Source organism: Winogradskyella pacifica, from assembly GCF_003386275.1.
In the GTDB taxonomy this organism is placed as follows: Bacteria; Bacteroidota; Bacteroidia; order Flavobacteriales; family Flavobacteriaceae; genus Winogradskyella; species Winogradskyella pacifica.
Map to the genome: position 1 here is coordinate 922,742 of NZ_QREI01000001.1, position 56,036 is coordinate 978,777.

Annotated in this window: 47 protein-coding genes and 1 CRISPR repeat array (1 of these 48 cut by a window edge); of the genes, 16 read left to right on the forward strand and 31 right to left on the reverse strand. The window is 33.1% G+C overall.

The features are described from left to right. The 15 genes from DFQ09_RS03990 to pdxA all read right to left on the reverse strand — a co-directional run. Positions 1-1,173, reverse strand: the 5' portion of a protein-coding gene (locus DFQ09_RS03990) for a beta-ketoacyl-[acyl-carrier-protein] synthase family protein (protein ID WP_115808347.1). The gene continues 102 nt to the left of window position 1, outside the view; only the first 1,173 of its 1,275 coding nucleotides appear in the window; it begins with the start codon at positions 1,171-1,173; its stop codon lies off the left edge, out of view. 81 nt (positions 1,174-1,254) lie between these two features. After that, positions 1,255-1,692: a 3-hydroxyacyl-ACP dehydratase FabZ family protein gene (locus DFQ09_RS03995; protein WP_115808348.1), complete on the reverse strand. Its 438-nt coding sequence runs from the start codon at positions 1,690-1,692 to the stop codon at positions 1,255-1,257. A 4-nt stretch (positions 1,693-1,696) separates the two neighbouring features. Continuing rightward, positions 1,697-2,749 (reverse strand): type III polyketide synthase, encoded by a 1,053-nt coding sequence (locus DFQ09_RS04000; protein WP_115808349.1) that lies wholly within the window; start codon positions 2,747-2,749, stop codon positions 1,697-1,699. 119 nt (positions 2,750-2,868) lie between these two features. Beyond that, positions 2,869-3,579 carry a methyltransferase domain-containing protein gene (locus DFQ09_RS04005; protein ID WP_115808350.1) on the reverse strand — a complete coding sequence of 237 codons (711 nt, stop codon included), beginning with the start codon at positions 3,577-3,579 and terminating at the stop codon, positions 2,869-2,871. Further along, on the reverse strand, positions 3,576-4,709 hold the full coding sequence (locus DFQ09_RS04010) for an NAD(P)/FAD-dependent oxidoreductase (protein ID WP_115808351.1): 1,134 nt from the start codon (positions 4,707-4,709) through the stop codon (positions 3,576-3,578). Before DFQ09_RS04010 ends, DFQ09_RS04005 begins: the two co-directional genes overlap by 4 nt. 95 nt (positions 4,710-4,804) lie before the next feature. After that, positions 4,805-5,254, reverse strand: coding sequence for a GreA/GreB family elongation factor (locus tag DFQ09_RS04015; protein WP_115808352.1), 450 nt, complete (start codon positions 5,252-5,254; stop codon positions 4,805-4,807). A 2-nt stretch (positions 5,255-5,256) separates the two neighbouring features. Continuing rightward, positions 5,257-5,934 (reverse strand): monofunctional biosynthetic peptidoglycan transglycosylase, encoded by a 678-nt coding sequence (gene mtgA, locus DFQ09_RS04020; protein WP_115808353.1) that lies wholly within the window; start codon positions 5,932-5,934, stop codon positions 5,257-5,259. 3 nt (positions 5,935-5,937) lie between these two features. After that, positions 5,938-7,053 (reverse strand): NAD(P)/FAD-dependent oxidoreductase, encoded by a 1,116-nt coding sequence (locus DFQ09_RS04025; protein WP_115808354.1) that lies wholly within the window; start codon positions 7,051-7,053, stop codon positions 5,938-5,940. 52 nt (positions 7,054-7,105) lie between these two features. Next, positions 7,106-9,805: a reprolysin-like metallopeptidase gene (locus DFQ09_RS04030; protein ID WP_115808355.1), complete on the reverse strand. Its 2,700-nt coding sequence runs from the start codon at positions 9,803-9,805 to the stop codon at positions 7,106-7,108. A 131-nt stretch (positions 9,806-9,936) separates the two neighbouring features. Next, positions 9,937-11,289, reverse strand: coding sequence for an acetyl-CoA carboxylase biotin carboxylase subunit (gene accC, locus DFQ09_RS04035; RefSeq protein WP_115808356.1), 1,353 nt, complete (start codon positions 11,287-11,289; stop codon positions 9,937-9,939). A gap of 76 nt (positions 11,290-11,365) precedes the next feature. Continuing rightward, positions 11,366-11,836 (reverse strand): acetyl-CoA carboxylase biotin carboxyl carrier protein, encoded by a 471-nt coding sequence (gene accB, locus DFQ09_RS04040; RefSeq protein ID WP_115808357.1) that lies wholly within the window; start codon positions 11,834-11,836, stop codon positions 11,366-11,368. Positions 11,837-11,868: 32 nt separating this feature from the next. Further along, the gene (locus DFQ09_RS04045) at positions 11,869-12,864 is read right to left on the reverse strand and encodes a beta-ketoacyl-ACP synthase III (RefSeq protein ID WP_115808358.1); all 996 of its coding nucleotides are present in this window, start codon (positions 12,862-12,864) and stop codon (positions 11,869-11,871) included. Between the two features lie 178 nt (positions 12,865-13,042). Next, the gene (rpmF, locus tag DFQ09_RS04050) at positions 13,043-13,246 is read right to left on the reverse strand and encodes a 50S ribosomal protein L32 (protein ID WP_020897471.1); all 204 of its coding nucleotides are present in this window, start codon (positions 13,244-13,246) and stop codon (positions 13,043-13,045) included. An 8-nt stretch (positions 13,247-13,254) separates the two neighbouring features. Beyond that, a complete protein-coding gene (locus DFQ09_RS04055) occupies positions 13,255-13,794 on the reverse strand; it encodes a YceD family protein (RefSeq protein ID WP_115808359.1) in 540 nt (179 codons plus the stop codon). A gap of 79 nt (positions 13,795-13,873) precedes the next feature. Next, positions 13,874-14,914, reverse strand: coding sequence for a 4-hydroxythreonine-4-phosphate dehydrogenase PdxA (pdxA, locus tag DFQ09_RS04060; RefSeq protein WP_115808360.1), 1,041 nt, complete (start codon positions 14,912-14,914; stop codon positions 13,874-13,876). A 51-nt stretch (positions 14,915-14,965) separates the two neighbouring features. Here pdxA and DFQ09_RS04065 point away from each other — a divergent pair, with 51 nt between their 5' ends. Further along, entirely contained in the window at positions 14,966-15,556 is a 591-nt protein-coding gene (locus tag DFQ09_RS04065; protein WP_115808361.1) for a riboflavin synthase, read from the forward strand. Here DFQ09_RS04065 and DFQ09_RS04070 read toward each other — a convergent pair. The 4 genes from DFQ09_RS04070 to DFQ09_RS04085 form a co-directional block, all read right to left on the reverse strand. Continuing rightward, on the reverse strand, positions 15,553-15,747 hold the full coding sequence (locus DFQ09_RS04070; RefSeq protein WP_115808362.1) for a PID-CTERM protein-sorting domain-containing protein: 195 nt from the start codon (positions 15,745-15,747) through the stop codon (positions 15,553-15,555). The genes DFQ09_RS04065 and DFQ09_RS04070 overlap by 4 nt on opposite strands. 245 nt (positions 15,748-15,992) lie before the next feature. Then, a complete protein-coding gene (locus tag DFQ09_RS04075; protein WP_115808363.1) occupies positions 15,993-18,491 on the reverse strand; it encodes a TonB-dependent receptor in 2,499 nt (832 codons plus the stop codon). Next, on the reverse strand, positions 18,478-19,383 hold the full coding sequence (locus tag DFQ09_RS04080; RefSeq protein ID WP_115808364.1) for a FecR family protein: 906 nt from the start codon (positions 19,381-19,383) through the stop codon (positions 18,478-18,480). Before DFQ09_RS04080 ends, DFQ09_RS04075 begins: the two co-directional genes overlap by 14 nt. A gap of 55 nt (positions 19,384-19,438) precedes the next feature. Beyond that, on the reverse strand, positions 19,439-19,957 hold the full coding sequence (locus DFQ09_RS04085) for an RNA polymerase sigma factor (RefSeq protein ID WP_115808365.1): 519 nt from the start codon (positions 19,955-19,957) through the stop codon (positions 19,439-19,441). A gap of 391 nt (positions 19,958-20,348) precedes the next feature. Between DFQ09_RS04085 and DFQ09_RS04090 the strand changes: the two genes are divergently transcribed. Both DFQ09_RS04090 and DFQ09_RS04095 read left to right on the forward strand, forming a co-directional pair. Then, positions 20,349-21,431 carry a hypothetical protein gene (locus DFQ09_RS04090; RefSeq protein ID WP_115808419.1) on the forward strand — a complete coding sequence of 361 codons (1,083 nt, stop codon included), beginning with the start codon at positions 20,349-20,351 and terminating at the stop codon, positions 21,429-21,431. 35 nt (positions 21,432-21,466) lie between these two features. Then, a complete protein-coding gene (locus tag DFQ09_RS04095; protein ID WP_115808366.1) occupies positions 21,467-21,943 on the forward strand; it encodes a hypothetical protein in 477 nt (158 codons plus the stop codon). Positions 21,944-22,066: 123 nt separating this feature from the next. On the opposite strand, the gene DFQ09_RS04100 is transcribed toward DFQ09_RS04095, so the two are convergent. The 4 genes from DFQ09_RS04100 to DFQ09_RS04115 form a co-directional block, all read right to left on the reverse strand. Continuing rightward, positions 22,067-22,924 carry an EcsC family protein gene (locus tag DFQ09_RS04100; RefSeq protein ID WP_115808367.1) on the reverse strand — a complete coding sequence of 286 codons (858 nt, stop codon included), beginning with the start codon at positions 22,922-22,924 and terminating at the stop codon, positions 22,067-22,069. A gap of 224 nt (positions 22,925-23,148) precedes the next feature. Next, entirely contained in the window at positions 23,149-24,519 is a 1,371-nt protein-coding gene (locus DFQ09_RS04105; protein ID WP_115808368.1) for a spondin domain-containing protein, read from the reverse strand. Between the two features lie 98 nt (positions 24,520-24,617). Then, positions 24,618-26,096 (reverse strand): HAMP domain-containing sensor histidine kinase, encoded by a 1,479-nt coding sequence (locus tag DFQ09_RS04110; RefSeq protein ID WP_115808369.1) that lies wholly within the window; start codon positions 26,094-26,096, stop codon positions 24,618-24,620. A gap of 6 nt (positions 26,097-26,102) precedes the next feature. After that, the gene (locus tag DFQ09_RS04115) at positions 26,103-26,810 is read right to left on the reverse strand and encodes a response regulator transcription factor (RefSeq protein ID WP_115808370.1); all 708 of its coding nucleotides are present in this window, start codon (positions 26,808-26,810) and stop codon (positions 26,103-26,105) included. Between the two features lie 372 nt (positions 26,811-27,182). Between DFQ09_RS04115 and DFQ09_RS04120 the strand changes: the two genes are divergently transcribed. The 12 genes from DFQ09_RS04120 (at position 27,183) to DFQ09_RS04175 (ending at position 40,399) form a co-directional block, all read left to right on the forward strand. Beyond that, entirely contained in the window at positions 27,183-27,950 is a 768-nt protein-coding gene (locus DFQ09_RS04120; RefSeq protein ID WP_115808371.1) for a patatin-like phospholipase family protein, read from the forward strand. A gap of 127 nt (positions 27,951-28,077) precedes the next feature. Beyond that, positions 28,078-28,737, forward strand: coding sequence for a DUF6796 family protein (locus DFQ09_RS04125; protein WP_115808372.1), 660 nt, complete (start codon positions 28,078-28,080; stop codon positions 28,735-28,737). Beyond that, on the forward strand, positions 28,724-30,382 hold the full coding sequence (locus DFQ09_RS04130; RefSeq protein ID WP_245940301.1) for an FG-GAP repeat domain-containing protein: 1,659 nt from the start codon (positions 28,724-28,726) through the stop codon (positions 30,380-30,382). Before DFQ09_RS04125 ends, DFQ09_RS04130 begins: the two co-directional genes overlap by 14 nt. Before the next feature lie 201 nt (positions 30,383-30,583). Then, on the forward strand, positions 30,584-30,964 hold the full coding sequence (locus DFQ09_RS04135; RefSeq protein ID WP_115808373.1) for a hypothetical protein: 381 nt from the start codon (positions 30,584-30,586) through the stop codon (positions 30,962-30,964). After that, positions 30,961-32,571 (forward strand): glutamate synthase-related protein, encoded by a 1,611-nt coding sequence (locus tag DFQ09_RS04140; protein WP_115808374.1) that lies wholly within the window; start codon positions 30,961-30,963, stop codon positions 32,569-32,571. The genes DFQ09_RS04135 and DFQ09_RS04140 overlap by 4 nt, the downstream gene beginning before the upstream one ends. Positions 32,572-32,582: 11 nt before the next feature. After that, positions 32,583-33,332: a hypothetical protein gene (locus tag DFQ09_RS04145; protein ID WP_115808375.1), complete on the forward strand. Its 750-nt coding sequence runs from the start codon at positions 32,583-32,585 to the stop codon at positions 33,330-33,332. A 461-nt stretch (positions 33,333-33,793) separates the two neighbouring features. Beyond that, positions 33,794-34,171 carry a DoxX family protein gene (locus tag DFQ09_RS04150; RefSeq protein ID WP_115808376.1) on the forward strand — a complete coding sequence of 126 codons (378 nt, stop codon included), beginning with the start codon at positions 33,794-33,796 and terminating at the stop codon, positions 34,169-34,171. A gap of 274 nt (positions 34,172-34,445) precedes the next feature. Further along, positions 34,446-35,687, forward strand: coding sequence for a cation:proton antiporter (locus DFQ09_RS04155; RefSeq protein ID WP_115808377.1), 1,242 nt, complete (start codon positions 34,446-34,448; stop codon positions 35,685-35,687). A gap of 158 nt (positions 35,688-35,845) precedes the next feature. Then, positions 35,846-36,232 carry a DoxX family protein gene (locus DFQ09_RS04160; RefSeq protein WP_115808378.1) on the forward strand — a complete coding sequence of 129 codons (387 nt, stop codon included), beginning with the start codon at positions 35,846-35,848 and terminating at the stop codon, positions 36,230-36,232. Between the two features lie 9 nt (positions 36,233-36,241). Beyond that, a complete protein-coding gene (locus DFQ09_RS04165; RefSeq protein WP_115808379.1) occupies positions 36,242-37,987 on the forward strand; it encodes a thiamine pyrophosphate-dependent enzyme in 1,746 nt (581 codons plus the stop codon). A 282-nt stretch (positions 37,988-38,269) separates the two neighbouring features. Next, entirely contained in the window at positions 38,270-38,896 is a 627-nt protein-coding gene (locus tag DFQ09_RS04170; RefSeq protein WP_115808380.1) for a Pycsar system effector family protein, read from the forward strand. A gap of 294 nt (positions 38,897-39,190) precedes the next feature. Continuing rightward, on the forward strand, positions 39,191-40,399 hold the full coding sequence (locus DFQ09_RS04175) for a site-specific integrase (RefSeq protein ID WP_115808381.1): 1,209 nt from the start codon (positions 39,191-39,193) through the stop codon (positions 40,397-40,399). 27 nt (positions 40,400-40,426) lie between these two features. On the opposite strand, the gene DFQ09_RS04180 is transcribed toward DFQ09_RS04175, so the two are convergent. From DFQ09_RS04180 to DFQ09_RS04215, 8 genes are all read right to left on the reverse strand, one after another. Then, positions 40,427-41,323, reverse strand: a complete 897-nt coding sequence (locus tag DFQ09_RS04180) for a nucleotidyl transferase AbiEii/AbiGii toxin family protein (protein WP_115808421.1) — start codon at positions 41,321-41,323, stop codon at positions 40,427-40,429. Then, positions 41,316-42,083 carry a type IV toxin-antitoxin system AbiEi family antitoxin gene (locus tag DFQ09_RS04185; protein ID WP_115808382.1) on the reverse strand — a complete coding sequence of 256 codons (768 nt, stop codon included), beginning with the start codon at positions 42,081-42,083 and terminating at the stop codon, positions 41,316-41,318. Before DFQ09_RS04185 ends, DFQ09_RS04180 begins: the two co-directional genes overlap by 8 nt. A gap of 355 nt (positions 42,084-42,438) precedes the next feature. Next, positions 42,439-47,791: direct repeats of the CRISPR family, unit length 46 nt; unit sequence GTTGTGAATTGCTTTCAGATTACTATTTTAGTATAGCATTTACAGG. Positions 47,792-47,899: 108 nt separating this feature from the next. Continuing rightward, a complete protein-coding gene (gene cas2, locus DFQ09_RS04190) occupies positions 47,900-48,247 on the reverse strand; it encodes a CRISPR-associated endonuclease Cas2 (RefSeq protein WP_115808383.1) in 348 nt (115 codons plus the stop codon). Positions 48,248-48,333: 86 nt separating this feature from the next. Beyond that, entirely contained in the window at positions 48,334-49,233 is a 900-nt protein-coding gene (gene cas1, locus DFQ09_RS04195) for a type II CRISPR-associated endonuclease Cas1 (protein ID WP_115808384.1), read from the reverse strand. A gap of 3 nt (positions 49,234-49,236) precedes the next feature. After that, a complete protein-coding gene (gene cas9 / locus DFQ09_RS04200) occupies positions 49,237-53,655 on the reverse strand; it encodes a type II CRISPR RNA-guided endonuclease Cas9 (protein ID WP_115808385.1) in 4,419 nt (1,472 codons plus the stop codon). Positions 53,656-54,317: 662 nt separating this feature from the next. Then, positions 54,318-54,587 (reverse strand): hypothetical protein, encoded by a 270-nt coding sequence (locus DFQ09_RS04205; protein ID WP_115808386.1) that lies wholly within the window; start codon positions 54,585-54,587, stop codon positions 54,318-54,320. 12 nt (positions 54,588-54,599) lie between these two features. Then, positions 54,600-54,776: a Fic/DOC family N-terminal domain-containing protein gene (locus tag DFQ09_RS19060; RefSeq protein ID WP_245940302.1), complete on the reverse strand. Its 177-nt coding sequence runs from the start codon at positions 54,774-54,776 to the stop codon at positions 54,600-54,602. Positions 54,777-55,110: 334 nt separating this feature from the next. Next, positions 55,111-55,332 (reverse strand): helix-turn-helix domain-containing protein, encoded by a 222-nt coding sequence (locus tag DFQ09_RS04215; RefSeq protein ID WP_115808387.1) that lies wholly within the window; start codon positions 55,330-55,332, stop codon positions 55,111-55,113. A 154-nt stretch (positions 55,333-55,486) separates the two neighbouring features. On the opposite strand from DFQ09_RS04215, the gene DFQ09_RS04220 reads away from it, so the two are divergent. Continuing rightward, a partial coding sequence (locus tag DFQ09_RS04220) for a HEPN domain-containing protein (RefSeq protein ID WP_147298319.1) occupies positions 55,487-56,036 on the forward strand: 550 nt, incomplete at its 3' end.

Genomic DNA, 56,036 nt, shown 5'->3' on the forward strand with positions numbered 1-56,036 from the left:
AATTTTATTTGAATCAACAAGCGCTTCTATTTCAGGATGTAAATCTTCGCAATTAATATTTGGTGCTACAAACTGATTCTTCAGCTGTATAATACTTGCAACACATTCAATAGAGCCTGAAGCTGCTAAACAATGCCCAATCATAGATTTTGTAGAGTTTATATATGGAAAATCACTTCCCTTTCTATCCAAAGCTTTAGACCAGTTTTCAATTTCTAAACTGTCTTTTGAGGTCGCTGTTAAATGTCCATTAATCACTTCAATATCATTTGAGGTAATTCCCGAATTTTCAATTGCTTTTCTTATGCAACGTTGTACAGCTTCGGCGTTTGGTGCTGTTAGCGTACCACCTTGTCGTTGACCACCAGAATTTACTTCACCTCCCAAAACCTCAGCATAAATTTTAGCACCACGTTCTAAAGCACTTTCTAATGATTCTAAAAGCACGGCTCCCGCACCACTTCCTGGTACAAATCCACTTGCTGTGGCGCTCATTGGTCTCGATCCTTCTTCTGGGCTTTCATTGTGTTTATAAGTCATTACACGCATAGCATCAAAGCCTCCCCAAATATAAGGACCATGATCACTACAGCTACCAACTAACATACGTTTGGTTTTTCCATTTTGAATACGTTCATAACCCATTAATAGCGCTTCGGTTCCTGTAGTGCAGGCTGAAGAATTTGTGGTTACTTGATTTCCTAAACCCAACATACCACTCAAATACGCACTTACACCACTTGCCATGGTTTGCAAAACTACCGTACTTCCTAAACGCCTTACATTACCATCGTCAACACCATAAATTGCCTCTCTAAATTTTTCAACTCCTGAGGTTGCTGCTCCAAAAATTAAACCTGTATCATAATCTAATTGGCTTTCAGAATCCATATCAAAACCGGCATCTTTCCAGGCATCAATACCTGCTATGCATCCGTATAAAATCCCTGAACTATTAAATCCTCTTAATTGTAAATCTGTAAAATATTGTGATTTTTTTTCGTCCGAAATTTGAGGAACACCACCAATCTGACATGAAAATTTAAAATCTTTTAAGTTATCATGACATGTGATTCCGGACGTACCTTCTTTTAAAGCTTTTGTAAAATCGGGAACTCCAACTCCATTGGGTGCTACAATTCCTAATCCTGTTATGACTACTCTATTTTTCATCTTGTTTTAACCTTTCTAAAAGGGAAAAATTTATAATTCTGAAACCTATCTGATTTTTGAAAGCTGATAGGTCTGAATAAATTAAACTTTAATCATTCCTGATATCATTCCTCTACAAACCAATTCTTCCTTTTCATTTAGCATCTTCACTTTACATTTCAACTTATTAAAACGAAAGACTTCTTTTTCTGAAATTACAGTTACTTTTTCATTAGGCAAAACAGGCAAATAAAAATCCATTTGATGTGATGTTAAAGCTATTTTTGGCTGACTTGAAACATTTAATTCGTCGTTCAATAAATAAATACCTAAACATACCAAACCAATTTGCGCCATACATTCTGTAAGAATCACTCCTGGTGTTATGGGGTGATCTTTAAAATGACCTTGGTAAAAACTTTCATCGTCTTTAAATGTGTAATGACCTGTTATTCCATTTTCTGAAATAGCATCAATACCATCAACAAATAAGAATGGTTTTTGGTAAGGTAGCCAATTAATGATGTCTTGCTTTATCATACCATTACCACTCTAACAAAATACGTTGTGCGGAAAAACCTGGCCCAAAACTTAGCATAATTCCCTTGTCACCTTTTGGTAAATTCCGATCCATAAAACGTTCTAAAACATAGAGGACAGTTGCGCTACTCATATTTCCGTACAATCGTAATACTTCTTTGGTGTCATCTATGTTTTTCCCTAAGTCGCCAAACAAATCCTCAACCGTTTGCACTATTTTTTTTCCTCCTGGATGAAATATCAAATGATCAATATCTTCAATAGTTAAATTATTTCGTTCTAAAAACGGGTGTATAATTTTTGGAAAATGATCTGCAATGGTTTGTGGTACAGATTGATCTAAAATCATTTGCAAGCCTGTGTTTTTTAATTTAAAACCCATCATGTGGTTGGCGTCATAAAAATGATACATGGCTTCGTCTTTGATTTCTGGTCCTTTTTCATGATCGTAAGATGATAGAATTACACTTGAACAGCCATCTCCAAAAATAGCTGCACTGACTATGTTTACCATAGAAAAATCGTTAAGCTGAAAAGTTGCGGTTGGCGCTTCTACTGCAATAACAACTGCTCTCTTATTTGGATTTGCTTTTAGAAAATTCTTAGCATATATTATTCCTGAAACTCCTGCTGCGCATCCCATTTCTGTCACTGGTAAACGAACAATGTCTTGTTTCATTTTTAAGCTATTTATTAAATAAGCATCCAACGACGGAATCATAATCCCTGTGCAACTTACTGTAATAATATAGTCGATATCAGTAGGTTGTAAATTTGCTTTATCTAAAACTTTCTGTAAACTCGCTTCCGCTAATATTATAGATTCTCTAGTATAAATATCATTTTTTTCCTCAAAAGAGGTGCTTACAAAAACCTCTTCAGGATCCATTATAGAATATCGCTTATCTACAGCTGCATTTTCAAAAATCTTTAAGACTTTTCGTTTAAAACGTTCTTCTTGGCCATCTAACCATAACTCAACAAAGGGTAAAATATCTTTAGTTTCTCTGCTGTATTTTGGTAATTGTTTTGCTACTGCTGTTATTTTTACTGCCATATATTTTCTATTAAAGGCGACTTATATTTACCATTTTTAAAATCCTTACTTTAAGTAATAAAAGTACTTTGTAAGTCTCTTTTAGTTGTTTATATCTTTAAACGAATCTTCATAAACACTCAACTTCGAATAAGCCATTGATAACGAAAAGCCCATTGCCAACGAATCTCTGATTTTAGATGTAATGTATTAGAATATTTTTCCAAATCCTTTCGGCTAAAAGCTCTTAAAATTGAAGTTAATCCGTCTTCAACTATCATATCGTTAGAAATTGTTAATCCTAATAATTGAAATAACCTATAAGCTATTTTACTACGCTGTAAATCGTTGACCACTATTCCTAAGTTAGCATTTTCTGAAAGACGCTTCAATAAACTTAAAATATCCTTATCCTTAAAATGATGCAAAAACAAAGTGGTTAAAGCAATATCAAACTCTAAAACTTCAAATTGATCTGAAAAAACATCAATGCTTTCAAAGCTTAATTCCGGAAAATCAGTTGACAGTTCGTTAGCATAAGCAATAGCATCTGCATTAGCATCTATTCCAATTAATTTAAAATTGTACTGGTGCTTTCTTCCATAGTTTGCTACTAATCTTAAGATATCTCCATGACCACAACCTAAATCTATAATGCTGTAGGTTTTATCTTTAGGTTGATTTTTTAAAAGTTGTGCAATTCCATCTAAGGTTACCCGATTACCACCCAACCATTTGTTAATCTTACCGAGTTTATTCAAAGTATCACGAAGCAATTCTCCCTTAAGAGAAAAATCGTCCATGATTTCGGTTTTGTTACTTCTTAATTTGGTATCTAAAAATAAGCTCATTTCACTTTCATAGATTTACCGTGTGTCATTTTAATAATCATTGGCATTAAAAACGGAAACCATCGCAATATTGTTAACAGCTTTGGTGCTAACCAATCTTGTCTAAACAAATACGCAATGCTATGTCCTGCTTTTAACCTTAGACCAAAAGTTTTCTTCCAACTTTTAGTGTATTGATTTTCTAGTGTTTTGCGCAATTCAATTTTTCCTTGAAGATAATCAATAATCAATTCAGATGCTAATTGCGCACTTCTAATTGCCATTCCCATACCATTTCCGCATAGCGGATGAATCATACCAGCCGTATCACCACACATTATGATATGGTTTTCTACGGGTTGTTTCGTTTCGAAAGAAATTTGACTTATGGTTATTGGCTTTTCAAATTGTGGTATTGTAGTCTTAAAAAGTGTCTTTAATTCGGAATTTTTAAAAAGTACTTCTTCTTGAAATGTTGCAATGTCTTTATACTTTTTGAAAGCTTCAAAATTAGTAATGTAACATAAGTTAATATGATTGTTTTCTACTTTTGAAACACCACAGTAACCACCCTTAAAATTATGCAATGCGACCTTATCCTGAGGAAAATCTCCTGAAACATGAATTTTAACTCCTAAATATGGTGATTTCTTTTTAATGAATTTTCTATTAAACTGAATATCTAAATTTGAGCGTTTGCCATATGCTCCAATAACTATTCTAGCTTGAAAACTTTGATTCGTTTTTGTTTCGATTTGAAAATTGTCTGCTTCAAAATTGACATCGACTACAGAATCTTGAAGTACGGAAATACCGTTTTTAATCGCTAATTGATACAGTTGAAAATCCATCTCGTAACGACTCATACCAAAACCACCAAGCGGTAAATTAGCTACAATCCTTTTATTGTTATGTGTAGTTAATTCGAAATTAGAAATTTGTTTTGCACCGAATTCAAATGGATTAAAACCCAAAAATTCTAAATAAGGCAATACTTCATTAGATACATACTCTCCGCAAACCTTATGTTTTGGATACTCATTTTTCTCAATGAGTAAGACTTCTAATTTAGATTTCGCTAAATGAATTGCACTTGTTAATCCGGCTAATCCACCACCAATAACGATAACATCAAAGTGTTTTTTCTTCATTTAAAGCTTTTAGTAAAACACAAAGTTCTTCGTTCTAATATACATGTTGTTAAGTTACGTTAGAAAAGAAAACAATAAAACGAGTTTAACGTTTACTATTCAATTTTAGTAATTGTAAACACATCGTCTCTAAATTGAACTGTATCACCAACAGCTTTAGAAAGTAGTAATTGTGCTATTGGTGTCGCCACAGAAATAGCATAAATCTTACAATCTTTTATACGGATTTCGCCAGCACTTATGGCAATAAAGTAATTAGATTTTGTTGTTTTAACAATACTACCTAGGGCAACTTTAGTATGCTTTGACTCACTATTTACTTTTTGAAGTATTTGCTTTTGCTTTTCAATTTCAGCTAATTGATGTCCCGCTTTCTCACGTTCTAACTGTAACATCGCTCTGCCTGTTTCATGCTTATCTCCAGCGCTACTTTTGGTTTCTGATTGTAAGGAATTTTGGATGTCTAAAATAGTGTTTTGAACCGTTAATAAACGGTCGTTAACAAACTTTAAACAGGACTTATATAATTCATCTTTTATAGTCATTTTTACTTCTTTAAGTCTAATTTTCCGTAGAACCTCATTTGTTTTACAATCCACTGTTTTCGGTTTTGAATATATACCGAGGCCGGATTTGCCCGATAATTTCTTGGATTAGGTAATACTGAAACGATTGCTGCGGCCTCATAAGCGTCTAAATTTGATGCTGATTTTTTAAACCAATACTTTGATGCTGCTTCAGCACCATAAATACCCGGTCCCATTTCAATACTGTTTAGATATACTTCGAGAATGCGTTCTTTACTCCAGATGGTTTCAATTAAAAACGTAAAATAGGTTTCTAAGCCTTTACGTAACCAGCTGCGATCTGGCCATAAAAAAACATTCTTTGCCGTCTGCTGACTTATAGTACTTCCTCCCTTAATACGTTTTCCTTTTTTGTTGTGTTCATAGGCTTTTTCAATGGCTTCGACATCAAAACCGCTATGGTCTAAAAACTTTTGATCCTCACTACAAATAGCAGCTAACTGTAAGTTTTTAGATATTTTATCTATGGACACCCAATCGTGTTTCCACATTTTAGAGGCTTCTTCACTTTCTGTATATCTAATAACCATCAAAGGTGTTACAGGAACAGGAACGTATTTAAATAGAAACACCAAACCTATAGAAAGCGCAACAAACCATAAAAGGATTTTTATTAAAAACCGAAATAATCTTTTCATAAATTAATCTAATAATTGAGCTAACTGTTTACCCATTGTACTACCGATTGCAATTCCCATTCCACCTAAACGCACTCCGCAATACGTATGGTTTGATAATTGTTTTACGATTGCTTTTTTCTGTTTACCGACTCCCATTATGCCACTCCAACGATGATCAATTTCAAAATTAGTCTGTGGTAAAATAGTGGTTTTTAAAAGTTCTTCAAGTTTATTTTGAATGATTTCTGTTTCACCGAATGTTGTGGTCGCTTCGGTTTTAAAATCTAGATTTCGACCTCCACCCAACAAGATTCTGTTGTCTATATTTCTAAAATAATAATACCCTTCGTCTAAATGGAATGTTCCTCTAATAGGTAAATTCTCAATAGGTTTAGTAATTAAAACTTGTGCTCTTGCTGGCTGAACTTCGGGGATATTGAATTGTTTAGCAAAGCCGTTTGTAGCTATAAAAAGTTTCTGGGTTGAAAGTTCAAATTGATTAGTGTTTAGTTTCACTGAATTTAAATCTTCTGAGAAGGTTTCAACAGTACAATTATTCAATATTTTTATTCCTAAAGATTGCACTTTATACAATAGAGCATTCATCATTTTACCAGTATCAATCTGACCTTCAAATGAATTAAAACAATATTTCGATTTTATGTTTTTAAAGCCGAGATTGTTTTCTTTGAAGGAAAACACTTTGGTATTAAATAGTGGCTGTAAAAATTGATTGATATATTCCTGCCTATCAATGCATGAATTAAATAAAGTGTCATCAGAATCTAAAAACAACTCATAACCTCCGAGGTTTTGATAACCGATAGCTTCATCGCCTAGAGTTTTACGAAGTAATTGCAATCCATCGATTCGTTTTTTAATTAAATCCAATACCTCAATTTCCGAATGGTGATTTAAGTCGTCAATAATTTCACTTAAACTTCCAAAGCATGCGAAACCTGCATTTTTAGTACTCGCTCCTTGTGGAAGCATTCCTTTTTCAAGAATTAAAATCTTAGCATCTGGAAATCGTTGTTTTAGTTGTAAAGCGCAATTAAGGCCTACAATGCCGCTACCAACAATTGTATAATCAATGTTAGTTAGCCAGTTTTTTATTTCCCAATATGATAAATTCATAGCATAAAAAAAGCTCCTGATTTAGGAGCTTTTAAATTAATAAATTATATTCTTAATCTACTATAATTTTCTTAGTCACTTTTTGTGAACCATCTACAATAGTTAATAAGTAAACACCCGATTGTGCATTATTAAGCTGAATTGTTTCTTCAAATCTACCTGTATTTTGAAAGCTTTTCGTATAAATTGATCGGCCTCTAATATCATAAACAGCGACAGAAACGTCTTCTCCAGATTTTGGATTAAACTGAATATTAAATGCACCATTATTTGGATTTGGATAAATACTTAATTGATCTAATTCGTTATCATCAACACTTAGAGACTCTGAACAAAATTCTAATGACCAATTTTGCAATATCCCTGTATCGCCAGAATAGAAATCAGCGATAAGAATTGTCCAATCTCCCTGAGAATCTAAACCTTCAAATATAGATAATGGTTCAACCGGGCTATACGTATTCCCACTGCCTGTAGCGCTACAATCTATTGCAGATGCACCATCTTCAAATTTAATGAGTATATCATCGCTGCTTGAGCAATTTCCTGACCAAATAACGGCCTCCGTAACGCCATCTGGGTGTAATAACTGTACTAATAAATCACCTACAAAAGTATGATCTACATCTATATTTAATTTAAGAGACTCAATAGTAAAATTATCTGGAACGTTAAGCGTACGTTGTAATACAGGACCATTTATAGGCGTAGTTGAACCTGTTCCATCTGCGATACTTACTCCAATATTATCACCACTCGCACTGTAGGTATCACAAGTTATAGCAACTCCAATAGCTATATTTTCGTTATTGACATTAAAGAATATTCCGTTTGCTGCTTCTACCATTATTCTATTGCTAGAAGACGCTACATCTGGTACTGTAATATCATGTGAACCATCATTTGGCACATTTAAAGCTAAAACCGTATCAAAATTCTGACCATCAGTAGCTAATAGAATATTTACATTTGCTTCATTAACACCATTACCTGTAGTCCCCGCAACATTCCAAGTTACCGTTTGAGTTGTGCCTACATCCCAAGTTACCCCATCTACATTTTGAGACGTTACTACAAATGGACCCGCTGCCGTGGTAACTGTTGCTGTCATCTGATCTGAATCTGTTTGTCCACCTCTAGCATCATTATCTCTAACAGTTAACATAAAATTAATATTACGACTAATAGTTACTAATTTTTCCCATGTTGTTGATGTCCCACCATTTACTAAAATGTCTTCTAATCTCGGTACGTATCTGACAGGATTATTAGTACCTTCAAAAGATCTTACTAACGGACCAGTAGTTGTAGTTTCAGTTGGTAATCCAGCAGTCCCTAAATCGTACTGCTCCCATGTATAAGTTAAGGTTTCCATACCATCTACATCATTAGAATTATTTCCATTTAATTTATATGGTGTTCCTTGAGGTATTATATAATTAGCACCTGCGTTTGCAACAGGCTGTGTGTTACCTGTTGGTACTGCATCTACTGGACAAGCACCTGAACTCGTTACATGATTCCATATTGTGTTTATACTGTTTTGATGAAAATAAGCATCGCTACCAATTTGTATATTATCAGAACCACAAATACCTGCATAGGCCATAATAGTTGTTCCACTACCTGGTTCATAAGCTGAAGAAGAAGATCTATTTACACCTGAACAACTACCCACTGTACCATTAAAGGTATGTGGTGCACCAAACTGATGTCCTAGTTCGTGAGCCACATAATCCACATCGTAAGCATCGCCAATTGGTTGTGTAGAGCCAGTAATACCTTTACCTTTTCTACTATTAACACAAGTAGATCCTAAACTTGCTAAGCCTCCTGATGAACTGGTACTAAATGTATGTCCTATATCAAAGTTAGCAGTACCAATTTGGGCGGTAATTTGATTATGACTTTGTTGAATTAACAAGTTCCCATTGTCATTATCAAACGGGTCAGTTGCAGCATCAGTATAAACTAAATTAGCATTATTAGCCACCAAGGTCATTGTAATTGATAATTCTCTTTCGTAAATACCATTTATTCTCGTCATCGTTGTCACTATCGCAGCCATTGCGCCAGCAACCGTTCCACCATGAAAAGCTGCGTACTCTCCTGTACATGCTATAGCTGTACGATAATTTCTCAAAGTACCATCACTAGCATTTTTAGTTATAGGATCATTAAACGTTTTAGCATCTAAATCCAAATCTTCATCTATAACACCACACTGAAATTCAAAATCGCTTTCTGTTAAATCTCGTTTAGAATAAACCGTGTATATATTCCCTACTTTAGAAAATGGATCTATAAACTGAGTCCCATTAGATGTTCCTAAAAACATGGCATGAAGGCCTTTAGACGTAATACTAAACCTAACTATTTCCGTAGGATTATCGATCCCTTGACCAGCATAAGATCTCATATTTGGAAACTGAGCCTGTAGTTTTGGCTCCATAATTGAAGCTTCAAAAACCTTAAATCGACTTAGTTCACCATCTGAATTTGGAAAAGAAATAATCGTATTTCCTGGATTTTCTCTATCACCAATAGTTTGAAGTTTCGTTTTTAATTGTTCAATCTTTAGTTGAAAAAATTTTTCAGATTTAAGATTTATTTTTCTTGAAATCTGTTCGGATTGTTTTGCTTTTTCAGCATTTAGACTCGTCCATAATTTAGAGGAGTTTTGACCTTGAGCAGCCATTGAAAAAAGCACAATAATAATTGTGCTAATTTTTAAAACGTAATTCTTAAGCATAATTTTCTTTTTTTATAGCTTATAAAGTTAAGTTTTTTTTATATTAAAAAACTCGTTACCCTATAAAAACAGGCGCTTCTTACATAGTATATGGTACAAAAAAAACCCAAACTTACATTTGGGTTTTAATTTTAGTCTTCAATTTGTTTTTCTAACTTAAAGTCTTCCATAAACTTAGTGGTATAATTACCAGCTAAATATTCTGGATGATCCATTAGTTGTCTATGAAATGGTATCGTTGTTTTAATACCTTCAATCACAAATTCATCTAATGCACGCTTCATTTTATTTATTGCTTCTTCTCTAGTTTGAGCCGTTGTAATCAACTTAGCAATCATAGAATCATAATTTGGCGGAATGGTGTAGCCAGCATAAACATGTGTATCTAAACGCACTCCATGTCCACCCGGAGCATGCAATGTTGTAATTTTTCCTGGTGAAGGCCTAAAATCATTAAACGGATCTTCAGCATTAATTCTACATTCTATAGAATGTAATTTAGGCGTATAATTTTTTCCAGAAATTGGCACTCCTGCAGCAACTAATATTTGTTCTCTAATTAAATCGAAATCAATAACTTGCTCTGTAATTGGGTGTTCTACTTGGATACGTGTATTCATCTCCATAAAGTAGAAATTACGATGTTTATCTACTAGAAATTCTACAGTACCAGCACCTTCATACTTAATGAATTCAGCAGCTTTAACCGCAGCTTTACCCATTTTAGCTCTCAATTTATCTGTCATAAACGGAGAAGGCACTTCTTCCGTTAATTTTTGATGACGTCTTTGGATAGAACAATCACGTTCTGATAAGTGACAAGCTTTTCCGCGAGAATCACCAACAATTTGTATTTCGATATGGCGAGGCTCTTCTATGAGTTTCTCCATATACATATCATCATTACCAAATGCTGCTTTAGATTCTGAACGCGCAGATTCCCATGCATTTTGAAGATCTTCTGGTTTCCAAACGGCACGCATCCCTTTTCCACCACCACCGGCAGAAGCTTTTAGCATTACAGGATAACCGGTTTCCTTGGCAACTCTTACACAATCTTCAAAGGTTTCAATAATACCTTCACTTCCGGGAACACAAGGTACACCGGCAGCTTTCATGGTTGCTTTAGCATTGGCTTTGTCACCCATTCGGTTAATCATATCTTCAGACGCACCTATGAATTTTATACCATGCTCTTCACATATTTTTGAGAATTTTGCGTTTTCAGACAAAAATCCATAACCAGGATGAATAGCATCTGCATTTGTAATTTCTGCAGCTGCAATGATATTTGATATTTTAAGATAAGACTCACTACTTGGCGCTGGTCCAATACAAACAGCTTCATCTGCAAACTTAACATGAAGACTTTCTGCATCTGCTGTAGAGTATACAGCTACCGTTCGTATGCCCATTTCCTTACAGGTTCTAATAACTCTAAGCGCTATCTCCCCTCTATTGGCTATTAATATTTTTTTAAACATAACTTTTATGTATTTAAAATTTCAAATTCCAAATTCCTATAAATTTAGAAATTATACTTTGGAATTTTAAATCGGGTTATGATGGATCTACCAAGAATAATGGCTGATCGAACTCTACTGGGGACGAATCATCAACAAGTACTTTAACGATTTTACCAGAAATTTCTGATTCTATTTCGTTAAATAATTTCATTGCTTCGATAACACAGAGTACATCTCCTTCTTTAATATCTGTACCAACCTCAACAAAAACGGGTTTGTCTGGAGATGGCTTGCGATAAAATGTACCAATTATTGGAGATTTTATAGTAATGTATTTTGAGTCTTCTGCAGGTGCAGCCGCTTCTTGTACAGGTGAAGCTGCTTGTTGAGCTGGCATCTGTTGTTGCATTACCGGAGCTTGCATTGGCATTTGTTGTACAAATGTTGTCTCGTTTTCTGAACCAGTTCTAATGGTGATTTTAATATCATCCATTTCTAACTTAACCTCACTTGCTCCAGATTTAGCAACAAATTTAATTAAGTTCTGAATTTCTTTTATATCCATAATTTTAGATATTTTGTTAGTTAGTTTTTTAATTAGGAGTTATAAGCCCACTTAAGATAAATTGAGCCCCAAGTAAATCCACCACCAAAGGCAGCAAATATAATTTTATCACCTTTTTTAAGTTGTGATTCGTAGTCGAATAATAATAAAGGTAATGTTGCAGAAGTGGTGTTACCGTACCTCTGAATATTCATCATTACTTTATCACTTTCTAATTCAATTCTATTGGCTGTAGCATCAATAATACGCTTATTAGCCTGGTGTGCTGCCAACCATGAAATATCAGCGTTAGTAAGGTTATTTCTTTTCATAACCTTTTCAGCGACATCTGCCATATTAAAAACAGCATTTTTAAACACTGTTTTCCCATCCTGAAAAATATAATGTTTACCTTCTTTAAAAGTATCTTTATTAATAGGATATGAAGAACCACCGTAAGTTGCTTGTAAAAAGTCTCGACCTTCGCCGTTACTTCTTAATAATTCATCTTGTAAACCTAAACCTTCTTCGTTAGGTTCAAAAAGAACCGCTCCTGCTCCATCACCAAAAATAATGCAGGTTGCTCTGTCTTCGTAATTAATAAATGATGAATTTTTATCCGCTCCTATTAAAAGAACTTTTTTGTAGCGTCCGGCCTCTATATAAGCTGTCGCTGTAGACATGCCGTAAAGAAAGCTAGAACATGCGGCTTCCAAGTCGTACGAAAATGCATTTACAGCTCCAATTTGTGTTGCTGTATATGCAGCTGTTGCAGCCGCTTTCATATCTGGTGTTGCAGTACAAACAATAACTAAATCAATTTCTTTAGGATCTAATCCTTTTTTTTGAATTAAGTCTTCTGCCGCTTTTATGGCCAAAAACGATGTGCCTTTACCTTCTTCTTTAAGAATTCGACGCTCCTTTATGCCTGTTCTTGATGTGATCCACTCATCATTGGTCTCAACCATTGTTTCGAGGATTTTGTTCGTTAAAACATACTCAGGAACATAGCCTCCGACAGCTGTAATTGCTGCTGTGATTTTACTCATTATTAGCTTTTAGATTAATTAAAAGTATGAAAAATCGATAAAAAATGTTACGTTTTATTCAATTTTCCTCGTTTTCTAGCAAATAGTAACGCAAAGTAAGTGGTTTTTGCTCTATTCAAAAAATAATAACAAAAAAAACGCTCACATAGGAGCGTTTTCTTGTATGCATGCATAGTACTTATGCTGCGTTTTCTTCTTCTACAGAGTTGTCAATAAGAACTTGACCTCTGTAATATAGTTTACCATCATGCCAATGAGCTCTGTGGTATAAGTGTGGCTCACCAGTTGTAGGGCAAGTTGCTATTTGAGGTACAGAAGCTTTATAATGTGTTCTTCTTTTATCTCTTCTTGTTTTCGATATTTTACGCTTTGGATGTGCCATTTTAAATGTTATTTATCCGTTAATAGTTTTTTTAAATTATTCCAACGAGGATCAATATCCTCTGATGATTTTACTTTGTGGTCCTCACTTGGACTTAGTTCTTCTAATTTTGAAAGTATATCAGTCTGTAACGAACCGTCTTCAATACCTGGATGAATTCTTTTAATAGGAACTGCTAAAATAATCAGCTCATATATATATTGTGCTATATTAATTTCATATTCCCCATGTTGTACAATTAAGATGTCTTCATTCTCATCATTATACTCGTTACCAAATTTAACGACTAACTTAAAATCGTCGTTAATAGCCTGGTTATAGGGTTCATTTGAAATATCGCAATTAACATTTACTGTGCCTTTAGCCGAAAAATACAACTCTAAAAGTGTTGATTTTTTTTCGAATTCTAGGTCAATTTTAACATCAATTGCATTAAATTCATCATATTCAAAATGCTGAAAGAACGTATTATCAATTTGAAAATCAAAATGATGCATTCCTTCTTTTAATCCAACAAAAGGGATAGTATAAGATTTTAATGCCTTCATTATCACATTCAATTTGAGCGTGCAAATATATAAATTTTTCCTTACTTAAAGCCTAGATATCAACAAATTTTGTTTATAACTATCTAGAAGCCTTTTTTAAAGGGTTTTTACTATAATAATTATAGTCTTCTCTATGTTTAAAAATTTCGATTGCAGTAAAGATTGCTTGTTTCATTGAACTTTCATCTGCTATCCCTTTTCCTGCTATTTCATACGCCGTACCATGGTCTGGAGACGTTCTCACTTTATCTAAACCTGCGGTGTAATTTACACCTTTCCCAAAAGCAATTGTTTTAAAGGGAATTAAACCTTGATCGTGATAAGACGCTATTATGGCATCGAAATTTTTATAGGTGTTAGAACCAAAAAAGCTATCTGCTGAATAGGGTCCGTAAACTAAAGTACCACCAGCTTTAATTTTTTCTAAAGTAGGTTTTAAAATCGTATCATCCTCGTTACCAATTACTCCATTATCACCAGCGTGTGGGTTTATAGCTAAAACAGCAACCTTAGGTTTTCTTACTCCAAAGTCCTGTATTAAAGATTTAGTAACCGTTGCTATTTTTTCTTTAATGAGGTCTACGGTAATCGCATTGCTAGCATCTTTAAGCGGAACATGATCTGTTAAAAGTCCCACTCTCAATTCATCAGAAACCATAAACATTAAACTTTTTCCATTTAAGGCTTTAGCTAAATAATCTGTATGACCAGGAAAGTTAAATTTTTCCGATTGAATATTGTGTTTATTAATTGGTGCGGTTACTAATACATCAATCGTACCTTCTTTTAAAGCATTGGTAGCCGCTTCGAGAGATTTTATAGCGTATTCTCCTATCTTTTTGTCCTCTGTACCAAATTCGATTTTTACAGGTTCGCTCCAAACTTCAACTACATTAACTTTTCCGTGAACCACTTTTTCTGGAGAATCAATACTAAAAAAATTAATTTTACTATTAAAATGGTTCTTAAAGAACTGCATTGTTTTAGCCGAAGCAAAAATCACAGGAGTATTTAATTCTAAAGATCTTGGATCTTCGTAAGCTTTAATGACTATTTCCGCACCAATACCGTTGAGGTCACCAATAGAAATTCCTACAATTATCTTTTCGTCTTTTTTCATTTTTTGTCTTTAACTTTGTAACTGCAAATTTAACTAAATAAAGTACAAATTATGTTTACAGGCATTATAGAAGATCTCGGAACAATTGAAAAACTAAATAGAGATGGTGGAAATCTTCATATTACAGTACATACCGCTATAACAAATGAATTAAAAATAGACCAAAGTGTCGCTCATAATGGTGTCTGTCTCACCGTTGTTGGTATTACAGGAGATACTTATACGGTTACAGCAATCCAAGAAACACTCGATAAAACCAATTTAGGATTACTCAAAGAAAAAGAATGTGTAAATATTGAACGCGCCATGAAACTGGGTGACCGCTTAGATGGCCATATTGTACAGGGGCATGTAGATCAAACAGCAACTTGTATTGAAATAAAAGAAAACGAAGGTAGTTGGGTTTTTACTTTTGAATATGATAAGGATCTTAATAATATTACCATCGAAAAAGGGTCTATTACTGTAAACGGAGTGAGCTTAACGGTTGTAAACTCTCAATTGAATCGTTTTTCTGTAGCTATTATACCTTATACATTTAATCATACCACATTTAAAACATTAAACGTTGGTGATACGATAAATTTAGAGTTTGATGTTATTGGGAAATATGTAAAACGTCTTAATGACCTAAGGCATTAAGCGTTTTTACGAGATAATTTATTAGACTTATAAATACCATAGCTTAACGCAAGTATAAATAGAACTACTATGCCTCCATCAATTGGAAGACCAGGCGGTGGTGGTGGTGCTGGCGGCGGCGGAACAGATCCAGTAGTGCCCTGAGCCATAGAAGCGAACCCTACAAAAAAAACTAAGATTGAAACAAACATATTTTTCTTATGCATTCTGTTAATTGAGGTGTAAAAGTATTAAAAAAAATGAGTTGACAAAATTAAATTCATTAAAAACATCTACAAACGGTAAATTTTATCGACAAAGTGCATAAAATGAGGTTGAAATAGGGAAGTTACCTACATTTTTATTTTTACTTAACGCAAATATAATATTAAAATTACATAACCAACATAGTGTACTCGCTCAAATAACAAAATAAGCGTTTAACTACCAACGCTTTCTAAAAATAAAGACGAAAAACAGCATTCGTAGTAATCCCTAACGAATATCTAGAAAATTTTATTGCATTATTCTCTGCATCAATTCTGTAATAATTATTAATTGGATTTTTAACATCTGAGATATTCCAAGCGGAAACACCAACTTCCGAACGAAACAATTTATTTATCTTAAATTTATAAAGCGCGGAAGCGTCGATTCTTAAATAATCTTGCAATCTTTCGTTATTTGCGCTATCAAAATTGATATCATTGGCTGTAATTTCATTTTCTAATACCGGAATCGATGTTGGCTTCCCTACCCTATAATTTAATCCTGCAGAAATGTTCCACGACTCATTACTATAGGTTGTTCCCAATGTAAAGGCATGTGTAATATCAAAATTACTGGGAAACTCTATTTCTTCAAGCGTTTCAAAGGTATAATCGTTTTTTATATATGAATAACTCAACCACGTATTTAGATTATTGAAATTTTTTCGGACTAAAAACTCAGCTCCTAAAACATCATAGCTTCCTTTTTCTTTTTCAAATTCATACTTGGTGGTAAACCCCTGACTTTGCGTGGTTATGCCATCAACTTTTTTGTAATACGCTTTGGCATCAATTAACCAACCTTTGTTTTTGTAAAGCAATCCTAATGAAGCTTGTTTACTTTTAATTATTGGGATACTATCATTATCTGTAAGTTGCCATCGACGTTTTTCTACTCCTAAAAAATCATTTTGAAAGTTGATAATTTGCGAGGTGTTTTGATGTTTAAACTCACCTAATGCTTCTAATTCAAAATGGCTACCTAAAGCTTTCCTAACACTGAAACGCGGTTCTATAATTACTTCATCAAACTTCTCAATATAATTGACCCTTACTCCTAACTTTACGGTAAGATTTTTAGTTTCATTTTCAAACTGTGTCTGAGCAAAAACCGCTTGTTCTCGTAAAACTTCAGAATCACGTCTTACAAATCTTGGGACATCAATATCATTTAGGTTTGTAATTTCAGATTCAATAAAATTATAGCCCAAATTGAATTGCCATAAGTTTTGAGTATAAAGCCCTTCCAATTTTGCCGAGGTTTCAGACACTATATTTTCTTGTAAGAAACGCTGTTCTGCCATAACGTTAGCGTTTACAGCTTGTAATGTATAATCTGTATTATAAATATTGAGCACAGTACTTAATTTATCATTCCATTGCCGACGATAATTTAAGCCTACCGAAATACTCTTTTGAGAAATACTACTTTCTCGCGTTTCTTCTACTCCATTAAAAAGCGCAGATTCATCAAAGGTTAAATCATTATGAACTAACATGAAATTTAATCGTACAAAATCCTTATCCGATGGTTTATAAAGCCACCTTAAAGACGCATCATAAAAATCGAAGGCTTGATTTGAGTTACTAACATTAGATGTATTTTCTGCTACTTCTGTATTTTGTGTCACACGTTCAAAATACGTTTTGTAGGTTGGTGTTCTTACCAATTCATCAATAGATTTGCGTCCTGCAATTTGAACTGAAGACTTTTCTCCAATTGGTGCATTTAAAAATAAATCGGCATTAAGAAGATTAATTCCAAAAGAGCCTTTAAAATTGGATTCGATTGTTTTACTAGAATGCATATCAATGGTTCCTGAAACACCGTCTGTATACGAAGCATCTGTACCGTTATTAATTACGGTTGCCGTTTGTGTGATCTGCGGATTGAAACTTGAAATAAGTCCGAAAAAATGACTGGATTGATACATTTTTATCCCATCCCAAAGCAATAAATTCTGATCGTGAGACCCTCCTCTTATATTAATATTAGAAACCGTTTCATCTACACTTAGTACACCAGGCAATGCCTGAACGGTATGCAACACATCAGACTCTATAAGTCCTGGCAGCAAGGTAAACTTGCTATAATCAATAGCTATGGTTCCGTCTTGTTGCTTGTCTATACCTTTAACAATATAGCCGTTGAGCACTACAGAACTAAACACTTCAGCTTCTTCAATTAAAGTAATAGCCTCACAACTATTTAATTTAAAAAACTTAGCTTGACGCTTTATGGTTTTAAAACCTATAAATCGGATGGTAAGAAGCGTCTCTAATGATGGTACTTCTATTTCAAAATAGCCATCATCATTAGTTACTGTGTAATTGTGTTTTGTATGAATAGTTGCTCCATAAAGCGGATTTTCTATGTTGTCTCGCAAATAACCACAAATTGTAATGGGCTTGGTGATACTAAAGACCACGTCGCTAATTTTGGTAAAAATAAAATTGGTCTGTTGTTCTAAGGTTTCAATTTTAGTACTAAGACTTAGATCATCATCTAAAGGGATGACATAGACTTCTTTAAGAAGGTCACTTTTATAATTGAAATTAATATTATGAGTTTTAGAGATCTCATTAAGCGCTTGTATGATAGATATTTTTCCATCATTAGCTTGTGCTTTTACTGAAAAGCAAATTAATACACTTATTAAAAAAGTTATATACTTAATCTTTAGCATTGTGTATGACGACCTCTTTATTATTTATAATTTCATAGGTCAAACCAAGAGGCTGTGTAATTGATTTTAAAGCATTATTAAGATTATCGTGCTCAAATGCGCCTGTAAATCTTAACGTATTTGGAGCAATGGAATCCGTAATTGTGATGTTATATTGACTTTCAAGCTCAAAAAGCACTGCTTGTACCGATGCATTTTTAAATACACTCATATTTTTAAGCCAATACGGTTCTGCTGTAGCAATAATAGATTTTTTAGCCGTTCCTGATTTTAAAATAAACTCTGAACCGGCTGGTACTTTTATAACCGCATCGTTATAACTGACTTGCACCAAACCTTCATAACAGGTTACTTTAAAAATACTATCCTTTGTAAATACATTAAACTCGGTTCCTAAAACCGTTACTTTTCCAAAATCAGTATTGACATCGAATTGCTTTCCTTTTTCGACATCAAAAAAGGCTTCTCCTTTTAAATTTAAGGTTCTTTCGTTATCCCAATTTGAAGGACTATATGTAAGCTGAGACAACTCATTAAGTTCTACTCTAGAATTATCAGGAAGTGTAATGGTTTCTTTTTGTGCTAAATCGGTTGCAATTGTATTGGTATTATCTCTATTTAAAAACAAAAATAAGGTTAAACCAATAACAAAAACAGCTGCAAATCGTGATGCTATATTCATCCAATTAATTGACGAAGCCTTTTTATTTTGCAACTGGCTTTCTAAAGCTTCAAACGCAGGCACTTTTGCATTATGATGACCACTAAATCGCTGTGCTTCTTCTGCTATTTCATTATACAGCTTCGCATCATCTAAAGCATTAAAAGCTTCCGCCTCTGCTTCAGATAAGTTGTTGTCCAACCATTTTTTTAGTAAATATTCTTTGTCCATAACTTGATGCTATACTTATAAAACAACTCAACTTTCAATTGTCCCAAAATTATTTTCAATTCAGTTCTTCCAACTGATCTTTCAACTTATTTAAGGCAGCATAAATTCTGTGTTCAGCTACTTTTTTGGTAATATTTAATAACTCCGCAATTTCTTTATGGGTTTTTCCATCGACCTTACTTAAAAGAAAAGCGACACGTTCTTCTTCTTTTAATGTTGACAAAGCTGTTTCGTAACGCTTTAAAAATTCCTTTTTACGTAACATGAATTCTGGCGTCTCATTGGTATAATCCTTAGGCTTTACTTCTTGATGCTTAAAAACAATCTTTTGGTGCTTCACCTCGTTAAGCATCATATTATTTGCAACCGTATATAAATAAGATTTTGCAGCTTCAGGTGCCACTTTAGCACAATTTTCCCATAATTTAATAAAGGCATCTTGCACTTTATCTGATGGGTTTAATAAATCACCATACTTGTAATACAAAATAGTACTCATGCTTTGCGCATACCTTTCGTAGAGTTTAGAAAAGCGTAGTTTATCACAGATATCTTTGTGGAGCGACTTAGACAATTAAAAGTGTTTTTTTGAAATTTGAATTACCAAAAGTATACTTTTTTTTAAAGACCATGCCAAAGATTACGTTACTAAAGCATCAAATTTAAATTCTAAAATTAGATTCGAAATCACCATTAAAAAATTTAATTAAAATAATTTTGGGAGATTATACAATGTGATTGTTTTAAAACTATACGTTCAATTTAAAATGACATAATACATGAATCAACCTATTAAAAGTAAAAGCAACCATTCAGAATTTGAAACGACTCAAATTTCAATTAAATAAAAAAATAATAAATTTCTTGGGACATTTAATTACTGAGTTGTTCTAAGTATAAAGGCAGTAATTAAAGCGCCTTATTAAATGAAAAACTTAACCATGATCATAAAAAACAAATTAATTATGAAAACTATCAAACCTTATCTTTTTGCCTTATTAGGTTTATTCCTAACAATGACATCTTGTAGAACCGAAGATGATATAAGTATTGATCCACCAGCAGAATCTACATTACAAGCTAATTCAGCTTTGGCGAGTCAGATTCAAAGAGTCACTATGAACGACGGCTCAGTAGATAACGTCGTTTATAATGCCAATTGTTTTACCATTCAACTACCAATAACAGCAACCATAAATGGAGTAGAATTAACCATTACCAACATTGATGATTATGATGATCTTGAAGATATTCTTGACGAATTTGATGACGATGACGATAACGTTGTTATCAATTTTCCTATCACCATAATTTTTTCAGATTATTCTGAAATTCAAGTTAACAGTTTAGATCAGCTAGAAGATTATGCTGATGATTGTAATGATGAAAATGAATTTGATGATGACATAGAATGTCTAGATTTTGTATATCCAATTTCAGCTTCCGTTTTTAACACCAATAATGAAGTTATTGCAACACTAACATTTACCAATGATTATGACCTTTATGAATTTATAGATGATATAGACGAAGATGATTTAATTGGTTTTGAATTCCCTATAAGTATCATAATTGCCGATGGCGCCGAAATTGTAATTAACAATTTTAATCAGCTTGATGATGCCATTGATGATTTTGGTGACGATTGCGATGAAGATGATGATTACGATTATGACGATGACGATTGTACGAACTGTACACCAAGCCAATTAGAATCTATTTTAACAGCTTGTTCGGGTTGGTATATAGACGAATTAGAACGTAATGACACTGATTTAGAAGACAACTATACAGGTTACCTATTTAATTTCTCTACAGATAATACCGTTACAGTCACTTGGACTGGCAACACTGCCAATGGAACTTGGACGACAAGTGGAAATGGGAATAACATCACAGTAACCTTTGATATTCCAGGATTTGATGACATCAATAGTACTTGGAATTTACATGAAATCGATAATGACGATGATGACAATGAGGTTGAAGTCAGCTTTGAAATTGGTGATGACGACGAACTAGAATTCAAAAACAACAATTGTAACTAATCCTTAAAATTAATTAATACCTAAAATTAAATATTATGAAATCACATTTTATAAAACCCCTGTTTACATCCAAAATCTTATTAAGCGCTCTACTAGTTTTCAGCTTATTATCTTGTTCTAATGACGATGATGATGACCATAACGACGATTGTAATACTTGTACTACCGAACAATTAGAAACTATTTTAACAGCGTGTTCAGATTGGTATATTGAAGATTTAGAACGAAACAATATCGATTTAGAAAGCAATTATGTAGGTTACTTCTTTAATTTCTCAGCAGACCATACGGTTACCGTGACTTGGGATGAAAATACAGCAAATGGCACTTGGACTGCTAGTGGCTCAGGAAATAACATCAATGTAACCTTTAATATTCCAGATTTTGATGATATCAATGATACTTGGATATTAGATGAACTTGATAATGATGACAATGATAACGATGTGGAAGTCAGTTTTGAAATTGGGACTACTGACGATTTAGAATTCAAAAACAATACCTGTAATTAATCACCTTAATTACAAAGTTCTAATTTAAATTTCCAAACTTAATTGATTAATAGCAGAGCCAACCTTGAAGAAATTCTTGGTTGGTTTTTTTATTGAAGACCTAAGAAAAGTATACAAAAAGCCTTACTTCTCTTTAATACCTGCGTTTATAGCCTCATAGATCGATTTAACCTCAGCCTCTCCATACTTTCGCTCTAAACGTCTTATGGTAAAATGTGCCGTTGCCATATTCTGAAAGTGATCTACAAACACATAATTTAATCCACCACCCCCTATAGCGCCTACAATAGGAACAGCTTGTGCTAAAAATTTCTCACTGATAAGAAGACTTAATCTCGTAGCAATTTTAGATAAAAAACTACCAACAGCATTAGATCCCAAAGCGCTTGCTCCTTTTACCAAACTATCTAAGCTCATTTTTATACCAGCTGCTGACACGTTATTTAATGCTGAATTTAATGCCATACGCGTGGTGTAGTAACTGGCTTCCATACCGTCATCATCTATAGAATCTCCACCAAGCGCAAAAACTTGTAGACATGCCATCTGCCCTTCTAAAGTATAAATATCTTCACCTTCACTACGCGCTATATCCATAATCGTACGCATTAAAAACTTAGTGGTAAGTGTCACTTCTGAAGCAAAAATAGCAGTACCAAAACCTGTAGAAGATCCGAAAAACCCACTTAATGCTCCTGTACCTGTTACAATACTTTTATACGTGTTTTTTGAAGGCTTTTTAAATGTTTTGTTTTTTTGAATGGTTAATAAATTAGCTTTTATAATTTTTAATAATACCGATTCTGTAATCTTCTGCACTTTAACTAATACTTTTTCTGGCACGTAGCTAATTCCTGTTTCAACCGTATTACCAATTTTATTGACATTACGAATTGCCCAACCTAAATTTTGCATGCTAGATTTTGCGCGCATTAAGGCTTCTTTGTCTTCTGGTGTTATGGGATTTACTGTTAGATTCAAAACATTTCTATTTATTATAATAGGTCGTAAAAACTTAGCAATTGTTACACAGCAATGAAAGACTAGCCACGAACGATATCAAAAAAGGATGCATATCTTCTTTGTTTGATTGGCAAAAACGATGCTGCGTCCTTAAATCATATGTTTAGACGTCTTAAGTCACATAAAAAAATCCGCGTTTCACAATTAAGTGAAACGCGGATTATACACTAGGTTTTAAAATTTTAGTTTGGGGTAATTGTAATTCTAAGAACGGTATCAACATTTGGGTAACTATAACCATCGTTAACATTAGATAATAATTGAACTGGTTCCGTTTCATCGATTCCAGTATCGGCAGCTAATTGATTAGTCACTGTATTAGGACCAATAGCAGGTTGCTCGTTAACCTCAGTTCCGGCATCCCATAAGTACACCTCATTTGTAATATCTCCACTTAAAGGGGTTCCGTCTGCACTGAATAATTCAATTCCTGTATCTTGAGTAGCAAACAATACATCATTTGTAGCGGCTAACATACTTGCAAATGATAAGCTATTTCCTGCTTCGGCTGTAAAGCTAAACGTATAAGTATTTCCTGGTAATAAAGGCCCAGGACCACTACCTCCATCTACAGTATTAAACACAGCTCCTGAAATTTGGCCTTCTAACCCACTTAGATTATCAGCTAAAACAGCCGTATTTCCATCTTCAGCGATATGTTCTAATCCTAAATCGAAATCTGTAACTCCCGATGTGAATAATGGCATCGTATTTCCTTCATGAACCACAAAGATTCCAGGAGATGATGGGTAAGTCACTCCAGTATTCTCTGCAGTATAGTCGCTTAAAGGTGCTGCATTTCCGTCTTCAGCAATCGATTCAACACCTTGTCCGTAATCCGCTTCACCTTCTGTGAACAAAGGATTTTCACCACCATGAATCACATAAACACCAGGTGATAAAGGCGCAACAGAAGTTCCTACGCTAGTCTCTAAACTTGCTGTTGTTAAATCTTCTATAGAAACAGTAAATAGTGTACCTTCTACATGAGTGATGCTTACAGAAATTATTTCGTTTACCGCTGGGTAATCAAACATAAAACCATTGGTAACATCTGCAATTTTTAATACGTTTCCGTTTTCTACCGCTCCAGTATCAGGACCAGATTGCATGCCAACTGTATTAGGACCCACTGCAGGTTCTTCGTTGACTTCTGTTCCCGCATCCCATAAATAAACTTGATTGGTAACGTCTCTAGAAATAGGATCTCCATTGTCATCATAAAACGCAATACCGTTACCATCAGGAGCAAAAAACAAATCGTTAGTTGCTGCTAACATGGTTACAAAAGATAATTTTTGACTTCTACCGGCATCAACGGTAAATTCGTAACGTTTTCCCGGCGTTGCTGGCCCAGGACTTGCATCGCCTACAGGGGTATTAAATACTCCAGAGTCTATAAAACTATAGGCACTTCCAATATTTTCAATACTTACTGTAAAGTTAGAAGTTTCACTTGGGGTTAAGTTTACTATCGTGCTGTCGTCGTCATTATCGCAACTTGCAAAAAGGGTAATAACGGATAAAAGTGTAATAAATTTAAATTTTTTCATTGTAAATGTGTTAATGATTATATATCTACAAATATCCTCCGAGAGTATCACCAAATTATAACAACGCCATAACTATAGTATAAACTATTATATAAAATTTATAACGAAGCGGTTCTTTTAAGCACTGGCAGATTAAAATAAAACTCGGTGCCCTGATTTAAAATACTATTCACTTTGATAGTTGAATTGTGAAGGTCCATAATCTTTTTAACAATGGCCAAGCCTAGTCCACTACCTTTTGTGGCATCGGAATAGAATTTGCCTTTTCGGTAGCGTTCAAATATATAAGGTAACTCTTGAGATTCTATACCGCTTCCGGTATCGGACACCTTTACCATCACCTGATCATTTGCTGTGTAAAGCTCTAAGGTAACAACATCTCCTTGCTGACAATGTTTAATCGCATTGTCTATGATATTCTGTAATGCTCTATCAATTAAGGCAATATCCGCGTATACAAAAGGGAGATCTTTAGAATACACCGTATTTATACTTACTCCTTTATTTTTGGCGATAATGCGGTATTTATCGGCAATATCTTGAATAATTTCTGCCATCTGTAAGGCTTCAGGCTGCAAGGCTTTTTGATTGGCTTCCAAAACACTTAACTCAAACAAATCGTTCACCAATTTCTTAAGACGTTCCGAATTTTTAAGCACTATTTCCATGTAACGCTGCTTTTCCTTTTCTTCTAGGCTGTCTCCTTTAATCATGATGGTTTCAACAAAACCTTGAATAGACGCAATAGGTGTTCTTAGATCGTGAGAAATATTTGCGATAAGTTCTTTTCGTAAGTTGTCTACACTCTGCAAATCTTGAATATTACTCTGAATGGTATCGGCCATGTCGTTATAGGTATTGGCCAATAATCCCATTTCGCCATGCTGCACACCTACAACACGAGCATCATGATCCCCATTTTTAAAAGATGTAAACGCCGCAATAATTTTATTGAAATTTCTTGTGATAATATAAATGGAAAGTAAGGCCACCAATAAGGCTGCAAATAGTGCATATAAAATATTACGCATGCTGAGTTTACGAATATAACTGGCCTCATGTTTATTAATTAGCGAGTCGTAATCGTTACCACCAACGATCGTATAGATGTAACCTACTTTTTTATCTTTATAAAGGTAAGGTGCTGCTGAAAATATTTTTTTAGTTCCCGGTAATTTTGGGTCGTCACCCTTAATAAACACCTCTCCATCTTGGGCGATAAATTCGGTTACAGGTTTTAAATCAATGCGTTTTGCTTTCACCTCTTTATTCATGGCAACATGCTTAAGAATGTTCCCTTCTAAGTCTAATAAGTAGACTTCAGTCGCAGGATTAGTGGCCATAACATGATGCATTAAACTGCTCATTTTAGCACCCACTACCGAATCGCCGTCGTAGAGTCCTTGGATTTCTTCAACAATAAATCCTGAGACATTTTTATTTAAGCCTTGGGTAATTTCATCGTGATAATCTTCCGAAAGTTGTGTCGATGTTTTGGTAATTAAAAAGGCAAGTACTACAAATAAGAGGGTGAGCACACCAGCAATTTTGTAGAATAAGGTGTTTTTTGTTTTCATAAGGTCTTAGGATTCAGAAAATCGGTAGCCCACTCCCCAAGTGGTGAGTATGTATTCGGGGTTTCCAGGGTCTTGTTCTATTTTTGCGCGTAAGCGGTTAATATGAGAATTTACAGTATGTTCGTAACCTTCAAACTCATAGCCCCAAATGCGGTGTAATAATTGCGCACGGCTATAGGTTTTACCAACGTTATTGGCTAATAAACAGAGTAATTCAAATTCTTTGGGCGTAAGATTAAGTCGCTCACCTTGTAATTCTACTTTTCGCATTTCCTGATTGACCACAAGATCTTTACGCGTTAATACTGGTAAATCTGGGTCTTCTTCTGAAGTCGTGCTTGTTGTATCGAAGCTTTGGCGCCTAATGATCGCTTTTACACGGGCTTGCAATTCACGAACACTAAAGGGTTTAGTCATATAATCGTCTGCTCCAGTTTCAAGACCTAAAATCTTGTCGATCTCATCGCTTTTACTAGTGAGCATGAGTATGGGCGTATTAACTTTTGAAGCTCTTAACTCTCTACAAATATCTAAGCCTTTTTTACCAGGTAACATTAAATCTAAAATAACAAGATCATAAGCATTTGTGGAGGCTTCTAAAAAACCTTCGTTACCATTATAACAACTTTTTACGCTTGTTTGATCGTCTTTAAGGTTTATTGTAACCAATTCTGCGATATGCACATCATCTTCAACAACTAGAATTTGAACCATTTTCAATTTATTTTGTGGGCAATCTAGTCCTAAAGTATCATGAAAGTATCCCGATACTATGTTATTTTAAAAACAACATCTGCTTAGATTACAGGTTAATACTTGCAATAGACGAAAGAAGCTGCAGATGCTTTCAAATAAGTTGAGCAATAAAAGATTTACTCCCAAAATTTTTCGATTTCTTCAAGGGGTTTGCCTTTATTTCAAAAGACAATATAAAATTCTGTTATAGCTTATCCACTATATTCTAGAAATACCGATGTAATTATCTGCTTTTTTGAATTGTAGTTACGTAGAACCTTATTAATTATTTGTCAGACAATCCATTGAAAAATCGGCTAATAAGTCGACGCAACTTTGTACTTTTATAACATGAATATAGGATTAGTACTTTCTGGTGGTGGTGTTCGTGGAGCAGCACATATAGGCGTCATTAAGGCACTAGAAGAGCACGGCATCTTTCCTACACATATTGCAGGCACGAGTTCTGGTGCTATTGTCGGCGCCTTGTATGCTGCTGGAGTTTCCTGGTCAGAAATGTTAACGTTCTTTAAAACCATACCGCTTTTTCACACTAAAAGGTATGCGCGAAATAAACCTGGATTTTTAAACTCTGAAAACTTCTATGATGACCTCAAAACCTATTTTCCGAAAGATAATTTTAATGATTTAAAAAAGCCTTTATTCATTCCCGCAGCTAATATTATTGATGGAACGTCTAAGATGTTTAGCAAAGGGCAACTTATAAAACCTATTATAGCTTCAGCCTCTTTTCCTGGTGTGTTTACACCAACCGAAATTAATGGACAATTCTATGTCGATGGAGGCACATTAAATAATTTTCCTGTTGAACCCTTAAAAAAAGATTGTGATAAAATTATAGGTGTATTTGTTAATCCTTTAAAAGAGATTAGTATAAAGGACTTAAAACACTCTTACTCAGTAATAGAACGTGCCTATAAAATTAAAGTTACAGCAGAATCTACGAATAAATTCCCGGATTGTGATTTGGTAATAAGCCCTAAAGACTTAGTCAATTATGGCACTTTTGGAATGAGCAATGTGGACGCTATTTTCAATTTAGGATACATGTCTACACTTACTGCATTAAAAGACAACCCAAGTCTTTTTACACCATAAATTAAAATTATTTCTTCTACCGTGGATTAAAACTACCCACAACCAACTTATATACAGATATTTATTTTTTTTGAAAGGAATTTTAACAGTTCTCGACAAATTCAAGAACCAACCAATCAAAAACTAAATGCAACTAACCAAAATTTTAGGCTACCTTGGTCTTATCGCCTCTATTCTTGTAGGATTAGGCGAATATTTTCTACACTATTCACCTTCCATTTTAGAACATTCTGAGGGTTATGAGTTTTTCAAATTTGTAGCTTTAGAGCATCTTACCACAGGACATTTCCTAGCTGTTATTGGACTGCCTTTTTATTTTGCAGGATACATACATATATATAGAATGCTAAAATCTGGTAACGAAACTTTAGCAAGACTCGTTTTGGCCATTGGTTTTGTTGCTTTTGCTGTTGGAGGTGTTTGGATAGGCTCTAGAGCATCAATAGGTAATATTGTGCACTTAAAGGATACTATAGATCCTTCAACATACCAAAACCTATTAGCACATTACACCGATCATATGGAAGTGTTAGTAAAAGCGCTTCGTATAATTATAGCTACACTTTCTGTTGTTTTTGCTATCGCTATTTTAAAAGGCGGCACGTATTATAAAAAATGGATGGCCATTTTCAATCCCATTGTTATACTTATTTTATTGGTAGTTTTAGGAAAACTAATCCCTTCAATAGGTAAGCACATGTTACCCATACTAATGAATGTAACTCACTTTATTTTATTTGCACTATCACTCTACCAACTAAAAACTATATCAAATGAAACTCATTAAGAAATTTTTAAAACTATTAAGTATTGCCATACTACTGCTCCTTCTAGTGTTAGTTGGTTTTTTCTGGAGAGATTCAGTTTCTGATAAATACGATATAACTATTGCGGAAAATGAAATTCCAAAATTCACCCCTATCCCTTTAGATTTTGTGCATCAATATAATGGCAAAAAATCATTGCCTATTGTTCCTTCAGCGTTAATCGATATTAATAATGATAATATAGATGAAGTCTTTTTTGGTGGTGGTATGGAACAAGAAGATGCAATTTTTGCGTATCGGAATAATGAATTTGTAAATATTTCTTCAGAAGTCAATTTGCCTAAAAAAGGAAATACAACGACAACTGTTGGTGTGGTTTCTGCCGATTTTGATAATAACGGATTTACGGATATTATTTTAGGCCGAGAAGACGGACTTCGCATTTATTTTAATACCAATGGAACGTTTACAGAAACTATTATTGATACTCCAATCAATGAAAAATCTAATCCTGCCGGAATAACGGTAGCCGATATTGATAAAGATGGAGATTTAGATATCTTTTTAGCTACCTATCTTAAAAAAGAATTGATGGAAGGGCAAAATATTTTTGAAGATTACAATTATGGTTCTACAAGCGAGTTGTTACTTAATAATGGTGATAACACTTTTAAAACTATTACTAAATCTGCTGGTTTAGACTATGTACATAATACATTTCAAGGTGTTTTTGTTGATATCGATAATGATAGTTGGCAAGATTTAGTAGTGGTACATGATACTGGAGAAGTACGTACCTATAAAAATAATGGGGACTTAACTTTTACCATGAAAGCCAATCCTTTGACTAAGAAATTTGCGTATCCAATGGGACTCGCTGTGGGTGATTATAACAATGATGGTTTGGTAGATTTTATGTTCTCTAATACAGGAAGTACACTCCCTAATATGATTGCACAAGGAGATATAAAAGATACATCCTTATTTACTGATAAATGGATGCTATTTAAAAACGAAGGAAATTTTAAATTTACCGATGTAGCAGAAAAAGCCAAAATAGCAGATTACGAATTTGCATGGGGTTGTACTTTTGCAGACCTTAATAACGACGGTTTACAAGATTTAATGGTGGCCGAAAATTATGTAGACTTCCCTCCAAGTAAATTATTCAAATTACCGAGTCGTGTTCTAATTCAAAAGGAAAATGGAACATTCGCACCTACCGAAGAAGAGAGTGGACTTACAAATCCTCACTTTGCTATTACGTCATTAGTAAGTGACTTTAATCAAGATGGGTATTTAGATATGATTTGGGTAAATATTGATACACCTGCATTAGCCTATATAAATAAAGGTGGAACCAATAATTATCTACAGGTAGATTTAGGAGAGTCTGTTAACGTACAAGCTGCTAAAGTAACCGTAACTACGCCAACAAAAACGCTGACCGAATGGTTAGTAACAGGAGAGGGTTTAGCTAGTGATCAAACCGCATTACTTCAATTTGGCTTAGGCAAAGAATCTAGAGTTTTAAACATAAAAGTTTGGTTGGCTAATGATAATGAGATTAGTATTGATAATCCAAAAATCAATACTATTATCGATTTAAAAGCTGAAGTTGAAAGGCAAAAGTCAACTTTAGAGACACTTGAAGAAGAATTATAAAATATAAGTGACGTAGAATTTTTTTAGCGTATCTTACCTAATAACTACCTGATATTTAAGTTTTTTCTGTATTTAAAAAAAGATTTAACTTACCTATTATAACTATTATCAATAACCTTAAATAGCATTAGCACTATTTTAAAGGCTGGTACGCTTTTGTTTTTGTTTTAATGAAAACAGTAGCGTATAAATTAAAAACTAATGTCAAACAAAATCACATATTACAGCATTCTTGCAATCCTTATAATAGGATTATTTGGTGCAGGAGGGCTAGTTATTGAAGAATTTAAAACAGGTGAAGGTTGTCCTAAAATAATGGACATACCAATGTGTTTGGTTGTTCTAATCTGTTTTATTATTCCACTAATATCACATCTCTTAAAAAAGGGTAATGTCTTATATTTTTTATTTACAGGGCTTGCTGGTAGCATTGCTTTAATAGCTTCAATTATGCAATTCACAGGACATGCCGAATGCCCAAAAACAGCTTCAGGTACACCAATGTGTTACTACTCCTTATTGCTCTTTAGTAGTTTAATTATTCTAAAAATATTATACATTAAATCAAAACCTAAACCATGAAAAAACCAGTAGTCATTGCTCAAGTAAGCTCCTTAGAAAATAAGCAACCAGAACATGCACTGGTCAACGGATTAGACTTAGTCATCGTGAAATTTGATGATGATATTTCTGTACTTTACGGAAGATGTTTGCACAGAGGAGCACTAATGTCCGACGGTCATGTAGATGGTCATAATCTTATATGCGGAGTTCACGGATGGGATTATCGTGTAGATTCAGGAGTTTCAGAATATAATAACAAAGAAGTCCTTCATAAGTTTTCTACCAAAATTGAAGGTGATGATTTATTTGTAGATGCTTTCGAAATTGATGCTTATTTAGTAAATAGTCCACAGCCTTTTAATCGCGATACGTATTTAGGAGCCTACGCAGATACCCATCCAGAAGAAACAGAGCCATATACAGGTTATATAAAAGAATTGGCTCAAAATGGACTAAAAAATATTGGTCATCATGGATTCTCAGCTTCTATGGGAGTCGATAGAGATACACTTCCTAAATGGAACGATATTCAGTTTTTACCCGCACAATTAGCATCGAGACCTTTATTAGATCATGAAGACGTTGCAACTAAAGTTGTGATTGGGCCAAAGGCAAAAAAGCCCTTAGAACTAGACATGCCACTTTTTGTAAGTGATATGAGTTTTGGAGCCTTATCTCGTGAAGCTAAAATAGCATTATCAAAAGGAGCACAATTAGCAGGCACAGGAATTTGCTCTGGTGAAGGTGGCATGTTACCAGAAGAGCAAGCGAGTAATTCCAAATATTTTTACGAATTAGCATCCGCTCAATTTGGATTTTCTTGGGATAAATTAGATAACGTACAGGCCTTTCATTTTAAAGGAGGTCAAGGTGCAAAAACAGGAACTGGAGGACATTTACCAGGCAATAAAGTAAGTGCTGAAATTGCAGCAGTTCGCGGGTTAAAAGAAGGAGAAACAGCAATTTCACCAGCTGCAAACCCAAATTTTTATACGGTTGAAGACTTTAAAGTATTTGCAGATAAAGTTAGAGAACGCACAGGAGGCATTCCTATCGGGTTTAAAATTGCGGCCAGTCATATTGAAAAAGACATTCAATTTGCACTCGATGTTGGTGTCGATTATATTATTCTCGATGGTCGTGGTGGCGGAACAGGCTCTGCTCCTACAATTTTAAGAGATCATATTAATGTACCAACCATTCCGGCATTAGCAAGAGCAAGAGCTTATATGGATAAAGTTGGTGCAACTGATGTCACTTTAGTTATTACAGGAGGTTTACGTGTTGCTGAGGATTTTGCAAAAGCCATGATGTTGGGAGCAGATGCTATTGCAGTCTCTAACTCAGCGTTACAAGCTATTGGATGTTTAGGGATGCGTGCTTGCGGCAGTAATAACTGTCCGGTAGGGATTGCGACTCAAAAAGAATCGTTACGTAGCAGATTGATTATCGATTCTTCAGCTAAACAATTACAAAACTACTTTGAAGCAAGTAACGATTTAATCAAAGTTATAGCACGTGCTTGTGGTTATGATAGGATCTCTAAATTCAATCACGATGACCTTTCAACTTACGACCACGACATACATCAACTTACAGGAATTAATTACGCAGGAATAAAATAAAAAAACAGACTATGGAAAAACAAATGCATTTAGCGGCTCAATATTTAGCTGCAGCAGGAATAAGCTTTTTAGAAAAACAACCAGACGACAGCCATACTAACTTAGGGTTTGATAAAGACAATGGAAGTCTTTGTACGCATATACTTTCAGACAATGGTGATCAATTATATTTAGATTATGAAAAGTTCGCATTACAATGGAAATCTAATAAAGGAACCACAACTTTTGAGTTAGATGGAGCAATGCATGCTGAGGTTTTAAGTTGGTTATCGGACACGTCTAAAGCGCACTTAAATAAAACATATCACTACGCGTTTCACTACGATTTACCTTATGCTATAGACAATTCTTTTACGTTTGAATTGTTAGATTCTGACCAATTGAATACACTCAAAAACCTACGTGTTTTAGCGCAGTCAGTTCTTGAAAAAATCGATCAACACTACGATCTTAATACATCGATTAGAGTCTGGCCACATCATTTTGATTCTGGTATTTATAATGCATTACCCGATTCTGATATTACTATTGGGTTAGGGTTAGCAATTCCTGATGCTATTAGCAACAAACATTATTTATATATCTCTGGATACAAAAATGGTGGTACAATAGACACATTACAATTACCAAAATTGCCATCTGGAGAATGGAAATCTGATGACTTTAAAGGTGCGGTTCTTAATGCAGATACGATTGTAGAATCTGAAGGTGTCGCATTTTTTGAAGAAGCAATAAACGTGCTAAAAAACAACGAACTATAACCACAAAAGTATTACTGGTTATTATTCTGAACTGGAGTAATAACTGGTAGTAATGACATTTATAATGTTTCAACATCTTTGGAAATTTTAGTCATAGTTGTATCCACGTTTGGGCTTATTTTGTTGATAATATATTCCGTTAGACCTGTGAATATTCATCAATTTCAGTTTTAAAATTAGGTCTAATTAAATCAATTTTATTATGAAAAAACAAAAATAATTTAAGGTTCTAGACCATAGAAAAATACTTCCAGAAGGACGTATACAAACCGTAACAGCTGGTTCTGAAGGGACGTGTGGCAAACACCACTAACTAACCCAAGCTTTGCAAAATATGCAGAAAATTGTGGTGTTTCAGGAATTCGTGTTGAAAAACGCAATAAACATAACAGACCTACACTTTTAAAAGTGTTACAGATGTAAATTTAATTTAAGAATAAAACATATTAAACAAACTAAAAATGAAAATAATTAATAAAGCAAGTAATTTAATAGCCGCTGCGCTTATGCTATTTTTTGCAATTCCAAAATTAGTAGGAATTGAAAAAAGCGTTCAAGGGTTTGAACAGTTTAAATCGTTAGTACCGTTAGATCCAGATATTTTTAGAGTATTTACAGGTAGTGTGGAACTCGTAATTGCGATTCTTCTTATCATATATACTATTAAGAACACAAATAACTTAGGGAAATTGGCCTATTTTTTATTATTGGCAACAATGATTGGCGGTTTAATAATGGAGTTCTTTGCAAGACCAGAACCAGTAATGATGCTTGTTGTTATTGCTGTACTTCTTTCTGTACTTTCTACATATAAACTCAAAATATTAGCCAAAAAGTAGTACAAGTATTCAAAGTAAAATACAGCACTTTTAAAATGAAAGTGTTTTAATTTAAACAATAGATAGATACAGTAAATAAGGTTAATGCGGAATTGCAAATAGTTAATCGCCCTTTTAAGTATTTGTAATTTTCTCTTAACGCCTATTCATTTTATGTTAAGTGATTTTAGCCCTGCTTATGTTGCAGTTATAAATTAACATCATAGGCAATTTTACCTTGCCATTGTTATCGGTGTTTTTGTTGGATAATATATTAATACAAAATCAAAATAACATGTTTGAATCTTTCAGTATTGTATTTACAATCGCAGCACTTTTTAACTACATCAATTATAAGTGGTTAAAACTACCAACAACTATTGGGTTGATGATGTTAAGCTTACTCTTAATCATTCCTATAATGTTAAGCGAATCTGTTTTTCCAGAATTTTACAGATTCTTTTGTGATATTATTGTTAACGCCGATTTTAAAACACTATTACTCAATGGTATTTTAAGTTTTTTATTGTTCGCAGGCGCACTGCATGTTAACCTCGCCGCACTCGAAAAAGAGAAAAAATCAATTTTGTTGTTTGCAACGTTAGGTGTTCTCATATCTACATTTATAGTCGGTGGTTTAGTGTTTTTTGGCGCACAATGGATTTGTTTAGAATTGCCTTTTCTGCACGCACTTTTATTTGGTGCTTTAATTTCACCTACCGATCCAATTGCGGTGATGGCTATTTTAAAAGAAGCAAATATTGCTGAAAGTTTAGGTATAAAAATAGAAGGAGAATCCTTGTTCAATGATGGTATTGGTGTTGTTGTCTTTTCTGGTATATTATTAATTGCTACAGCAACAGGAGAACACAGTTCAGCTGAAATAGGGACAGAAATAGGCACATTATTTTTAGAAGAAGCAGTAGGCGGATTACTTTACGGATTACTCATCGGTTTTCTAGGCTTAAAATGCATTCAATCATTAAAAGAAAACCCACAATTGGCAGTAATGATTACACTTGCTGTAGTCATGGGAGGAACAGCAGGCGCATTTATGCTACACATATCGGCACCATTAGCAATGGTTGTTGCAGGTTTATTAATAGGAAACAAAATTCATGTAAACGAAGATAAAAACGCTATACAAAAAGCCATCAATTCTTTTTGGGAAATTTTAGATGATGTTTTTAACGGCATCTTATTCGTACTTATCGGATTGGCTATTCATCTGTTAGAATTTGACCTCACACATTTATTATTAGGTGTTCTTACTATTGTCATTGTATTGGTAGCGCGTTTTATTTCTGTTTTACTTACTTATTCACTACTAAAACACCAAGCAGAAAAGCCAATAAAAACAGTCGCTGTATTAACTTGGGGAGGATTACGTGGGGGAATATCAATTGCTCTTGCCTTAAGCTTATCAAATGATCTATCCAGTGAGCTTATTTTATATATTACTTATGTAGTCGTATTGTTTTCAATAATTGTACAAGGCTTAAGCATTGGAGCATTTGTAAAGAAATTGTATAAGTAGAGATGCTATTTGAATAATTTGATGCAGAAAATGCGATACAGCTCTTTTCTTTCTGGAATGCGTCAATAAGATGAGTTACTAAAGATTACATTGATTTAATATCAAATCAATACTATAAAATTCTTTAGATAATCTAACCATATAAAAAAAACAGAATTATGGAACTAATAGATGTCACTTTTTTAAGCCCTGTCGCCCTTTTATTACTTCGAATTAGTGTTGGAATGGTCTTTTTTAGTAGCGGTAAAAGTCATGCAATAAACCCTAAAGAACGTGGAGAAAGTATGGGGATGCCAGCATCGGCTGCTATGGTATTGGGCATCACGGAAATGCTTGCAGCAGTATCTATTATTTTAGGAATTTTCACGCAAGTGGGAGCTATATTGATTATGATAACAATGCTTGGAGCCATCTATAAGAAAATTTTTGAGTGGAAAACAGGATTTTACGCAGAAGAAGGTTTTGGTTGGCATTATGACGTTATATTTTTTATTGCAGCCTTTATAATATTAACTACAAATGGTGGCTTATATACCATTTATTAAAATAAAACTATGTCTAAAAACGTATCAGAACAATTATTGGAAATATTAATAGCTACTGGAGTTAAGAACATCTACGGTGTTACGGGTGATGCTCTTAACTTTTTTGTGAAAGCTATAGAAAAAAGAGATGATGCTAATTGGATTGGCTTTAAACATGAAGGCAATGCATCATTTGCAGCGTTTGGAGATAGTGAATCTACAGGTTCGCTTGCCGTCTGTGCCGGAACCGTTGGACCAGGAGCCTTACATCTTATTAATGGCCTTTATAATGCTAAAAAAGCACGAACACCGGTAATCGCCATTACAGGACAAGTTCCCCAAATACAACAGGGAACAAATTATTTTCAAGAGGTCGATCTTACAAAAGTATATGATGATGTTTGTGATTATCAAGCTATTATTAAAACACCAGAAATGGCACCACGTGTCATTTTACGTGCTATTCAGATTGCAGTTTCCCGAAAAACAGTTTGCCGAATTGAACTTCCTGCAGATGTTGCCGGAATGGAAGCAGAAAACGAACAAATGTTAAGACCTATTTATAATTCTGATGCTATTTTAATGCCTGGTAATGACTCCGTAAAGAAAGCCGTAGAAGCCATTAATAGTGCCAAGACGGTTGCTATTCTTGCAGGTCATGGTTGCAGAGAAGCCAGAAGCGAAATCCTTGACCTTTCCCGAAAATTAAAAGCCCCTATTACACATACGCTAAAAGCAACCGACATATTTGACCACGATACCGAAAATACGGTTGGCCTCACAGGACTAATAGGCAATCCAACAGGCTATAATGCAGTGATGAAATGTGATTTGTTGCTCATGCTCGCTACCGATTTTCCGTACACTGATTTCTTACCTCACGATACAGAAACTATTCAAGTTGATATAAGAGAAGAAAATATAGGAAATAGAACAAGTGTAAACATTGGTATACATAGTGACGTAAATACTTTTGTGAAAGCACTAATTCCATTAGTTGAAGAAAAAACTGATGACCAATTTCTTTCAACATTAAACGAAAAATTCACCAAATGGAAAAAGAGTAAATTAGAGGAAGCATCACCAGAGCGCGATAACGAACCGTTACATCCACAAATATTTACACGTTATATTAATGAATATGCTTCAGACGATGCCATTTTTACAGTTGAGACAGGCACCTCGGCCATATGGGCTGCACATCATATTTCATTTCATACTAACAGAAGAATTATGGGCTCATTTAATCATGGTTCTATGGCTGTCGGACTTCCTGCAGCTATGGGAGCGTCAATGGCCAATCCTGGCAGAGAAGTATGGTGTATCTCTGGAGATGGAGCGTTCAATATGGCAATGCAAGATTTTATTACGGCTGTAAGATATAATCTTCCTGTTAAAATCCTTATTCTCAATAATTCTCAGTTAAGTTTTGTAAAATTAGAAATGGAGGAAGTAGGACTCGCACCTGCTTTGGACGCTTTAGAACAACAAAATGTCAATTTTGCAGACTACGCTCGTTTGTGCGGTGGAGAAGGGGTCCGAGTCGAAAAAGCTAAAGACATAGAAAATGCCATAAAAATGGCAAAAGTAAGTACTAAGCCATTTATTATTGATGCGGTTGTAAGTAGCGGTGAATTATCTCTACCACCGCATATAGGGCTAAAGGAGGCTGTTGGCTTTGGAACTTCAAAATTAAAAGAAGTGAGCCAAATCATTTCTGGAGATGCTGATCAATGGGACAACCTTAAAAAAGAACTCAAGGCCTTTTTTGATTAATATTTTAACCTTTTAAAACTAAAATTATGAACAACAAATTTTTAAGAAGGATAAACAAATATTACTAAAAATTAGGTAAAGGTATTTAGGCTTAAATCATTCCATATCACTTTTGCTAAAGTAATTATACCCTATCTCTGTTTTACTTTCTTATTAATTATAGAATAATACATCTTATAACTGAGCAATTGTTATTTCTATTATTGATTAAGAATTAAGTAGTCGTAAATTTGTAAAAAGATCATATTTTTAAATATGGTCTAAATTATAAAACATCCAACTATGGGCGATAAATCAAAAGTAAAGGCAGAGGATAAATATTTAATGGAAGAATTAGATATTGATAAAGACGCCTTAAAGCAATTAAAAAAGAAATTGGCGAAAGTTGCACCAAGGTCTGAAAGAGGAGTAGAAACATTATTTAGATTGTTATCTAAAAATCAGTATACTCTAAACACGATGATAGATACAAAATCTAATATTTTAATATCCATAAACGCTTTAATTTTATCATTGATTCTAGGTACGGTAATGAGTCAATTAAGTACAGATCCTCACCTAATCTTTCCTGTAGTAATGATATTGTTCACGAATCTAGCTTCAATTGCCTTTGCAATTTTTGCAACACGACCAGAATTAGTTCATGGAAAAAGTGAGACAAAAAACTTAATGTTTTATGGGAACTTTCATGAGATGGAAGAAGATGAGTACGTAAATAACATTACCAACTTAATGAATGAAGGTGATGAGTTATATAAAACCATTGCAACAGACACTTACCATTTAGGTAAAACAATTGATCGTAAATTTAAATTACTTCGTAAATCCTTTAATATTTTTTTAGTGGGTATTATTTTATCCGTAATCGCATTTATAGGGTGTCATGTATTTTTTGGAGGGATGATTTAATTTTTAAGCAAAGCTTTTTAGCTTCGGGCGTCCTATATAAGATTAAAACGTCTACTTTATAAAAAAAGCCTTACATTTCTGTAAGGCTTGATTTTACTAGTGGTCCCACTTGGGCTCGAACCAAGGACCACCTGATTATGAGACAGATTATTTTAGTTTTCATTTAGCAATATTTAGCACCTTATGTATTCACTATCAGTTATTTATAAGATTTTGTTTTGTTTTTATTTGCATATGATTTACCTTTAAAAGGCAATTTGTTGTACAGATGTTGTACTGATTAAATCTAAGTCTATGTCAACCGTAAAAACCGTATTGAGAAAAACAATACTTGCTGATGGTAGTTATCCTATCTCTTTAAGAGTGTCGAAAGATAGAAAATCGAAATATTTTAAAACAATATTTAGAGCATTCCCGATGGAGTGGAATCAAACAACAGGGAGCTTTACCAATAAGAATTCAAATAATATCCAAAATAACAGGTTACTTCTTAAATTCAAGGATAGAGCGTTAAAAATTCTTTCCGACTTAGAAATGGAAAAAAGTGATTTCACACTAAAAGATTTTGAAAATCGCTTTAGACTTGTGTCTAATCCAGTACATCAAAATGTTTTTTATTTTTGGGATGAAATTATTGGTGAAATGATTTATGCAGGAAGAACAGGCAATGCACGCGTAAATAAAGAAGTGTTCGCTTCTTTAAATTTATTTCATAAAAGCACTAGACTTAACTTTAAAGACATCACCCCTTCCTTTTTAAATAAATATGAAGCTTTCTTAAGGTCAAGAGGAGGAAGCGATGGTGGTATAGGTGTGCGAATGAGAACCATAAGAGCACTATATAACTTTGCTATTGAAAGAAAAATAGCTAAAGAACAGGATTATCCCTTTAAAATATATAAGGTATCAAAACTAAAAGGTAAAAATCTCAAAAAGGCTTTAAGAATAGAAGAAATCCTTCAAATTAGAGATTTCGACTTAGCAAGATATCCACGGTACGTCAATACCAGAAACTATTTCATATTTAGTTTTTACACTAGAGGAATGAACTTTGTGGATATGATGAAACTTGAGTGGAAAGCAATTAACAATGATAAAATATATTATACGAGATCTAAAACTAAAGGGAATTTCAAAATTAAAATTCTACCCCCTGTTCGAGAGATTTTGAATTATTATAAAGAGTTTGCCATTGATACTAAATATGTATTTCCTATTCTTTTAAAAAACAACTTGACCCCTCCACAATTGGAAAACAGAAAACATAAAACCCTTCAGCGCTATAACAAAGAATTAAAAGAGATTGCCGAAATATGTGGAATTGATAAACCCATAACCAGCTATGTCGCCAGACATAGTTTTGCTAACTGTTTAAAACAAAAAGGGGTAGCGACCGATATTATTAGTGAATCCATGGGCCATCAAAACCTCAGTATCACACAAACTTATCTTAAAGAATTTGACAATTCAGTTTTAGATAATGCGATCGAAATTTTGGTTTGAAGGTATTTCTAAAAAAGATGTGTTAAACTAATTGATAAGTAATCTTTTCAGTTCCTTCATATTGGAAGTATGCTTTTCCAGGTTACTTTCCTTAAGGGATTGTAAGTTTTGAAGTTTCCATTGTATGGCCGGAAACTTTTCAAAATCATAAACGCTCCAATCCGGAGACGTGTTTTCAAAATTCACAATAAATTTCTTATCGCTTTCGGTTAATTCTTCCTGTATATTTTCAATTAGCTTCTCCCTAGTTTGCTCAAAATCCGCATACGAAAAAAGCCTTTCTGTCATACCCATAAATTGATTTGCAAAAGCTTGTTCTTGATTTATTAAATTTGGAAATAAAACTTCTTTAATAGGTCTTTTGCTGCTCAGTAACGTAAAGATAAAACCTTCTTTTATTTCTTCTGTAAACCCTTCATTGTCTAACAAATCCTTTACATCAAATAAATCTCTTGGATGCTGTCTATCCAACGCAGCAACTATTTTTCCACCATACAATTGTCCAAACGAAACTCCTTGAATTGAACAAAAGACATCGAAATCTTCTTGCGCTTTATTGCATAAAACCAAAGTACTCGTATCACCCAATAAACCTCTGATGCCTTGATTTACTTCAATTTTAATTAAAGCACCTTTATCACTTATCTGTAATTTTAGCTTGTCCTTTTGATGTTCGATCAATAAATTTGGAAAAATTGTATTCAAGCGTTTCTTTATTTCTCCTAAGGCATTATTAATATTAGAAAAAGAAGTTGTTCTATTTTCTATAGGTATATATGTTAAATCAATATCAACTGACAACCTAGACATATTCCTTACAAATAAATTGATAGCCGTACCCCCATGAAGAGCAAAGCATTTTTCTTTTGCTACTTCAGGAATTACACTTAGAAGTAATCGCACTTGATGCTTATAATTATTCATCCACCAAATTTTTAGGAATTGTAATTTTATATTTTGGATCATATACGCCATCGGCGACAATTTGTCGTTTCCCCTTTCCCAAGTCAATGTTCTCAACGCTTACAAATTCTAACCACGGATGTCGACACTTATTAGCCAGATATAAAAACAATCGTTTTACTTTTACTGATTTACAAGCTTCGAGCAATTGCTGTACTTGATTAGGACGTAAATTATTCAAACCTTCCATGAGTTCATAGCACTCCTTTAAATCTTGCTTTTTAGGAGCTAAATACAAACACTCCATTATTGCTCGTGCTGCACCTGATACTTTTATAGAAAATCCATTTATTTCAACTTCTGTAAAACCAAAATCAGCAGGCAAGAATGATGTAGGATAATAGTTTAACTTCATTTCCCAATTATAATTTGTCAACCAAGAAGGAATTCGCTCGTTTTCATTTCCAAAAAGAATATACTGTTGTCTTGAAAATTCCAGATAATGAGCCTTTCCTAATAGATTTAAAGCTGATTTTCCGCCCGGATGAATACTAACATGACTTTGTGATTGTAATGCAAAAACAGCTCCTTCTATGGTTGCTGAATCTCCACTTCTCACATATGCTCCATTATTTAGAGAAGTAATCCAATTACTCTTTTTATATCGGCTCAATAACTGATGTGAATACCCGTTTTCCACTAACCACGATGTAAGATACACAGCATTTTGTGGCCAGCCACGCAAAAGAGAGTTTATTTTATGTTCTTTTTCTAAACTCATAGTGTAGTATTATTTAAAAATATAAACCAAAGATATAGACTAGTTTATAATTACCCAAATAAAGAAACTAATAGTTTAGTCTATTGATTAGATATAAACTTATTATCTCTCATGTGTCTTATAAGTATTTAACAAAGGGTTGAAGTGTAAATTTGAATCAAATGATAAAAGAAGGAGTGATATTAAACATTTATTAATGACTTCATTTTTACATAGAATTCGATTAACCCAGTCTTATAAAGGTTATGATATATTCAACTGTTTAATTTAGGCCAGGGCCATTCTTTTTTAATATGGCTTTATAAAACATAAGGTACAAAATAGATACAAAGAAAAACCTTTAAGGCTTTTAGTTGTCGTGAATTGCTTTCAGATTACTATTTTAGTATAGCATTTACAGGAAGTTTGAAGACCGAAACAAAGGCATGTAGTTGTGAATTGCTTTCAGATTACTATTTTAGTATAGCATTTACAGGAGCACCTGACAAAACCTTGGACACCTGTCGTTGTGAATTGCTTTCAGATTACTATTTTAGTATAGCATTTACAGGAGACTTCCGTGTTTGTCGTCGCAAGATACTGTTGTGAATTGCTTTCAGATTACTATTTTAGTATAGCATTTACAGGCAAATATTTGATTTATGCGACTGCCCTTAGTTGTGAATTGCTTTCAGATTACTATTTTAGTATAGCATTTACAGGAAATTATGCTTAAATAACACGTTTAAACGCGTTGTGAATTGCTTTCAGATTACTATTTTAGTATAGCATTTACAGGCATATTAACAGTTATCAAATAGAGCAGATGGTTGTGAATTGCTTTCAGATTACTATTTTAGTATAGCATTTACAGGAAAGGATATAGTTTTGAATGTAGAGAGGAAGTTGTGAATTGCTTTCAGATTACTATTTTAGTATAGCATTTACAGGAAAAATAGGTCAACGGGTCACGTTCACGCTGTTGTGAATTGCTTTCAGATTACTATTTTAGTATAGCATTTACAGGTAGTAGTCTTTTTAGTTAGATCCCATTCAGTTGTGAATTGCTTTCAGATTACTATTTTAGTATAGCATTTACAGGTGTCTTTTTATTTGAGAGACTTCTAAACCGGTTGTGAATTGCTTTCAGATTACTATTTTAGTATAGCATTTACAGGAACACTGAGCAAGGTAGAATTAGAGAGGTTGTTGTGAATTGCTTTCAGATTACTATTTTAGTATAGCATTTACAGGAAAATACAAAATTAAATATTGTTGTGTATGTTGTGAATTGCTTTCAGATTACTATTTTAGTATAGCATTTACAGGAAAAGAAGGCGGTACCAATGATTTAAAAGAGTTGTGAATTGCTTTCAGATTACTATTTTAGTATAGCATTTACAGGAGGGCTGATACTTTTAAATACTCGCTTTCAGTTGTGAATTGCTTTCAGATTACTATTTTAGTATAGCATTTACAGGATGAGCAAGCAAGAGAGCGACACTGTAGAAGTTGTGAATTGCTTTCAGATTACTATTTTAGTATAGCATTTACAGGTAAGGTAGAAAGGAAATAACCACTACGTTAGTTGTGAATTGCTTTCAGATTACTATTTTAGTATAGCATTTACAGGTTTTAGCGCGTCCATCTAATTGCTGTTGTGTTGTGAATTGCTTTCAGATTACTATTTTAGTATAGCATTTACAGGAATAACTAACATGAACGACCCCATTTTCCGTTGTGAATTGCTTTCAGATTACTATTTTAGTATAGCATTTACAGGAAATAGATACGTTATTAAAACTAAGATATGTTGTGAATTGCTTTCAGATTACTATTTTAGTATAGCATTTACAGGAAAAGAAGGCGGTACCAATGATTTAAAAGAGTTGTGAATTGCTTTCAGATTACTATTTTAGTATAGCATTTACAGGAGGGCTGATACTTTTAAATACTCGCTTTCAGTTGTGAATTGCTTTCAGATTACTATTTTAGTATAGCATTTACAGGTTTTAGCGCGTCCATCTAATTGCTGTTGTGTTGTGAATTGCTTTCAGATTACTATTTTAGTATAGCATTTACAGGTTGTACGATGTGAGTGACAACTTACTTATGTTGTGAATTGCTTTCAGATTACTATTTTAGTATAGCATTTACAGGATCACGTTACTTACATATATTAATGGTCAAGTTGTGAATTGCTTTCAGATTACTATTTTAGTATAGCATTTACAGGATATGCTTCACCTATATTGCATTTATCTAGTTGTGAATTGCTTTCAGATTACTATTTTAGTATAGCATTTACAGGTTATATCCACGTTTGATGGTAGCTTGCCTTGTTGTGAATTGCTTTCAGATTACTATTTTAGTATAGCATTTACAGGATACCCAAAACTTTAGAAATATTAGGTTCCGTTGTGAATTGCTTTCAGATTACTATTTTAGTATAGCATTTACAGGATATCTGTTTCATTTCTTATTTGACCATCAGTTGTGAATTGCTTTCAGATTACTATTTTAGTATAGCATTTACAGGACCGATATTTGTTTCAAATATAATATTATCGTTGTGAATTGCTTTCAGATTACTATTTTAGTATAGCATTTACAGGGGATAAAAATCTATAAAATATAAACCACCAGTTGTGAATTGCTTTCAGATTACTATTTTAGTATAGCATTTACAGGCCATCTATCTTTTCGTACTGTACGTTAATAGTTGTGAATTGCTTTCAGATTACTATTTTAGTATAGCATTTACAGGAAGAACTGATAATGGTGATTGTGACCTATAGTTGTGAATTGCTTTCAGATTACTATTTTAGTATAGCATTTACAGGCTGCTGTGGCTTCAATAGCTGCTGCATACGGTTGTGAATTGCTTTCAGATTACTATTTTAGTATAGCATTTACAGGCTCATCATATAACATATAACAACAACTTTTGTTGTGAATTGCTTTCAGATTACTATTTTAGTATAGCATTTACAGGAGGTCATTACTTTATCAAAGCTAAACGTTAGTTGTGAATTGCTTTCAGATTACTATTTTAGTATAGCATTTACAGGTGTTAAAGCTAAATCTTCGCCAATACCTTCGTTGTGAATTGCTTTCAGATTACTATTTTAGTATAGCATTTACAGGTGGAGAAAATGTATGTAAAAAGATGATCGTGTTGTGAATTGCTTTCAGATTACTATTTTAGTATAGCATTTACAGGTGTTTTGTTTACAGTAGTCAAATGCATCATGTTGTGAATTGCTTTCAGATTACTATTTTAGTATAGCATTTACAGGTTTAGTATTGAGAGATATCACAGCGGATAAGTTGTGAATTGCTTTCAGATTACTATTTTAGTATAGCATTTACAGGTTAGCAATGAAATATCACTAACAACTTTGTGTTGTGAATTGCTTTCAGATTACTATTTTAGTATAGCATTTACAGGCTCAAAGATGGAAAAGAACGATCTCATTATGTTGTGAATTGCTTTCAGATTACTATTTTAGTATAGCATTTACAGGTATGATGTTGAACGTGAATTTATTGAGATAGTTGTGAATTGCTTTCAGATTACTATTTTAGTATAGCATTTACAGGTTTATTTTTTTGATTTGTAGTGTCATACCCGTTGTGAATTGCTTTCAGATTACTATTTTAGTATAGCATTTACAGGAATATTTATTGGTCATTAGACATCCAGGATGTTGTGAATTGCTTTCAGATTACTATTTTAGTATAGCATTTACAGGTATCCAGGTTCAACACATACGGTTCCAACAGTTGTGAATTGCTTTCAGATTACTATTTTAGTATAGCATTTACAGGCTAACAAGCTTCATGGCTACATCTTTGGTTGTTGTGAATTGCTTTCAGATTACTATTTTAGTATAGCATTTACAGGAAAATCTCCAATTACCAATAGTAGTTCTTGGTTGTGAATTGCTTTCAGATTACTATTTTAGTATAGCATTTACAGGATATAAGATATGGCTATCAAATACAATATAGTTGTGAATTGCTTTCAGATTACTATTTTAGTATAGCATTTACAGGTTAGATCGGGGAAACTAAATACCTGGGCTTGTTGTGAATTGCTTTCAGATTACTATTTTAGTATAGCATTTACAGGCGTAGTAGTTTAAGCTGTTGTCGGCTAATGGTTGTGAATTGCTTTCAGATTACTATTTTAGTATAGCATTTACAGGTACTTTAAACTGCGTGGAAACATCTCTACCGTTGTGAATTGCTTTCAGATTACTATTTTAGTATAGCATTTACAGGTTTGTTCTAGACATCAACAAGTCGCCAACTGTTGTGAATTGCTTTCAGATTACTATTTTAGTATAGCATTTACAGGTATCTTTTTATAAGCGATATCAATTGCAGTGTTGTGAATTGCTTTCAGATTACTATTTTAGTATAGCATTTACAGGATATTCTGGTATTATGATTTCAAAAGTATTGTTGTGAATTGCTTTCAGATTACTATTTTAGTATAGCATTTACAGGAAAAGAACAATAAATCAAAGTCATCATCCAGTTGTGAATTGCTTTCAGATTACTATTTTAGTATAGCATTTACAGGTTAGAGTTAGATTATACACAGCCAATAAGTGTTGTGAATTGCTTTCAGATTACTATTTTAGTATAGCATTTACAGGAAGTAAAAGAAATTTACATTAACCACCTAAGTTGTGAATTGCTTTCAGATTACTATTTTAGTATAGCATTTACAGGCGATCAAATCTTTTGCGGCGTCCTCCTCGTGTTGTGAATTGCTTTCAGATTACTATTTTAGTATAGCATTTACAGGAAATTACCGCTATAAGTCCATCCGTAATGTGTTGTGAATTGCTTTCAGATTACTATTTTAGTATAGCATTTACAGGACTGACACGTATAAACAACGTCGCTGATTGGTTGTGAATTGCTTTCAGATTACTATTTTAGTATAGCATTTACAGGACTTCTACTCACAGACTAACGGTGGTGTAGTTGTGAATTGCTTTCAGATTACTATTTTAGTATAGCATTTACAGGTTATTTTCATCAAAGACAATAAGAGTATTCGTTGTGAATTGCTTTCAGATTACTATTTTAGTATAGCATTTACAGGTAAAAACCCAAAAGCCACTCGTTGCATATGTTGTGAATTGCTTTCAGATTACTATTTTAGTATAGCATTTACAGGTTAGACGCACTAAGGCTAGATGGGATAATAGTTGTGAATTGCTTTCAGATTACTATTTTAGTATAGCATTTACAGGTTAAAGTCTGACGATTATTACACTGTATAAGTTGTGAATTGCTTTCAGATTACTATTTTAGTATAGCATTTACAGGTTATTTAAACGGTTCTTATACGTGGCACGTGTTGTGAATTGCTTTCAGATTACTATTTTAGTATAGCATTTACAGGCCAAAAGAATGTCACTAGAGCATCCAAACGGTTGTGAATTGCTTTCAGATTACTATTTTAGTATAGCATTTACAGGAGTTATCTAATTTTGCATTTTCAGTTACGTGTTGTGAATTGCTTTCAGATTACTATTTTAGTATAGCATTTACAGGAATACTTAGTGTCATACTCACCGTTATACAGTTGTGAATTGCTTTCAGATTACTATTTTAGTATAGCATTTACAGGATACTTGTCAAAAGTATTATATCCAGCAGTGTTGTGAATTGCTTTCAGATTACTATTTTAGTATAGCATTTACAGGATACCCGCCATAAAAAGCTGGTATCCTGTTTTTTAAAACACTTATTAGCTTATAAAAAAGTAACCCAGTTTTTCTACTCAACTTAAGCTAGAAATCTTTTTTTTAATCCTAAAACAATTCTAATTGCTGACTTGGTGTTTCGGGATCAACTTCTTTTTGCCCATGAAATAACTCCATCATACCAAATTGCCTATCCGTAATTTCCATAATACATATTTTTCCTTTCTTGGGTAAATTACTTTTAGTTCGCTTAATATGTACTGCTGCATTTTCTCTACTGGCACAAAACCGCATATAAATACTAAACTGAAACATAACAAAGCCATCGTCTAGTAATTTTTTTCTAAATCGAGCTGCAACCTTTCGTTCTGTTGCTGTTTCCGTTGGTAGATCAAAAAATACTAATACCCACATACTTCTATATTGATTTAATCTAGAAAAGCGATTTTGAATCATGGCATGGCAGGTTGTGCGCAGTGGAGACCAATGTTAAATTTATCTTTTTCATCCGCTCGTCTGCGCTCGAGATGACACGTAACATATTAACTAAATTCCGGGTATAATATCCTTCTGCTAACTCCAGAAAAACATTCTTGTAAACTATGCGTTGTACGACTCATAGCCACCATTAACGGACTCTTTTTTCCATCAATAACAACATCTAATGCCGGGATTTTTAATAATTCTGTTTTTATATTTTTATTTAAGTCTTCTATATTACACCCTGTTTCCACCATATCATAGACCAAGGCATCTACATAGGGACGGTAAGGCTCCATTACATCATCTGCCAAACAAAATGCATTATACTTATTACTATGAAAAATCCCAACCGAAGGCAATAGTCCGCTACTCACTAAAGCACGGGCGGTAACCGCTCTTAGTATGGCATAGCCATAATTTAATAAATTATTGGGTGCAACTCCTTTCTGGTTTCTACTAAACCCATCTAACGCGTTAAACAAGGTTTGAAAATAGTAGGCGGCAGAAATCGCTTCTATATTTCCTGGATCACCACTTTTTATTTCCTTTATCCAACGCTTTAATTTTAAAGCCTTTTTACCTTGCTCTAATAAATGATTGGCTTGATTATCTACTTTAGCGACAACTGTTTGTTGCCACAATTGTTTTTTTAAAGGCACACTGGCTTTTAATTGATAACGCATGCGCTCTGTCTGTTCTGTATGCCCCACCATAGGTTGTAAAAATCCACATGGCATATGTTGTTTATCACAGGTAATGACAGCCGTTTTATTTTGTACCAATTTCATCAATAACCCTGTGGTAATGGTAATTTGAGGATGCTCTAGCACCACATAGCCCAAATCTTCAATTGCAACAACGGCTTCTTTTTTATTGTCTTCAGGAAAACGAACTACCAACTGCTCATGCTTAGTACTTAAATAGGCTGGATTACCAAAAAATAGTGTGCGTTTTATCATAAATTAAATTTTTGAAATATGCGCTAAACGGTCTACTTTAAGTTTCAAACAAATATCTTTTATCATAATTCCATTAATATCTTTTTCCATCTTGTTTAAAGCAGAATATTCAAATTTATTTTTAATGGTAGTTGATACATTTGATAAAAGAAAAAAGCATTGTGAATTAGAAGCACTCACCATTTTATATATTCTATTGACCTGCTCCTTATTTAAATTATCAAAATCGATTAAATTAGGGTTTTCTCTTTCTTCTTCGGTTGGTACATAAACCAAATCGTTTGGAGAAAGTGTAAATAAGAATTTCCCTTTTTCGGGGTTACTTTGTATAGGGGTTCTATCTTCTTTAGGTAAATGAGCAACTTGTTTTTGATGCGCTACAACTTCATTTAAAGGAATGGTTTCAAAATTTCTTTTCTTCTTTTTATCATCCCAATAGACTGCGAAAAATAAATTAGTTCCTTTTGCTGCTTCTACATATTTTGAGGATTTATTACCGCTCTCTCCTATTTGAAACTTACTACCAATCTCAAAAAATTTAACTTTATTAATTGGTTGGTGTTTTTTGCCATTATTAAGTTGAACTAAATTTTTATTTAAATCTTCTATACCTTCATCGCTAAAGGCTAAGGCAAATTGAGGTTTTCCTTTTTCATCTAAATAATTTTTTAAATGATTTGGTAAAATAACATCTCGAATTTGACTATCTGTTATCTTAGCTAGATGTTTTTCGTTTTTTATTTCGCTTAGCACTCCTCTAACAGAAGTTGCAACTTTCCCTTTAGGTGTTTTTATTTCGTAAATACCAGAAACAGTTTCTTTATGTAACGATTTTCTTATGGCCCAATTATCACCTTTTATTTGTTTTCTAAGTATTTTTTTAGGTTTCCCATCTTTTCCTAGATTTAAATTTCCTTTTTCATCTTTATAAGACCAGAACTTATTATTCGTTTTGTTAATTACCCTTGTATTCTGTTTAAAACTAATAACTGTTTCTTCAATAGCATTTTTTACTTCAACAGAAAAATTATTCCAAGGCATTTTAAAGATTTTAGTATAATGCCCATTATCATTTTTAACTAAGAGTTTATCTCTTAATCCATAATTTTTCTTTTCGGCATTTAACGCACTTAAATAATTAATATGCTCTTTAGACACACATGCTATTACCAAAGCATCTAATGCATGATGGCGATGGTCTATTCTTTTCTTATTAAATCCTTTGCTGATTTCATCTGGAACTTGAATACGATAAGCATTTATTTTCTTATCCCAAAAACCAAAATCTTCTGAGTTTGTTAATGTATTTAATCGTTTAAAACGTGGTGCTATTATTTCATTCCATTTATCATTTAATCCCCAATCGTTTTTTAATTTACCTGTAACACTACCTGTTACAGGTACTATATGTTTAGAAGTTGCTTCTTTTTCATTGTCTTCTCGTACTATATTACTTAATAAACCTTTAATTAATTTACTTATATATCTACTATCATTTAGTTGTCTATTTATAAAGCCTTCAGGAATATCTTCACTTAACAAGTTTCTTAGTTTTGTTCTGTTATTTTTAAAATAACGACTAATATGTGCTTCATATTCATCTATTTTTAGAAGTTTATGGCCGTTTATAATACTTCCGCCTTTTTCTTTTAAATATTCGTAAGCCGTTTTATTGTCTTTATCTTCATTTACTTCACTTTCACAAATAATTTTATTACTTAAAGAATTATCAAAATACCGAGACTGTGGTATAACATGTTCTATTTGATAATTGGTAGTAAAAAGTTTTGAAAGCTGAATTGGCTTACCTGTATAAGGAGAAATATAGCCTTGTTCTAACCAAAGCTTATATCGTGTAATTTCATTTTTAGACGGATTATTATTACGTCTAATTTTCTGAATTTCGTCCTCACTTACAGCATCGTATCTTGCATTAGGATTTTGATAAACACCTTCTTCATAAATCTTTAATAAATCTTGATGACTAGGAGAAAAGGATCTCACACCTCCATCAACTAAGGGATCTGTCATCAAATCTTTTAGGACTTCCTTAATACGATAATTTGTGTTTTCATTCTCAGATACTTTTTGCGAAATCTGTTTACGTTTATCGGCAGGATTTTTCATTTCTCGACCAAGTTCTACGTGAATTTCATCAAAAAAATCTTCAGATCCATTTCCTTTATATTTCCAAATGTCATGTACAACTCTAAGCGTTTCTGTCACCACCTGTTCTACGATAGGATTACGTAAAGAGTGTTGTTTAAACGAGAGTAAATATTTTTCAATATCGAGAGGAGATTTCCATTGTTGTATATTTCCTATTTCAGAATGTCTACCGTAAACTAAATAACAAGCCTGGTAGGTATTTAATCCCACTAAGGGATTTCTTTCTTTAAAAGAAATAAAACTTTTTATAAGTTGTTTAGGTATATCATCGTCACTAACATCTATTAATGCTTCTGCTAATTCTTTAGACGTATAATTTTCACTCAGCTCTAATTGACTAACACGCTCCATGATAGCAATACTTCTATCTTTTATAGGATTTGAAATTTTATCTAGATTCCAATATTTCCCCATTCGCATTAATGGTAATAATTTTTCAATTGCTTTTTTAGAAAAACTACCATAATCACTTTTAAAAGGTGGGAATTTGATAAAATGTTCTATAAAAGAAGTTTCATCTATATGTTGTTTATTAGCAAACTTTTTAAGAGCTTTTTCATACTCTTTAATATCTGTTACAGAATAAATAATATGCCATAATTGCTCTTCTATATTATCAGTTAAAAATTCATGAGCACTAGTTATCCCCTCAGTTTTACTTAATCTTGAAACGAATTGCGATTTTGTCTCACAGCAAGGATATTTTTTATCTTCAACATAATTCCATCGGTAATTTTCTTTCTCATCTTTACTTATAAACTTCTTTTTAATGAAATAGTCAATAATTTGTTTTTGTTCTACTGCTTGTTTTGTAGTAAGAAAATCATATAAATCTGTCCAGTCTACATCTGTTTTTAAAAGAGAATTTGTAATATCTTTTTCTTTAATTTCTTTTTTATAAATTCTTAGATTTTGAAGCCATTGCCATAATCGAAACTCTTGAAACAATGGGTGTGATTTTGAAATTGCTTTTACAGGTTCAACAACTTCTTCTAAAACACCTGTTTCATGATTCTTTTTCTTGAATTTTCTTACTTCAAACTGACATCCTGAAATATTTGATTTTTTACTTTTAAGAGGTCTTTGGTAAAAAATAATATCATCTGTAAACAAATATTCAAATCCTTTATCTTTTATATTGTTTTGATGTGCTTCATTTCTTGGATACAATTCCAAAATACAAGCTTTATATAACTCCTTATTAAATAATTCTGGCTGTAAACTTATTTGCTTTGAAAGAATTTTTTTAAACTCTGCTTTATAAAATTTTCTCTCTATTGTTTTTACTAATTTCCCTCTGATTTTTTGTGTTGGATTTAAAAGTAAACTCTCATAAATATATTCTCCAACCGTTTTCCCTGACCTTTCAACATCCTGTTCTGTTTTCGCTTTTATAGCCGCCCAATCTTGTTCTGAATTTACTATTTTATATGAATATTTAGTATCGCCATTTTTTAAAGTTGAAATGGTTACAATAAACTCCTTTGTTCTATCAATCCAATCTTCAGTTTTAGTAATTTGTTTATCGTATGGCCATCCATTTTCAAAAACCACATTATACAAAGGTTTTCCTTTAACTGACTCTCCCGAATTAATAACCTCTTTTACTTTTAACTGAACAAATTGCTTATTCTTATCGTCATCAATTTCTTCACCTCTTAATTGATAATACCCTCTTTTTTGATTAAAATTGAGTATCAACCAAGCCAGTTCCTCCTTAGTTATTTTATGACTTAAGGCTTTTTTACGAAGATAATAAAGTGTCCAATCATATGGGATTTTAGTGATTTCTCCATTTTTCTTAAGATAAAAAAGATGAGGTTGCCTTTCTTGAAACTCTTTAACCATTTCCTGAAATGAATTAAAAAATATAAACTCATATTTATCTAACTCATTTTTTCTATAATTTATTTTTTCTTCAGTTTGATCTTTAAATTGTCCTAACCGAATATTAAAATCAATGCTTTCAGAATAATGTTTTGGTAAAAAACCTAAGACATTTAATACACGATGAAGCCTTTCTCTTCGTAAATTATCCCTTTGATATAATCTTCTAACACCACGATAATTTGTTCTTTCTGCTGTTTGTGAGATTGATTGACCTGCATCAAATTTACCTAAAACATCCTGACTCATTGGGATTATCCTTACCCCAACACCCTCAATTTCACCTGTCTTATTTTTGAAATCATTTTGTATTAATGACCAACCAATAGAATTGGTTCCCAAATCTAAACCTAAAATTCGTTTCATATATAAATCTTTTAGATAAGAAAATTACAATAATCTTTTTACAAAACCTTACGGTTTTCCTCATTGCAAAGTTTAAAATTTAACCCTATATTTACAGTATCTGAAAGCAATTCACAATAAGGATTATTCCGTTGTGAAAACATTTAAGTCGCCTCGTCTTTTATACGGGGCATTTTTTTTATTCTAAAAGGAGACTAAAATAATACCACCCTCTCTCTTTTTTTGTTACAAGCTTTTAAAAGTGTCTTTGTTTACATTTATTTACCACAGCCATCTCTATAAAAATAAAAATCCTGTTGCTGGCTGCTTATCCCCACATAAACACAAGCATATCAACCTCTTAAATAAAAACACTAAAGAAACTAGTTATCAACATTTACAACTTTATAGTTGTTCCTATAAAGTTGACTATTTGTTTTACCATAAAGTAACAACTAGCATGGCATTACGGCAATTAAGAAACATATCAACCTAAATTTTCAAACAACTCTTTTGCAAAAGTATAATGACGTTCTTTATGAGTACTTTCTTGAACAATTGGCTGGTTTGTTGTAGATAACGACATATGATATTTTGCTTATGTACTGTTTTTTGGCTCTATACCCATACTATGATAATTCTTAAATGGTGCATCGTATAACTTACTTGGCTCTATCTTATCATTACGAGGTTAAGATTTTTTTAATTGTATCTAAAAATTCTATTTGTACTGCATTTAGCTTATAATCATTGATGAATATTGCAAAAGCAGCATCTAATTTCTCGAGACTTAATCCGATTAATGATATAATGAATTGCACCAAACGAAACTGTTCTTTGTCCAGGTCCATAAAGGTGTCTTTTAGAAACTGAGCGTGCTTTCTATTTTTAGCAAAAATTATAGTCTTACCTAGTTCGTCACCACCACGTTTTTTGATACCGTTTTCTAGCACATATCGTAAGGCTTATTTATAGTTAATGACTTCTTTTGTGGCAGGATTATCAAACTTTTTGTCTGCTACCAAAGACTTATATAAATCATCATTAGTTGTAATAATGTTCTCTATTTCGGAGCTCGCCTTGGCTTCTTGCAAATGAATGGTATCTAAAAACAACGTAGGGTTTGGCAAATTAGTTAACATTCCATTTAGTTGTGCTAATGCCTACTAACCTCTATCGTTTTACGCAATACCTTAGTCGTTTCTAAGCTTGCCTGTGGAGGTAATAGAGGAAGGTTATTAAATTTTGTCATTCTATACAAGGGTAATGATTACGTTTGTTTTATTAACAAAGGTAATTTAAAGCGAAAAATTACTCTCATTTTTAACTTAAGCGTAAAGATTACTCGCGTTATGTAGAGTGGATTTAATTTGTGATACTTCTAAATCAAGCACGAAAAATAAAGCGGTTCATTTAAATCATTAGCCAATCCTATGAAGAAGACATTAAAAAGTTTAGCTCACCATGATCTATTGATCAACACTCTTTAGGAAGTTTAAGGTCTTTACATACCTCATTTAATAATTCACATGGGTCTTCATCAATAGCGAGAGAAATCAAATACAGCTCTTTCACTTTTAATTGTGTTTTTATATTATTCGAAAGCTCACTTAATCTTGTTTTGCTAATACCTGTTTTACGAGATACGTCCGACCTATTTATCGATTTCTTAGCAAAGTAGAGTCCTAAATTAGTCATGTATTTATCCTGTTTTCTGTATATAAAGTTACTATTTAAGATAAATCTTTCTGATTTTATAAACTTTTATTTGTTTTTTTGTCTTAAAATAAGTACATTTATTCCGATTATATGAAATAATTGTCCGTATACCTAAACAATAATCTTATTAGAAATGAATAAAAAAACAAATTCACCTATAAAACAGATTATAAGTAAGCTTATTAATTGTCTTGAGATAAAATATATTTATAAGACAGAGATTGTATTAGAAAAAGAAAGCAAAACACTATTAATTGTTATACTGCAAGGAAATTGTTCTTCCTTAACCAAAGAATTATCAGCGATGATCGCTAAAATATTTCAAGAGGAAACTGATTTCTTGTATCGAATATTTTCTTTTGAATATGCCCATCACCAATTAAAAGAAGAAAACTTATTTTTTGTTCATGGCTGCTCATGGGAAAAACAAATCTTCTATAATCCAAATTCAGAATTAGATAATTTTCATGAGTATTATGCAACAGGAAAAACGCTAAATCAGATACAGTCAATTTTCGAAAAAGAACATTATAAAATGGCTGCATTTATGGATGGTGCTAAGTTTTTTGTCGAAAAAAGTAATCTTCATCAAGCGGCTTTTATGCTCCACCAATATATAGAATTGTGGTTTCGCTATACTGCCCTTATTTTAATGGGTAAAGAACGAAAAAGTCATAGTATCA

What these genes read in the sequence shown, in the direction of transcription:
- DFQ09_RS04125 (WP_115808372.1), top strand. Translation starts at nt 28,078, where the DNA reads ATGCAACTAACCAAAATTTTAGGCTACCTTGGTCTTATCGCCTCTATT.
- DFQ09_RS04025 (WP_115808354.1), bottom strand. Translation starts at nt 7,053, where the DNA reads ATGAATTTATCATATTGGGAAATAAAAAACTGGCTAACTAACATTGAT.
- DFQ09_RS04130 (WP_245940301.1), top strand. Translation starts at nt 28,724, where the DNA reads ATGAAACTCATTAAGAAATTTTTAAAACTATTAAGTATTGCCATACTA.
- DFQ09_RS04215 (WP_115808387.1), bottom strand. Translation starts at nt 55,332, where the DNA reads ATGACTAATTTAGGACTCTACTTTGCTAAGAAATCGATAAATAGGTCG.
- DFQ09_RS04005 (WP_115808350.1), bottom strand. Translation starts at nt 3,579, where the DNA reads ATGAGCTTATTTTTAGATACCAAATTAAGAAGTAACAAAACCGAAATC.
- DFQ09_RS04155 (WP_115808377.1), top strand. Translation starts at nt 34,446, where the DNA reads ATGTTTGAATCTTTCAGTATTGTATTTACAATCGCAGCACTTTTTAAC.
- DFQ09_RS04055 (WP_115808359.1), bottom strand. Translation starts at nt 13,794, where the DNA reads ATGAAGGCATTAAAATCTTATACTATCCCTTTTGTTGGATTAAAAGAA.
- DFQ09_RS04070 (WP_115808362.1), bottom strand. Translation starts at nt 15,747, where the DNA reads ATGTTTGTTTCAATCTTAGTTTTTTTTGTAGGGTTCGCTTCTATGGCT.
- accC (WP_115808356.1), bottom strand. Translation starts at nt 11,289, where the DNA reads ATGTTTAAAAAAATATTAATAGCCAATAGAGGGGAGATAGCGCTTAGA.
- DFQ09_RS04135 (WP_115808373.1), top strand. Translation starts at nt 30,584, where the DNA reads ATGTCAAACAAAATCACATATTACAGCATTCTTGCAATCCTTATAATA.
- pdxA (WP_115808360.1), bottom strand. Translation starts at nt 14,914, where the DNA reads ATGAAAAAAGACGAAAAGATAATTGTAGGAATTTCTATTGGTGACCTC.
- DFQ09_RS04010 (WP_115808351.1), bottom strand. Translation starts at nt 4,709, where the DNA reads ATGAAGAAAAAACACTTTGATGTTATCGTTATTGGTGGTGGATTAGCC.
- cas1 (WP_115808384.1), bottom strand. Translation starts at nt 49,233, where the DNA reads ATGATAAAACGCACACTATTTTTTGGTAATCCAGCCTATTTAAGTACT.
- DFQ09_RS04175 (WP_115808381.1), top strand. Translation starts at nt 39,191, where the DNA reads ATGTCAACCGTAAAAACCGTATTGAGAAAAACAATACTTGCTGATGGT.
- cas2 (WP_115808383.1), bottom strand. Translation starts at nt 48,247, where the DNA reads ATGATTCAAAATCGCTTTTCTAGATTAAATCAATATAGAAGTATGTGG.
- DFQ09_RS03995 (WP_115808348.1), bottom strand. Translation starts at nt 1,692, where the DNA reads ATGATAAAGCAAGACATCATTAATTGGCTACCTTACCAAAAACCATTC.
- DFQ09_RS04000 (WP_115808349.1), bottom strand. Translation starts at nt 2,749, where the DNA reads ATGGCAGTAAAAATAACAGCAGTAGCAAAACAATTACCAAAATACAGC.
- DFQ09_RS04045 (WP_115808358.1), bottom strand. Translation starts at nt 12,864, where the DNA reads ATGAGTAAAATCACAGCAGCAATTACAGCTGTCGGAGGCTATGTTCCT.
- DFQ09_RS04185 (WP_115808382.1), bottom strand. Translation starts at nt 42,083, where the DNA reads ATGAGTTTAGAAAAAGAACATAAAATAAACTCTCTTTTGCGTGGCTGG.
- DFQ09_RS19060 (WP_245940302.1), bottom strand. Translation starts at nt 54,776, where the DNA reads ATGTTAACTAATTTGCCAAACCCTACGTTGTTTTTAGATACCATTCAT.
- DFQ09_RS04150 (WP_115808376.1), top strand. Translation starts at nt 33,794, where the DNA reads ATGAAAATAATTAATAAAGCAAGTAATTTAATAGCCGCTGCGCTTATG.
- accB (WP_115808357.1), bottom strand. Translation starts at nt 11,836, where the DNA reads ATGGATATAAAAGAAATTCAGAACTTAATTAAATTTGTTGCTAAATCT.
- DFQ09_RS04165 (WP_115808379.1), top strand. Translation starts at nt 36,242, where the DNA reads ATGTCTAAAAACGTATCAGAACAATTATTGGAAATATTAATAGCTACT.
- mtgA (WP_115808353.1), bottom strand. Translation starts at nt 5,934, where the DNA reads ATGAAAAGATTATTTCGGTTTTTAATAAAAATCCTTTTATGGTTTGTT.
- DFQ09_RS04180 (WP_115808421.1), bottom strand. Translation starts at nt 41,323, where the DNA reads ATGAATAATTATAAGCATCAAGTGCGATTACTTCTAAGTGTAATTCCT.
- DFQ09_RS04015 (WP_115808352.1), bottom strand. Translation starts at nt 5,254, where the DNA reads ATGACTATAAAAGATGAATTATATAAGTCCTGTTTAAAGTTTGTTAAC.
- DFQ09_RS04075 (WP_115808363.1), bottom strand. Translation starts at nt 18,491, where the DNA reads ATGCTAAAGATTAAGTATATAACTTTTTTAATAAGTGTATTAATTTGC.
- DFQ09_RS04140 (WP_115808374.1), top strand. Translation starts at nt 30,961, where the DNA reads ATGAAAAAACCAGTAGTCATTGCTCAAGTAAGCTCCTTAGAAAATAAG.
- DFQ09_RS04120 (WP_115808371.1), top strand. Translation starts at nt 27,183, where the DNA reads ATGAATATAGGATTAGTACTTTCTGGTGGTGGTGTTCGTGGAGCAGCA.
- DFQ09_RS04095 (WP_115808366.1), top strand. Translation starts at nt 21,467, where the DNA reads ATGAAATCACATTTTATAAAACCCCTGTTTACATCCAAAATCTTATTA.
- DFQ09_RS04160 (WP_115808378.1), top strand. Translation starts at nt 35,846, where the DNA reads ATGGAACTAATAGATGTCACTTTTTTAAGCCCTGTCGCCCTTTTATTA.
- DFQ09_RS04170 (WP_115808380.1), top strand. Translation starts at nt 38,270, where the DNA reads ATGGGCGATAAATCAAAAGTAAAGGCAGAGGATAAATATTTAATGGAA.
- DFQ09_RS04065 (WP_115808361.1), top strand. Translation starts at nt 14,966, where the DNA reads ATGTTTACAGGCATTATAGAAGATCTCGGAACAATTGAAAAACTAAAT.
- DFQ09_RS04110 (WP_115808369.1), bottom strand. Translation starts at nt 26,096, where the DNA reads ATGAAAACAAAAAACACCTTATTCTACAAAATTGCTGGTGTGCTCACC.
- cas9 (WP_115808385.1), bottom strand. Translation starts at nt 53,655, where the DNA reads ATGAAACGAATTTTAGGTTTAGATTTGGGAACCAATTCTATTGGTTGG.
- DFQ09_RS04115 (WP_115808370.1), bottom strand. Translation starts at nt 26,810, where the DNA reads ATGGTTCAAATTCTAGTTGTTGAAGATGATGTGCATATCGCAGAATTG.
- DFQ09_RS04145 (WP_115808375.1), top strand. Translation starts at nt 32,583, where the DNA reads ATGGAAAAACAAATGCATTTAGCGGCTCAATATTTAGCTGCAGCAGGA.
- DFQ09_RS04080 (WP_115808364.1), bottom strand. Translation starts at nt 19,383, where the DNA reads ATGGACAAAGAATATTTACTAAAAAAATGGTTGGACAACAACTTATCT.
- DFQ09_RS04105 (WP_115808368.1), bottom strand. Translation starts at nt 24,519, where the DNA reads ATGAAAAAATTTAAATTTATTACACTTTTATCCGTTATTACCCTTTTT.
- DFQ09_RS04030 (WP_115808355.1), bottom strand. Translation starts at nt 9,805, where the DNA reads ATGCTTAAGAATTACGTTTTAAAAATTAGCACAATTATTATTGTGCTT.
- rpmF (WP_020897471.1), bottom strand. Translation starts at nt 13,246, where the DNA reads ATGGCACATCCAAAGCGTAAAATATCGAAAACAAGAAGAGATAAAAGA.
- DFQ09_RS04090 (WP_115808419.1), top strand. Translation starts at nt 20,349, where the DNA reads ATGAAAACTATCAAACCTTATCTTTTTGCCTTATTAGGTTTATTCCTA.